The organism is Arthrobacter sp. P4_F10, from assembly GCF_056401435.1.
In genome coordinates this window covers 1-57,671 of record NZ_JBFUJJ010000008.1, presented here as the reverse complement: position 1 = coordinate 57,671, position 57,671 = coordinate 1, and the positions used below count along the sequence as shown (strand labels likewise).

General features: G+C 68.7%; 48 protein-coding genes (1 of these 48 running past the window's edge). 26 read left to right on the top strand and 22 right to left on the bottom strand.

The features are described from left to right. A protein-coding gene (locus AC1DR1_RS11010) for a DUF4307 domain-containing protein (protein ID WP_229992876.1) crosses the window boundary here: on the bottom strand, positions 1-192 show its start. 261 nt of this gene lie to the left of the window's left edge; the window shows 192 of its 453 coding nt (coding positions 1-192); the start codon lies at positions 190-192; its stop codon lies beyond the left edge, outside the window. Positions 193-300: 108 nt separating this feature from the next. Here AC1DR1_RS11010 and mca point away from each other — a divergent pair, with 108 nt between their 5' ends. The 4 genes from mca to AC1DR1_RS10990 all read left to right on the top strand — a co-directional run bounded on the left by mca (position 301) and on the right by AC1DR1_RS10990 (position 4,518). Next, entirely contained in the window at positions 301-1,206 is a 906-nt protein-coding gene (gene mca, locus AC1DR1_RS11005) for a mycothiol conjugate amidase Mca (protein ID WP_476992578.1), read from the top strand. Positions 1,207-1,296: 90 nt separating this feature from the next. Next, positions 1,297-1,662, top strand: coding sequence for a hypothetical protein (locus tag AC1DR1_RS11000; RefSeq protein WP_229995685.1), 366 nt, complete (start codon positions 1,297-1,299; stop codon positions 1,660-1,662). After that, the gene (locus tag AC1DR1_RS10995; RefSeq protein WP_476992577.1) at positions 1,640-3,856 is read left to right on the top strand and encodes a thioredoxin domain-containing protein; all 2,217 of its coding nucleotides are present in this window, start codon (positions 1,640-1,642) and stop codon (positions 3,854-3,856) included. Before AC1DR1_RS11000 ends, AC1DR1_RS10995 begins: the two co-directional genes overlap by 23 nt. Next, the gene (locus tag AC1DR1_RS10990; protein WP_229995687.1) at positions 3,853-4,518 is read left to right on the top strand and encodes an HAD family hydrolase; all 666 of its coding nucleotides are present in this window, start codon (positions 3,853-3,855) and stop codon (positions 4,516-4,518) included. Before AC1DR1_RS10995 ends, AC1DR1_RS10990 begins: the two co-directional genes overlap by 4 nt. A gap of 156 nt (positions 4,519-4,674) precedes the next feature. Here AC1DR1_RS10990 and trhA read toward each other — a convergent pair whose 3' ends face one another. Continuing rightward, entirely contained in the window at positions 4,675-5,391 is a 717-nt protein-coding gene (trhA, locus tag AC1DR1_RS10985) for a PAQR family membrane homeostasis protein TrhA (RefSeq protein ID WP_229995688.1), read from the bottom strand. A 154-nt stretch (positions 5,392-5,545) separates the two neighbouring features. Here trhA and AC1DR1_RS10980 point away from each other — a divergent pair, with 154 nt between their 5' ends. Both AC1DR1_RS10980 and AC1DR1_RS10975 read left to right on the top strand, forming a co-directional pair. Further along, positions 5,546-6,307: an isoprenyl transferase gene (locus AC1DR1_RS10980; protein ID WP_229995699.1), complete on the top strand. Its 762-nt coding sequence runs from the start codon at positions 5,546-5,548 to the stop codon at positions 6,305-6,307. A 233-nt stretch (positions 6,308-6,540) separates the two neighbouring features. Continuing rightward, a complete protein-coding gene (locus tag AC1DR1_RS10975) occupies positions 6,541-7,980 on the top strand; it encodes a PhoH family protein (protein WP_229995689.1) in 1,440 nt (479 codons plus the stop codon). A 436-nt stretch (positions 7,981-8,416) separates the two neighbouring features. Here the strand turns inward: AC1DR1_RS10975 and AC1DR1_RS10970 are convergent, their stop codons facing one another. Then, the gene (locus AC1DR1_RS10970; protein WP_476992576.1) at positions 8,417-9,067 is read right to left on the bottom strand and encodes a GNAT family N-acetyltransferase; all 651 of its coding nucleotides are present in this window, start codon (positions 9,065-9,067) and stop codon (positions 8,417-8,419) included. 48 nt (positions 9,068-9,115) lie between these two features. Further along, positions 9,116-9,940: a hypothetical protein gene (locus tag AC1DR1_RS10965; protein ID WP_476992575.1), complete on the bottom strand. Its 825-nt coding sequence runs from the start codon at positions 9,938-9,940 to the stop codon at positions 9,116-9,118. 58 nt (positions 9,941-9,998) lie between these two features. On the opposite strand from AC1DR1_RS10965, the gene AC1DR1_RS10960 reads away from it, so the two are divergent. Together AC1DR1_RS10960 and AC1DR1_RS10955 are read left to right on the top strand one after the other, a co-directional pair. Further along, positions 9,999-10,556, top strand: a complete 558-nt coding sequence (locus AC1DR1_RS10960) for a prepilin peptidase (protein ID WP_229995692.1) — start codon at positions 9,999-10,001, stop codon at positions 10,554-10,556. Positions 10,557-10,567: 11 nt separating this feature from the next. Next, positions 10,568-11,038 (top strand): NUDIX hydrolase, encoded by a 471-nt coding sequence (locus tag AC1DR1_RS10955; protein WP_476992574.1) that lies wholly within the window; start codon positions 10,568-10,570, stop codon positions 11,036-11,038. Positions 11,039-11,174: 136 nt separating this feature from the next. Here the strand turns inward: AC1DR1_RS10955 and AC1DR1_RS10950 are convergent, their stop codons facing one another. From AC1DR1_RS10950 to AC1DR1_RS10930, 5 genes are all read right to left on the bottom strand, one after another. Further along, on the bottom strand, positions 11,175-12,881 hold the full coding sequence (locus AC1DR1_RS10950) for a DHA2 family efflux MFS transporter permease subunit (protein ID WP_476992573.1): 1,707 nt from the start codon (positions 12,879-12,881) through the stop codon (positions 11,175-11,177). Beyond that, positions 12,878-13,594, bottom strand: a complete 717-nt coding sequence (locus AC1DR1_RS10945; protein ID WP_229995695.1) for a TetR/AcrR family transcriptional regulator — start codon at positions 13,592-13,594, stop codon at positions 12,878-12,880. Before AC1DR1_RS10945 ends, AC1DR1_RS10950 begins: the two co-directional genes overlap by 4 nt. A 178-nt stretch (positions 13,595-13,772) precedes the next feature. Further along, on the bottom strand, positions 13,773-15,209 hold the full coding sequence (locus AC1DR1_RS10940; RefSeq protein WP_229995696.1) for a class II fumarate hydratase: 1,437 nt from the start codon (positions 15,207-15,209) through the stop codon (positions 13,773-13,775). A gap of 71 nt (positions 15,210-15,280) precedes the next feature. Further along, a complete protein-coding gene (locus AC1DR1_RS10935; RefSeq protein ID WP_229995697.1) occupies positions 15,281-15,895 on the bottom strand; it encodes a carbonic anhydrase in 615 nt (204 codons plus the stop codon). Between the two features lie 9 nt (positions 15,896-15,904). Continuing rightward, the gene (locus AC1DR1_RS10930) at positions 15,905-16,621 is read right to left on the bottom strand and encodes a DUF4245 domain-containing protein (RefSeq protein WP_476992572.1); all 717 of its coding nucleotides are present in this window, start codon (positions 16,619-16,621) and stop codon (positions 15,905-15,907) included. A gap of 212 nt (positions 16,622-16,833) precedes the next feature. Here AC1DR1_RS10930 and glpX point away from each other — a divergent pair, with 212 nt between their 5' ends. Next, entirely contained in the window at positions 16,834-17,856 is a 1,023-nt protein-coding gene (gene glpX, locus AC1DR1_RS10925; protein ID WP_175460428.1) for a class II fructose-bisphosphatase, read from the top strand. 140 nt (positions 17,857-17,996) lie between these two features. Beyond that, positions 17,997-18,971 (top strand): UDP-glucose 4-epimerase GalE, encoded by a 975-nt coding sequence (gene galE / locus AC1DR1_RS10920; RefSeq protein WP_229995169.1) that lies wholly within the window; start codon positions 17,997-17,999, stop codon positions 18,969-18,971. A 46-nt stretch (positions 18,972-19,017) separates the two neighbouring features. Here galE and AC1DR1_RS10915 read toward each other — a convergent pair whose 3' ends face one another. The 5 genes from AC1DR1_RS10915 to AC1DR1_RS10895 all read right to left on the bottom strand — a co-directional run bounded on the left by AC1DR1_RS10915 (position 19,018) and on the right by AC1DR1_RS10895 (position 24,861). Then, positions 19,018-19,989 carry a lipid II:glycine glycyltransferase FemX gene (locus tag AC1DR1_RS10915; protein WP_229995168.1) on the bottom strand — a complete coding sequence of 324 codons (972 nt, stop codon included), beginning with the start codon at positions 19,987-19,989 and terminating at the stop codon, positions 19,018-19,020. Between the two features lie 4 nt (positions 19,990-19,993). Next, on the bottom strand, positions 19,994-21,283 hold the full coding sequence (gene manA, locus AC1DR1_RS10910; protein ID WP_229995167.1) for a mannose-6-phosphate isomerase, class I: 1,290 nt from the start codon (positions 21,281-21,283) through the stop codon (positions 19,994-19,996). A 164-nt stretch (positions 21,284-21,447) separates the two neighbouring features. Continuing rightward, positions 21,448-23,094 (bottom strand): LCP family protein, encoded by a 1,647-nt coding sequence (locus AC1DR1_RS10905; protein ID WP_476992571.1) that lies wholly within the window; start codon positions 23,092-23,094, stop codon positions 21,448-21,450. 10 nt (positions 23,095-23,104) lie between these two features. Beyond that, entirely contained in the window at positions 23,105-23,716 is a 612-nt protein-coding gene (gene purE, locus AC1DR1_RS10900; protein WP_414645525.1) for a 5-(carboxyamino)imidazole ribonucleotide mutase, read from the bottom strand. Continuing rightward, positions 23,713-24,861: a 5-(carboxyamino)imidazole ribonucleotide synthase gene (locus AC1DR1_RS10895; protein ID WP_229995171.1), complete on the bottom strand. Its 1,149-nt coding sequence runs from the start codon at positions 24,859-24,861 to the stop codon at positions 23,713-23,715. Before AC1DR1_RS10895 ends, purE begins: the two co-directional genes overlap by 4 nt. Before the next feature lie 268 nt (positions 24,862-25,129). Between AC1DR1_RS10895 and AC1DR1_RS10890 the strand changes: the two genes are divergently transcribed. Further along, positions 25,130-25,717, top strand: coding sequence for a GtrA family protein (locus tag AC1DR1_RS10890; protein WP_229995165.1), 588 nt, complete (start codon positions 25,130-25,132; stop codon positions 25,715-25,717). A 29-nt stretch (positions 25,718-25,746) separates the two neighbouring features. Here AC1DR1_RS10890 and AC1DR1_RS10885 read toward each other — a convergent pair whose 3' ends face one another. Beyond that, positions 25,747-26,451 carry a TIGR03089 family protein gene (locus AC1DR1_RS10885; RefSeq protein WP_229995164.1) on the bottom strand — a complete coding sequence of 235 codons (705 nt, stop codon included), beginning with the start codon at positions 26,449-26,451 and terminating at the stop codon, positions 25,747-25,749. 358 nt (positions 26,452-26,809) lie between these two features. Here AC1DR1_RS10885 and AC1DR1_RS10880 point away from each other — a divergent pair, with 358 nt between their 5' ends. The 3 genes from AC1DR1_RS10880 to AC1DR1_RS10870 are packed head-to-tail and all read left to right on the top strand — an operon-like array spanning position 26,810 to position 32,461. Continuing rightward, entirely contained in the window at positions 26,810-27,352 is a 543-nt protein-coding gene (locus tag AC1DR1_RS10880; RefSeq protein ID WP_229995170.1) for a WhiB family transcriptional regulator, read from the top strand. Positions 27,353-27,381: 29 nt separating this feature from the next. Next, positions 27,382-30,756, top strand: a complete 3,375-nt coding sequence (locus tag AC1DR1_RS10875) for a glycosyltransferase family 2 protein (protein WP_229995163.1) — start codon at positions 27,382-27,384, stop codon at positions 30,754-30,756. Beyond that, on the top strand, positions 30,749-32,461 hold the full coding sequence (locus tag AC1DR1_RS10870; RefSeq protein WP_229995162.1) for a DUF5719 family protein: 1,713 nt from the start codon (positions 30,749-30,751) through the stop codon (positions 32,459-32,461). The genes AC1DR1_RS10875 and AC1DR1_RS10870 overlap by 8 nt, the downstream gene beginning before the upstream one ends. On the opposite strand, the gene AC1DR1_RS10865 is transcribed toward AC1DR1_RS10870, so the two are convergent. After that, complete coding sequence (locus tag AC1DR1_RS10865) at positions 32,458-33,009, bottom strand: metallopeptidase family protein (protein WP_229995161.1); 552 nt, start codon at positions 33,007-33,009, stop codon at positions 32,458-32,460. The genes AC1DR1_RS10870 and AC1DR1_RS10865 overlap by 4 nt on opposite strands. 133 nt (positions 33,010-33,142) lie before the next feature. On the opposite strand from AC1DR1_RS10865, the gene AC1DR1_RS10860 reads away from it, so the two are divergent. The 5 genes from AC1DR1_RS10860 (at position 33,143) to AC1DR1_RS10840 (ending at position 38,307) form a co-directional block, all read left to right on the top strand. Continuing rightward, positions 33,143-33,532, top strand: coding sequence for a DUF3499 domain-containing protein (locus AC1DR1_RS10860; RefSeq protein ID WP_091250737.1), 390 nt, complete (start codon positions 33,143-33,145; stop codon positions 33,530-33,532). An 85-nt stretch (positions 33,533-33,617) separates the two neighbouring features. Beyond that, positions 33,618-33,896 carry a Trm112 family protein gene (locus AC1DR1_RS10855; protein ID WP_364747234.1) on the top strand — a complete coding sequence of 93 codons (279 nt, stop codon included), beginning with the start codon at positions 33,618-33,620 and terminating at the stop codon, positions 33,894-33,896. A 131-nt stretch (positions 33,897-34,027) separates the two neighbouring features. Beyond that, positions 34,028-35,506 (top strand): adenosylhomocysteinase, encoded by a 1,479-nt coding sequence (gene ahcY / locus AC1DR1_RS10850; protein WP_229995159.1) that lies wholly within the window; start codon positions 34,028-34,030, stop codon positions 35,504-35,506. Positions 35,507-35,663: 157 nt separating this feature from the next. After that, complete coding sequence (locus AC1DR1_RS10845; protein ID WP_229995158.1) at positions 35,664-36,890, top strand: L,D-transpeptidase; 1,227 nt, start codon at positions 35,664-35,666, stop codon at positions 36,888-36,890. 112 nt (positions 36,891-37,002) lie between these two features. Next, positions 37,003-38,307 carry a TIGR01906 family membrane protein gene (locus tag AC1DR1_RS10840; protein WP_229995157.1) on the top strand — a complete coding sequence of 435 codons (1,305 nt, stop codon included), beginning with the start codon at positions 37,003-37,005 and terminating at the stop codon, positions 38,305-38,307. A 23-nt stretch (positions 38,308-38,330) separates the two neighbouring features. Here AC1DR1_RS10840 and AC1DR1_RS10835 read toward each other — a convergent pair whose 3' ends face one another. Continuing rightward, positions 38,331-40,160, bottom strand: a complete 1,830-nt coding sequence (locus AC1DR1_RS10835) for an AMP-dependent synthetase/ligase (protein WP_476992570.1) — start codon at positions 40,158-40,160, stop codon at positions 38,331-38,333. A 60-nt stretch (positions 40,161-40,220) separates the two neighbouring features. Then, positions 40,221-41,957: a dolichyl-phosphate-mannose--protein mannosyltransferase gene (locus AC1DR1_RS10830; protein WP_364747241.1), complete on the bottom strand. Its 1,737-nt coding sequence runs from the start codon at positions 41,955-41,957 to the stop codon at positions 40,221-40,223. Between the two features lie 65 nt (positions 41,958-42,022). Between AC1DR1_RS10830 and rsmI the strand changes: the two genes are divergently transcribed. Beyond that, positions 42,023-42,943 carry a 16S rRNA (cytidine(1402)-2'-O)-methyltransferase gene (gene rsmI / locus AC1DR1_RS10825; protein ID WP_414645526.1) on the top strand — a complete coding sequence of 307 codons (921 nt, stop codon included), beginning with the start codon at positions 42,023-42,025 and terminating at the stop codon, positions 42,941-42,943. 271 nt (positions 42,944-43,214) lie between these two features. Beyond that, a complete protein-coding gene (locus tag AC1DR1_RS10820; RefSeq protein ID WP_476992569.1) occupies positions 43,215-44,714 on the top strand; it encodes an NAD-dependent succinate-semialdehyde dehydrogenase in 1,500 nt (499 codons plus the stop codon). A 9-nt stretch (positions 44,715-44,723) separates the two neighbouring features. On the opposite strand, the gene AC1DR1_RS10815 is transcribed toward AC1DR1_RS10820, so the two are convergent. From AC1DR1_RS10815 to AC1DR1_RS10805, 3 genes are read right to left on the bottom strand one after another with little or no spacing between them, the layout of a single operon-like run. Next, complete coding sequence (locus AC1DR1_RS10815) at positions 44,724-47,255, bottom strand: transglutaminase TgpA family protein (RefSeq protein ID WP_476992568.1); 2,532 nt, start codon at positions 47,253-47,255, stop codon at positions 44,724-44,726. Next, the gene (locus tag AC1DR1_RS10810; RefSeq protein WP_476992567.1) at positions 47,252-48,736 is read right to left on the bottom strand and encodes a DUF58 domain-containing protein; all 1,485 of its coding nucleotides are present in this window, start codon (positions 48,734-48,736) and stop codon (positions 47,252-47,254) included. The genes AC1DR1_RS10815 and AC1DR1_RS10810 overlap by 4 nt, the downstream gene beginning before the upstream one ends. Positions 48,737-48,750: 14 nt before the next feature. Beyond that, a complete protein-coding gene (locus tag AC1DR1_RS10805) occupies positions 48,751-49,899 on the bottom strand; it encodes an AAA family ATPase (protein WP_364747247.1) in 1,149 nt (382 codons plus the stop codon). Between the two features lie 177 nt (positions 49,900-50,076). Between AC1DR1_RS10805 and AC1DR1_RS10800 the strand changes: the two genes are divergently transcribed. From AC1DR1_RS10800 to AC1DR1_RS10780, 5 genes are all read left to right on the top strand, one after another. Continuing rightward, positions 50,077-50,964 carry a TatD family hydrolase gene (locus AC1DR1_RS10800; RefSeq protein WP_476992566.1) on the top strand — a complete coding sequence of 296 codons (888 nt, stop codon included), beginning with the start codon at positions 50,077-50,079 and terminating at the stop codon, positions 50,962-50,964. 304 nt (positions 50,965-51,268) lie between these two features. After that, positions 51,269-52,414 carry a transglycosylase family protein gene (locus AC1DR1_RS10795; protein ID WP_476992565.1) on the top strand — a complete coding sequence of 382 codons (1,146 nt, stop codon included), beginning with the start codon at positions 51,269-51,271 and terminating at the stop codon, positions 52,412-52,414. 215 nt (positions 52,415-52,629) lie between these two features. Further along, complete coding sequence (gene rsmA / locus AC1DR1_RS10790; RefSeq protein ID WP_476992618.1) at positions 52,630-53,469, top strand: 16S rRNA (adenine(1518)-N(6)/adenine(1519)-N(6))-dimethyltransferase RsmA; 840 nt, start codon at positions 52,630-52,632, stop codon at positions 53,467-53,469. A gap of 81 nt (positions 53,470-53,550) precedes the next feature. Beyond that, the gene (locus tag AC1DR1_RS10785; protein WP_229995022.1) at positions 53,551-54,513 is read left to right on the top strand and encodes a 4-(cytidine 5'-diphospho)-2-C-methyl-D-erythritol kinase; all 963 of its coding nucleotides are present in this window, start codon (positions 53,551-53,553) and stop codon (positions 54,511-54,513) included. 59 nt (positions 54,514-54,572) lie between these two features. Then, a complete protein-coding gene (locus AC1DR1_RS10780; RefSeq protein ID WP_364747255.1) occupies positions 54,573-56,402 on the top strand; it encodes an ABC-F family ATP-binding cassette domain-containing protein in 1,830 nt (609 codons plus the stop codon). A gap of 483 nt (positions 56,403-56,885) precedes the next feature. Here AC1DR1_RS10780 and AC1DR1_RS10775 read toward each other — a convergent pair whose 3' ends face one another. Then, complete coding sequence (locus AC1DR1_RS10775) at positions 56,886-57,485, bottom strand: TetR/AcrR family transcriptional regulator (protein ID WP_476992617.1); 600 nt, start codon at positions 57,483-57,485, stop codon at positions 56,886-56,888. Positions 57,486-57,671 lie beyond the last annotated feature (186 nt).

The window sequence follows — 57,671 nt, the reverse complement described above, 5'->3', positions numbered from 1 at the left end:
GCCGACATCCTTGAAGCTGACACTATCGGTGGCGGCCGAGGTCGATACCCAGGCCAGGAAGGCGACGCCCACGGCAAGGGCGGCGATCAGGATGTTGCGTTTGGCCTTGCGGGTCAGCGCGCGCTTTTGGCCGCCGTATCGATTGGCTAGGCTGGTAGGTGCCGGCGCGGCAGGCTGATCCTCGGAAGTCACCAGTCCAGTTTAGTGTGGATCGGACCGGGATTTTTCCGTGGCGGCTGGCCGCACAGATCAAGCCGCACTCCAACAGAGCAGAACAGCAGAAAGAGGAGCCGTCCCACGATGACAGCATCCCCCAGCCCGTCAGCACCGCTTCGCCTGCTGGCGGTCCATGCTCATCCCGACGACGAATCCAGCAAGGGTGCCGCCACGATGGCGATGTACGCCGCCGCCGGTGTGGACGTCATGGTGGCCACATGCACCGACGGCTCCCGCGGCGACATCCAGAACCCCGCGATGGAGGGACAGCCGCACCCCAAACGCGACATGGCCGGGGCGCGCCGGCTCGAGATGGACGCCGCCGCGGAGGTCCTCGGCATCCGGCAGCGCTGGCTCGGATTCGTCGATTCCGGGCTGCCGGAGGGCGACCCCCTGCCGGCCCTGCCGCCCGGGTGCTTCGCCCTGCAGCCGCTGGAGCGGGCGACCGCGCCGCTGATCCGGCTGGTCCGGGACTTCAAGCCGCACGTGATCCTCAGCTACGACGAGAACGGCGGCTACCCGCACCCGGACCACATCATGGCGCACCGGGTGGCCGTCGAGGCCTTCGCCGCCGCCGGTGATCCGGCCCGGTACCCGGGCATCGGGGAACCCTGGGAGCCCAGCAAGCTCTACTATGATCGTGCCTTCAGCCCGGACCGCTTCCGCGCCCTCCACTCTGCGCTGGAAGAGGCCGGCCTGCAGTCGCCGTATGCGGAGCGGCTGGCCGCCTGGCTGGAAGCGGACGCGGAAGGGCACACCCCGCCGCCGCCGACGCACCCCACCACCACCCAGATCGAGTGCGGGGACTTCTTCGAAGCCCGCGACGACGCGCTCCGCTCCCACCGCACCCAGGTGGACCCGGAAGGATTCTTCTTCGCGGTCTCCGCGGCCATGCAGCGCAAGGCCTGGCCGTGGGAGGACTACTCCCTGATCGAGTCCAGGATCCCGGCGGAACTGACAGAAACGGACCTCTTCGCCGGGCTAAGATAGAGACGAAAGGGCTCTTCTATCCCGCGTAGAAAAGACGCGGTAGAAAAGGCGCCGTAGAAAAGACACCAGTTTCCACAGAAGGTTTTCACCGTGCACTCCTTGCTCATCGCTCTGGCAACAACCCCGGCGCCGACCCCAACGCCGTCGCTGCGCCCGGGCCTGTCCGAGGACCAGGTCACCCCGGGTCTGCTGGGCTTCCTGCTGACCGCCTTCATCGTGGTGTTGACCGCGCTGCTGATCGTTGACATGGTGCGGCGTATCCGCCGGGTCCGCTACCGTGCCCAGGTGGAGGCCGAGCGGGCGGCCGCCGAGGAAGCATCCGGGGAAGCAGGGGCCCCGGGCGGCGTGTTCCCTGCCGACGGCGCCGCCTTCCGCGCTGACGGCACGGCGTTGCCCGCCGACGGCGGGGTTTCCCGGCCGGAAGTCAACGGCGATGCGGGACCCGGAAACCGCTGACGGCGGTTCCCCCAACCCGCTGTCCGGGGCCTCGAATGCCCTGGCGGCGGAACCCTCTGCGTACCTGCGCCAGCACGCTGGCAACCCAGTGCACTGGCAGCCGTTCGGTGACGCGGCCTTCGCCGCAGCGACCGCCCGGGACGTGCCGGTGTTCCTCTCAATCGGCTACGCGGCCTGCCACTGGTGCCACGTCATGGCGCATGAATCCTTCGAGGACCAAGGCACCGCCGACTACCTGAACGCCCACTTCGTCTCCATCAAGGTGGACCGCGAGGAGCGCCCCGACGTCGACGCCGTCTACATGGCCGCCACGCAGGCGATCAGCGGCGAGGGCGGCTGGCCGATGTCCGTTTTCCTCCTGCCCGATGGCCGGGCCTTCCATGCCGGGACCTACTTCCCGCCCCGGCCCATGCCGGGCCGTCCGTCCTTCCGGCAGGTCCTTGAGGCCGTGAGCGAGGCCTGGACGGAACGCCGCGGCGCCGTCGAGGCCAACGCAGCCACCCTGGCGCGCGGCATCGCCGCGTCCCAACCGGCCGCCGCCCTGCGCCTTGACGGGCCGCCCGAGCCCCTGGACGCCGCGCTCCTGGGCGTTGCCGTTGCCTCCCTGTCCGGCTCCGAGGACGAGGCCTATGGCGGTTTTGGCGGGGCGCCGAAGTTCCCGCCCGCGGCCGTGCTCGAATTCCTGATCCGGCACGCCGCGGTGCCCTCGACAGCCGCGGCCCCGGACACCGCCGCCGCGGCCCGTGACATGGCCGGGCGGACCCTTGCGGCCATGTCCCGCTCGGCGTTGTTCGACCAGCTCGACGGCGGCTTCGCCCGCTATTCGGTGACCCGCGACTGGTCCGTTCCACATTTCGAGAAGATGCTCTACGACAACGCCCAGTTGCTGCGCGTCTATGCCCACTGGGTCCGGCTGGGCGGCACGCCCGAGTACCCGGCGGCCGAGGCCGCAAGGATCGCCGGGCACACCGCCGACTGGCTCCTGGCCCGCCTCGGGCTGACGCCTGATCCTGCAACAGGCCCCGCGACGGGCCCTGCAACGGACCCGGACGCGGGGGTCGTGGCCCTGGCGTCGTCCCTGGACGCCGATACGGTCGTCGACGGCGTGCACGCCGAGGGGGYCAGCTACCTGTGGACCCCCGAGGAGCTCAAGGCGCTCCTGGGACCGGCCGACGGCGCCGCCGTGGCGGCCCTCATGAACGTCCGCACGCCCGGAAGCGTGAGCGCCGACGGTTCGCCGCTGCATCCGGGCCGGGCGGTAACCGGCGGGGACGCCGCGCTATGGCAGCGGGCGGGGCCGCTGCTGGCGCAGGCGCGCAACGGACGGCCCCAGCCCGGCCGGGATGACAAGGTGGTGGCCGGCTGGAACGGGCTCGCCGTCGCGGCCCTCGCCGACGCCGGTGCCGTCCTGGCCCGTCCTGAGCTTGTGGACGCCGCGGAACGGATCGCGGACTACCTTGAACGCGTGCACTGGCGGCCGGCGGACGGCCCCGGCAGGCTCATGCGCGTTTCCCACGACGGGGCGGCGCGCGGAATCGGCGGCTTGCTGGAGGACTACGCCTTCTGCGCCGAGGGGCTGTTCGCGCTCTATGGGGTTACCGGGCACACCCGCTGGTATGAGCTGGCCGAGGCCATCCTGGAGGCTGCCTGCGGGCGGTTCGCAGCCGACGGCAGCCTGAGGGACGCGGCCGGGGAGTCGGTGCAGGTCACGGCCGCCCAGGGCGGCCGGGACGGTCTGGAGCTGTTCGACAGTGCCACCCCCAGCGGCGCCGCCGCACTGGCCGGTGCCCTGCTGACCCACTCGGCCCTGTCCGGCTCTTCCGAACACCGCACCCTGGCGGCCAACATCCTCGCCCTGCTGCTGCCTCCGCTCGCGGTCCGGGCGCCCCGCGCTGCCGGCTGGCTGCTCGCGACCGCCCAGGCCGCCCTCGCCGGTCCGGTCGAGGCCGCCGTCGCCGGGCCGGACATCCCGGATCGGGCCGCGCTGCACCGGGAGCTGCTGCTCTCGGCCAGCCCCGGGCTGGTGATCGCGGTCCAGGACGACGGCGCCGCCCGGCCAGTGCCGCTGCTGCGGGGCCGCGGCGCGGGTCCGGACGGTGGCCCACAGGTGTTCCTGTGCCGTGGCATGGTCTGTGACCTACCGACGGGTTCGGTCGAAGAGATGCGCGAGCGGCTGGCTAGGATGTCCTCATGACTGGTCCGGACGGTTTTGAGCTGGTGGTGTTCGATTGCGACGGGGTGCTGGTTGATTCCGAGGTGATCGCCATCCGGGTGGACCAGCGCGTGCTGGCAGATCTTGGCTGGGACCTGGAACTCGAGGAAATCGTGGAACGGTTCGTCGGAAAGTCCGAGGCGCACTTTGTCGCCGCGGTTGAACAACAGCTCGGTGTCCGGCTGGCCGACGGCTGGGACCAGGACTACGGGCGCTGGTACCAGGAGGCGTTTGAGCGCGACCTCGAAGCGGTCGACGGCATCGAGGAGGCACTGGACCGGCTGTCCCTGCCGCATTGTGTGGCCTCCAGCGGCAGCCACGACAAGATGCACCGGACCCTTGGCAAGACCGGGCTGCTGCCCCGCTTCCAGGGCCGCATTTACAGCGCCACGGAGGTCGCCAACGGCAAACCGGCCCCGGACCTGTTCCTCCACGCCGCCGCAAGCCTCAACACCGCGCCCGGACGCTGCGCCGTCGTCGAGGACAGTGCCTACGGCGTCCAGGCCGCCCGGGCGGCCGGAATGCACGTTTTCGCGTACGCCGGGGGTGTCACGCCGGCCGCGCGCCTGGCCGGTCCCGGGACCACCGTCTTTTCAGACATGCGGCGTCTCCCCGAGCTCATCGCGGCAGGGCGGCACGGCTGAGCCGGCCCTCGACGCTGAAATTCCCCACCTTTGAAGTCGGCGCCCGGCGTGTCGGGCCGAACCGCCGGTGAGCCGCGGCGTCCCTGCCTCAAAGGTGGGGAGAATCCGCGGGGTGCCGAGAGCCAGTGGCAGTCCTGAGCCCAAGGCCCGGCGGAGTCAGCCCAGGACCGCGATGGCAATGGCGATGTAGTGCGCGGCGAAGGCAAAGACCGTCAGGGCATGGAAGAGTTCGTGGAAGCCGAAGTGCTCGTAACTGAAGTTTGGTTTCTTCAGCGCATAGAAGACAGCCCCGGTGATGTACAGGACGCCGCCGACGCAGATCAGCACCGCCGAGGCAACATTGGCGGCGAAGAAGTCCGGAAGATAGAACAGCGACCCGCAGCCCAGCGCGATGTAGATCGGCACGTAGAGCCACCGCGGGGCGTCGGTCCACAGCAGGCGGAACAGCACGCCGAGGATGGCACCGGACCAGATGACCCACAACAGCACTTCGGCCTTCTGCCGGTCCAGCAGGGCCCAGGCGAGCGGCGTGTAGCTTCCGGCGATCACCAGCATGATGTTCGTGTGGTCCAGCCGCTTCAGGACGATCTTCACGCGCGGTGACCAGTTCCCGCGGTGATAGACGGCGCTGACGCCGAACAGCAGGACCCCGGTGACGGCATAGACGGCGCAGGCGACCTTCAGGTCCGGCGGCGCCAGGATCACCAGCACCAGCCCGGCGGCCAGCGCCAGCGGAGCGGTCACGGTGTGGATCCAGCCTCGCCATTTGGGCTTGATCATCAGCAGTTCGGCAAGTCTCACCGCGGCGTCGTCCACCGGGGTTCCCCGTTTCGGCGGAGGCTCCGGCCGGGGCTCAAGACTGTTGCTTTCCATGCCGCAATAATAACCTACGCCCTAGTAAGTTACCGGCGAGTAACAAACACTCCGGGGCTGCCTGGTGGCGGACCTGCACCCGGCAAGGCCCGCCGGCAGGTAGCCTAGGATGTGCACTGAACAAGTACCTCAAGGAAGCCAGGTGAACCTCCGGATGGAAATGCCCGGGCTCCTCTACGGCTTTTACGAGCGCAAACTGCAGCGCTCCCTCGACCCGGAGCGGATCCCCCGCCACGTCGGCGTCATGGTCGACGGGAACCGGCGCTGGGCCCGCCAGTTCAACGCCCCCACAAGCCAGGGACACCAGGCCGGCGCGGACAAGATCCACGAATTCCTCGGCTGGTGCCAGGAGTTGGGCATCAAGGTGGTCACCTTGTACATGCTCTCCACGGACAACATGAACCGCTCCGGCGAGGAACTCGACCTCCTGATGGGTATCATCGCCAACACCCTGGACCGGCTGGACGAGGACGCCAACATTTCGGTGCACGCCATGGGCGCCCCCGAACTGCTGCCGGACTATCTCGCCGAGCGGTTGAACAAGCTCACGGCGCGCACGCCCGCGCACGAAAGGCTGCACGTCAATGTCGCCGTCGGCTACGGCGGACGGCGGGAGATTGTCGACGCCGTCCGGGAACTGCTGCACGACGCCGTCGCCCGGGGTGCGGACATCGGAAAACTGGCCGACGATCTCACCGTGGATGACATCTCCCGCTTCCTCTACACTCGGGGCCAGCCGGATCCTGAGCTGGTGATCCGGACCTCCGGGGAACAGCGGCTGTCCGGGTTCCTCATGTGGCAAAGCGCGTACAGTGAGTTCTACTTCTGCGAGGCCTTGTGGCCGGCGTTCCGCAAGGTTGATTTCCTGCGCGCCCTGCGCGATTACGCCGGCAGGCAGCGCCGCTTCGGCGCCTGAGCCGTTCACGCGGAGTTCACAAGAAAGCAACAAGAATCGCCGGAAAATAATCGGACAAAACCACTCCCGGAGACGTACGTTAATCCCATCGGCGGGCAATTCGCCGGCCGATCGGGGAGGCCAGTACATGGAGCGGATTTTCGCACCGGGTGTATGGGAGGCCGCGTCCGGCCTCCAGGCCGAGCCGCCTCACCAATAACAATTCCGGGCATTGCCCCGGGGCTGGAGTCGATGTGGCTATTTCTGAGCAACTGCCCGACGTCATTTCCGATCAGGGACAGAAAGCTACCTCTCGCGCCAAGCGAGCCACCTCAAAGACCGGTGCAGCAGATTCCGCTGCGGCCGGTCTTGCTGTTTCCGGGGAAGGAACAGGGAGCCGGGGCACGGCCCGCAGTTTCGTGATCGACACCTCCGTGCTGCTCTCCGATCCGCGGGCCCTCCTGCGCTTCGCCGAGCATGAGGTCATCCTGCCGATTGTCGTCATCACCGAGCTCGAAGGAAAGCGCCACGACCCGGAGCTGGGTTACTTCGCGCGCAAGGCGCTCCGGCTGCTCGATGACCTGCGGCTCGAGCACGGCGGCCTGGACCGTCCCATCCCGCTTGGCCCCGACGGCGGCACGCTCATGGTGGAGCTGAACCACATCTCCGCCGAGGTGCTGCCCGCCGGCTTCCGCGGGGTGGATAATGACAGCCGCATCCTCGCGGTGGCCAAGAACCTGGCCAACGAGGGCCGCGACGTGACGGTGGTGTCCAAGGACCTGCCGATGCGCGTCAAGGCCTCCGCGATGGGGCTGCTGGCCGACGAATACCGCAATGAACTCGTCAAGGACTCCGGCTGGACCGGCGTCGCGGAGCTGGACGCGGGTGAGGACGAGGTTGCGACCCTCTACGGGCACGAGCCGGTTTTCATCCCGGCCGCGGCCGAGATGCCGACCAACACCGGGCTGGTCCTGCTTTCCAGCCGCGGCTCGGCCCTCGGGCGGGTAGGGGCGGACAAGCAGGTCCGGCTCGTCAAGGGCGACCGCGACGTCTTCGGGCTCCACGGCCGCTCGGCCGAGCAGCGGCTGGCGATCGACCTCCTGATGGACCCGTCGGTCGGCATCGTGTCCCTCGGCGGCCGCGCCGGCACGGGCAAGTCCGCGCTGGCCCTGTGCGCCGGGCTCGAAGCCGTCCTGGAGCGCCGGGAACACCGCAAGGTGATCGTCTTCCGGCCCCTGTACGCGGTGGGCGGCCAGGAGCTGGGCTACCTGCCCGGATCCGAAGCGGAAAAGATGAACCCCTGGGCGCAGGCCGTCTTTGACACCCTGGGCGCGCTGGTCAGCCAGGAGGTCGTGGAGGAAGTGATGGACCGGGGCATGCTTGAGGTCATGCCGCTGACCCACATCCGCGGACGCTCGCTGCACGACGCGTTCGTGATCGTCGACGAGGCGCAGTCGCTGGAGAAGAATGTGCTGCTGACGGTGATGAGCCGGATCGGGCAGAACTCGAAGATTGTCCTCACGCACGACGTCGCCCAGCGGGACAACCTGCGGGTCGGACGGCACGACGGCGTGGCGGCCGTCGTCGAGACGCTGAAAGGGCACCCGCTGTTCGGCCACATCACGCTCACCCGCTCGGAGCGTTCGCCGATCGCGGCACTGGTGACGGAGCTGCTGGAGGGGGCAGAGATCTAAGCCCGTTCCGGTTTGGGGCCGTGGTCCGGTTTTGCCGGGCCACGGCCCTTCGCCGTTGTTGGGTTGCCGGGGTTGGCTGCCGGGCCACGGCCTTTCGCCGTCGCTTAGACACGTCGCATGGGACCCGCTGCGGTCGCTGGGCGACCTCCGGGGCCCGATGCGCCGCGATGCGCTCCTCTACGAAAGACCGCGTCCCGGCACTTCTTTCGCTGTTGGCTGGCTGCCTTCTCGCGAGGGTGACCTTAGCGGGGCTGCGGTGTCCCGCTAAGGAGCGCATCGCCGACCAAAGCGAAGCGAAGGTCGCCCAGCGACCGCAGCGTAGCGACGGGAGGTGTCTAAGCGACGGCGGGTTGCCGCGGGCCCGGCAAACCCAACCACGGCAACACAGCGACGGGAGGTGTCTAAGCGACGGCGGGTCGCCGCGGGCCCGATTGGGCTATTTCTTGATGCCCAGGTACTTCGCTGTGGCGTCGTGGCCCTGTACCTGCAGCTGCCAGTCCGGGCGTTTGAAGGTGGCGGGGGTGAGGCGGACGTTTTGGACCTCCTGGGCCTTGCCGCCCCACACGGCGCGGGTGACGCCGTTGAGCTCGTAGCCGAGGGTACGTGAGACGCCCAGGGACTGCTGGTTCCAGGCGGCGGCCTCGGATTCCGCCACTTCTGCGCCGAGCCAGTCGAAGGCATAGAGGGCGACGGCGGCCCGCATCTCCTTGCCGAGGCCGCGGCCTTGGGCGCTCTGGCGGAGCCAGGAGCCCGTGGTGACCGTCTTCCGCGTGGCGAAGTCCTTGGCCGCGATGTCCTGGCAGCCAATGAACTCGCCGTCGCGCCAGATGCCGAGCAGCAGGGTCCAATCCCGCGGGCTCATGCTGCCGCGGCACCGCCAGTACCACTGCGCCATGTTGGTTCCGAGCTCGTTGGGCGGGGCTTCGGTCCAGGGGTTGCTGAACGGGTTCCGGCCCGGCTCGTGAACGCCGCTCAGGGCGGCCTCGACCGCGGCCGGAATTTCCTCGTCGCGGATGGGGCGCAGCTCCAGGTGCGGCGTGGTCAGGGTCAGGCCGAAAGGGGGCCAGTAGTCGGCAGGTCCAGTCATCGCAGGAAGCCTAACGGTGCCGGCGGCCGGATGCCAGTCACAGGCCGGCTATTCCGCGGGAACGTCCCAGCTGATGTGGCGACGGACGTCGGTGAGGTTCATCGATTCGGCGAGGAACAGGTCATCGAGCATGTATTCGTCCACGCCCAGGATCCTGAGCCAGTGGCCGTAGCCGGCCGGCCCGTCGCCGGCTCCCGGCTCGTCCAGCCAGCGGCTCGCAACGCAGACGCCCGTGCCGGCGTCGATCCTCAGCAGCGTGCGTCCGGGCCGGCAGAGCGGGGCAGCGGGATCGGCTGGGCGGTACGAGGGGTTCGGGCTGACCGTGGTTTCCAGGGCGGGCCGGCCCTCGTGGTCAACCTCCGTGATGGGGCCAAGCTCCACGGCGTTGGCGTTGGGGAACTCCAGCGGGACAGGGGAGTTGCCTGCGAGCTCCACCGGGTCCAGGGCTGCGGCGAACCGGCCGTTCCCGAAGGACGGCTCGCCGTAGGCTGCCTCCGGGCGGCGGCGCACCAGGCCGTCGTCGTCGTACACCGGGGTGACCAGATGCGGCGGCAGGAGCCAGGTCTTCCTCGTGGAACTGACATAGAAGCCGCCGCGTGAATCGTTGATGCCGGTGGTGCTGGCGATCACCAGCCCGTCGGCGGTCTCCAGCCGCAAGGCGCCGGGCCTGCGCAGCCACGCCCTGATGAGGCCGTCGGGCACGGCCGCAGGGGAGCTTGCGGAACTCGTGAGCGGCCGGTCCAGGTACTCGAACCTCAGTGACTGCCACTTCCAGGGCGAGGACCGGCACAGGTGCCGGAAGGCCGCAGCCGGATTCGCCGGGCCGCGGGGCGCGAGCGGCCCGCGCCCGTTCCTGCTGTCCCATGCGGCCATATCCACAGTTTACGCGCGGGGACCGCCAGGCCGGACGAATATCCAGTAGCATCCGAGAGTGATCGAACGACTCGGCACCCTGGGCGCCGCCAACCCGCTGGCCTTCTGGCTTGCCCTGGCCGCGTGCGCCTATTTCTTTGTGATGGCCATCCGGCTCACCGTCATCGACGTCCGGCACCACCTGCTCCCGGACAGGATTGTGTTTCCGTCCTATGCGATCGCCGGAGTCCTCCTGCTGGGCGCGGCCGCCAGCCAGCTGCTTCCCGGCGGCCAGGACGTTGCCGGCACGGCGGACGCCGGAGTGTTCGGTGTGCCGGGGCTGCGTGTCCTCGCCGGCGGGGCGGCCCTCTGGCTCTTCTACTTCCTCCTGCACGCGGTGTATCCGCCGGGAATGGGATTCGGCGACGTGAAGCTCGCAGGCGTCCTGGGAATGTACCTGGGATTCCTGGGCTGGGGGCACGTCATGGCCGGGACCTTTGCCGCGTTCGTCCTCGGCGGGCTGTGGAGCCTCGGAATACTCGCGGCGCGGCGCGGCAATTTGCAGTCGGCCATTCCCTTCGGGCCGTTCATGCTGGCCGGCACGGCGGCCGCCATGCTGCTGATTCCGGCCAGTTAGGCCGACACGGCATGGCCACCCCGGATTTCATCCTGAAACTGCGCGAGAAGATCGGACACGAGGCCCTCTGGCTGCCCGGCGTCAGGGCAGTGGTGTTCGACGACGCCGGCCGGGTCCTGCTCGGCCAGCGCGCCGATAACCGGCAATGGGGCCTGATCACCGGGATCCTGGAACCGGGCGAGGACCCCGCGCCGGGCCTGCTGCGGGAGATCCTCGAAGAGACCGGCGTGGTGGCCGCGGTGCAACGGCTGGTGTCGGTGGATTCTGTGGGTCCGGTCCGCTATCCCAACGGCGACGTGTGCCAGTTCCTGACCCTGGTGTTCCGCTGCCGTTTAGTCTCGGGAGAGGCCAGGGTCAACGACGACGAATCCCTCGACGTCGGATGGTTCCATCCGGAGGACTTCCCGGAGCTCATGCCCGGGCATCTGGAGATGATCCGGCGGGCCGCCGACCCCGCCGGCGACGTCCACTACCGCCGCTGACCCCACGCCGGGCTGCCGGCCCTGACCGGCCCGGCACGCAGCAGGGGCGCCGCAACCCCCAAAGATTGCGGCGCCCCTGGCTGGCGCTGGCCGGTACCCGCTGGCGGGCGCCGGCGGGCGGGCCGAAACCGGACCGTCAGCCGCGCAGGCTGGTGAACTCGTAGGCGTTGCTGTGCGCGGCGGGCCCTTCCGGCTCGTCGCGGTTCGGGTCCTCCGAGCTTTCGGTGCCGTGGCGGGCTGCCGCCCGTTCCGCCTCGAGCCGCTCGGCTTCCTCGCCGCCGACTGCTTCTCCGCGCGCCACCATGCCGGCGGTGTCCGAGAGCGGGATCTGCTTGAGGGTCAGGGCCAGGATCAGGGCGATGCCCAGGAACGGCAGCAGGTACCAGAAGACCGGGGCCAGCGAGTCCGCGTAGGCGTTGACGATCGCATCCTTGAGCTGCGCCGGGAGTTGGCTGAGCATCTGCGGGTCCATCGTCCGGGTGGACTGCGACGCCTGCTCAGCGGACGCCCCCGCGCCGGTGAAGGCGTTCGTCAGGGACTCGGAGAGCCGGGTGGTGAAGATGGAGCCGAACACTGCGACGCCGAGGGATGCGCCGACCTCACGGAAGTAGTTGTTGGTGCTCGTTGCCGTGCCGATCTGGTCTGCAGGCACGGAGTTCTGCACCACGAGGACAATCACCTGCATGATCGAGCCCAGGCCGGCGCCGAAGATGAACAGCTGCACGCAGATGACCCAGATGGGGGTGGCAGCCGTGAGCGTGGTCAACCACAGCATTGCCGCGATGGTCAGGGTGGCACCGAGGACCGGGAACAGCTTGTACTTGCCGGTCTTGGAGATGCGGATGCCGGAGAAGATGGCCATGCCCATGAGCCCTACCATCATGGGCAGCATCAGCAGGCCGGATTCGGCGGCGGAGGTCCCGGAGGACATCTGCAGGAAGGTCGGGACGAAGGCGATCGCCGCGAACATGCCCAGGCCCAGGGTGAAGCCGATGGCGGTGGAGTTCACGAAGATGCGGTTCTTGAACAGGCTCAACGGAATGATGGGGTCCTCGGCCCGGCGTTCCACCAGGACGAAGGCGGTTGCGGCGAGCACCAGCCCGGCGCCGAAGGCCCACGTCAGCGGCGAATCCCAGCCCTCGTCTTTTTTGCCGCCGAAGTCGGTGAAGAAAATCAGGCACGTGGTGGCCGCGGAGAGCAGCAGCACGCCCAGGATGTCGATCCGTTTCTCGGCCTTCTTGTTGGGCAGCGTCAGGGTGAACCAGGCAATGGTGAACGCGGCGATGCCGATCGGGATGTTGATGTAGAAGGCCCATTCCCAGGTCAGGTGGTCCACGAAGAAACCGCCCAGCAGGGGCCCGGCGACGGCGGAGAGGCCGAAGATGGCACCCAGCGGGCCCATGTACTTGCCGCGCTCCTTGGCCGGAACGATGTCGGCGATGATGGCCTGGGACAGAATCATCAGGCCGCCGCCGCCGAGACCCTGGACGGCACGGAAGATCACGAAGCCCCAGAAGTCCGTGGCGAGGGCGCAGCCGACGGAGGCGAGCGTGAAGAGTCCGATGGCGACGAGGAACAGGTTCCGGCGCCCCAGGATATCGCCGAACTTTCCGTAGATCGGCATGACGATGGTGGTGGCCAGCAGGTAGGCCGTGGTGATCCAGGCCTGGTGTTCCACGCCGCCGAGCTTGCCGACGATCGTGGGCATGGCGGTGGACACGATGGTCTGGTCAAGGCTGGAGAGCAGCATGCCCGCGATGAGGGCGGAGAAGATGATCCAGATGCGTTTCTGGGTCAGCAGCAGCGGCTCGGCTGCTGGTTTGGTGCTGACGGCGGCGCTCATTGCGCTCCTTCGGAAGGGTTGAACTGGGCAGTGTCGGAGTAAGCGGTCCCGGAGCCGGAGGTATCGGATGGGGACATGGTGAACGGCAGGGAGAAGAGTGTGCGGGCGGCGGCAATGTTTTCCAGCAACATGGCCCTGTACGGGCGGGTGTTGCCTTCGGAGAAGTAGTCGGCGCTGGTTTTCCGGGCAACGTTGCCCAGGAGGACAACGGCCATGCGGACCACGGGATGGTCGGCAGCGACGCCTTCCCTGGCCGCGAGCAGCCGGGCGAACTCTGCCTCGCGTTCCTCGGTGGCGCCGATGATCCGGAGCATCAGCTGCGGCTCCTTCTTGATCACGCCGATCAGCTGGCGGGTCTCTTCCTCGGAACCGCTCATCCGTTCGGACAGATCGAGGGACAGCCGCACGAGGTCGTCGAGGAGTGAGGCCGATATTTCGCCGGGAGGCGATCCTGCGCCGCCTGCCATGAACCGTGCCACCACCCCTTCCGGAAAATCGTCATCGACGTGGCCGAGGATCGCGTCTTCCTTGGCGGGGAAGTAGTTGAAGAAGGTCCGGCGGGAGATGCCCGCCCGCTCGCAGACTTCCTCCACGGTGTAGCCGCTGAGGCCGCGTTCGGCGGTCAGGGAACGCGCGACGGCGGTGATGCTCGCCCGTGTTGCGGCCCGCTTGCGCTCGCGGAGGCCCCCCGTGTTAGTTGCACTGTTTTCCATAGAGTGTATTTTTGCACTTATTACCTAATAGTGCAAAAGATGGCCGTTGCCGACGGACGGGCACGAGCGGGGAACCGCCCCGATTCCAGGGTGCAGACATGCCGGCGGCCGGCACCCTTCCAGGAAAGGTGCCGGCCGCGGATGGTCCCAACAGGGGGGGCGTCGCCGCCCGGAGCCGCTACGCCTTGTGCGGCGGGCGCGTCATGGACATGACGTCCAGGGCCGTGTCCAGCTGCTCCTCGGTCAGTTCGCCGCGCTCGAGGAAGCCCATGGAGACGACGGTTTCGCGGATGGTCAGGCCCTCGGCCACGGCCTTCTTGGCGATCTTCGCGGCGTTCTCGTAACCGATGAACTTGTTCAGCGGGGTCACGATCGACGGCGAGGCCTCCGCGAGGAAGCGGGCGCGCTCCACGTTGGCGGTGATGCCGTCGATCATCTTGTCGGCCATGACGCGGCTGGTGTTGGCCAGCAGGCGCACGGATTCAAGGAGGTTGGCGGCCATGACCGGGATGCCGACGTTGAGTTCGAATGCGCCGTTGGTGCCGGACCACGCGATGGCGGTGTCGTTGCCGATCACCTGGGCGCAAACCATGATGGAAGCTTCGCAGATGACCGGGTTGACCTTGCCGGGCATGATCGAGGAGCCGGGCTGCAGGTCCGGGATCGCGATTTCGCCGAGGCCGGTGTTGGGGCCGGAGCCCATCCAGCGCAGGTCGTTGTTGATCTTCATGAAGGAGATCGCAATATTGCGCAGCTGGCTGGAGGCTTCGATGAGCCCGTCCCGGTTGGCCTGGGCCTCGAAGTGGTCGCGGGCCTCGGTCAGGGGCAGCCCGGTGTCGGCCGCCAGCAGTTCGATCACGCGCTCGGGGAAGCCGGCCGGCGTGTTGATGCCGGTGCCCACAGCGGTTCCGCCAAGCGGGACCTCGGCGACGCGGGGGAGGGAGGCATTGATGCGCTCGATGCCGTAGCGGACCTGGGCGGCGTAGCCGCCAAATTCCTGGCCCAGGGTGACGGGGGTGGCGTCCATGAGGTGCGTGCGGCCGGACTTCACGACGTCCTTGAATTCGGCAGCCTTGCGCTCCAGCGACCCGGCCAGGTAGCCGAGGGCCGGGATCAGGTCATTGATCAGCGCGGACGTGGCGGCAACGTGCACGGAGGTCGGGAAGACGTCGTTGGAGGACTGTGAAGCGTTGACGTGGTCGTTCGGGTGGACAACTTTGTCACTGCCGGCGGACTTGAGGGCCCGCGAGGCGAGCTCGGCGATGACCTCGTTGGTGTTCATGTTCGAGGACGTGCCGGACCCGGTCTGGAAGACGTCAATCGGGAAGTCGCCGTCGTACTTGCCCGCCGCGACCTGGTCGGCGGCGTCGGCGATCGCCTGGGCGAGCTCGCCGTCGAGCACCCCCAGTTCGGCGTTCGCCTGGGCGGCAGCCTTCTTCACCCGGGCCAGGGCTTCGATGTGGGCGCGCTCCAGGGTCTTGCCCGAGATCGGGAAGTTCTCGACTGCACGCTGCGTCTGTGCGCGGTACAGGGCGTTCACGGGAACGCGGACTTCGCCCATCGTGTCGTGTTCAATGCGGAACTCTTCGGTGTTCAACTCATCTGTGGAAGTCATGGGGCTAGCTTATTGGGAGTGGGAGTCCCATCGAAAACCGTGAACGGCCTGCAAGGGCCGGGCGCCGGGGTTTATAGCCGGCCGATGCTGGAGACGAGGTCGGCCCTGCCGTCATTAAGGCTGTATGCGAGACCGATCACGGCAGTGCGGCCGCTGTCGATGGCGCCCGAAATCACCCGGGAACTGTCCACGAGCCTCTGCGAGGTCTGCTTGACGTTTTCGACCACCATGTCGTTGATGTCGGTCTGATTGTTACGCAGCGAGGTCAGTACGGACGGGGTGATCCGCTCCACCAGGCTGCGCATGAATCCGACCGGCATCTGACCTGTTTCAACGGCCGCCTTGGTCACGGTGACGGCACCGCAGTTGTCGTGGCCCAGGACGACGATCAGCGGGACGTCCAGTTCGCTGACGCTGTATTCCAGCGAGCCGAGCACGGCATCGTCGATCACCTGGCCGGCGGTGCGGACGACAAATGCGTCCCCGAGGCCCAGGTCGAAGATGATTTCGGCGGCGAGCCTGGAGTCGGCGCAGCCGAAGATGACGGCGAAGGGGTGCTGGTTTTCTACCAGCGACGAGCGCCGCGACGCGTCCTGGTTGGGGTGTGATGACGTGCCGGCGACAAAACGCTTGTTGCCTTCACGGAGACGTTGCCAGGCGAGCGCGGGAGTCAGATAAGTAGCCACGTGGCCACTTTACGGTGAAGGGGTGGCCGAAGGGGAAACTGTTGCGCCCGGCGTGCTGGACCGTGCCCCGGCGGGAGGATTGCTTTCAAGCGACTTCACCACTGCGTCGGCCAGGGTGGAGAACTCCTCCAGCGTCGCGGATCCGGACAGGATCACGGTGGTGCCGCGTTCGGTCAGCACCATGGATTTCTCGCCCTTGCCGGTGTCACGCAGTTCCCAGTCCCGGCTGCCCGCGTTACGGGTGCCGGTTACCGGCGCGTTGTTGGTCTGCTGCAGCAGCCACGTGGGGTTGGCCTCGCGGGCCTGCACCAGGGCGATGAAGGATTCCTTGGGCGTCAGATACCCGACTTCCCAGGCGGGGACGCCGCTGCCGGCGCCGGACTGCCAGCGGGCGTAGTTGGCGCGAAATGTGTCGCCGGTATCGGCCGCCACAGGTGTGAACCCCGCCACACCCGCGGCGTTCTGTGCGATGGCACTGACGTTGATGTTGGGCCGGTAGCCGTCGGCCTTGGGGGAGGGGTTCATGAGGACGATCGGCAGGAACGCGGCGATGCTCACCACCAGGGCGATGATCATGCCCATGACGGAGGCGTTGGCGCGTTTGGCCGCCGCGGCGGCGATGACGGGCTTCACCGGTGGCTGTCCGGAAGTGTCCGGGCCTGTCGCGGGGGAGCTGCCAGCCGGAGAACCGGGGGCGGCGGGGGACGTGTCCTGCAATTCGCTCACCCCTCTATAGTCGCGCATGTCCGGGCCGATCTCACATTCGCGGCGCAGCGGCCGCCCGGAGGTGAAGTGCGTCACGCGCCTGTCATCCCATGACCTTGCGCGCCCGCCCCGACTATGATCAGTATCAGACGAATCACCGCGACGGATCGATCCTGGCCGTACGGGTTCAACGACCGCCACTCGAAGAAGAGGTTCACGTGACACCAGCGCCCATGTCCCAGAAGTACTCCACGCTTTCCCCCTCGCTTGCCGTCGGGATCGACGAGCCTGACCGCAACCTCGCACTCGAACTCGTCCGCGTCACCGAGGCCGCGGCGATCGCCGGTGGTCACTGGGTGGGCTTCGGCGACAAGAACAAGGCCGACGGCGCCGCCGTGGACGCCATGCGCTCCTTCCTGCAGACCGTGCACTTCAACGGCGTCGTGGTCATCGGTGAGGGCGAGAAGGACGAAGCCCCGATGCTGTTCAACGGCGAGCACGTCGGTGACGGCACCGGTCCCGAGTGCGACGTCGCCGTCGACCCCATCGACGGAACCCGGCTGACCGCCCTCGGCATCAACAATGCACTGGCGGTCCTGGCCGTGGCCGAACGCGGCTCCATGTTCGACCCCTCCGCCGTGTTCTACATGGAAAAGCTCGTCACCGGCCCGGAAGCGGCCGACATGGTTGACCTGCGCCTGCCGGTCAAGCAGAACCTGCACCTGATCGCCAAGGCCAAGGGCGTCAAGGTCAACCAGCTCAACGTCATGATCCTGGACCGCGACCGGCACCGCCCCCTCGTGGAGGAAATCCGCGAAGCCGGCGCCCGCACGAAGTTCATCATGGACGGCGACGTCGCGGGGGCCATCGCCGCTGCGCGTGCCGGCACCGGCGTCGACGCCCTCATGGGCATCGGCGGAACCCCGGAAGGCATCGTCGCGGCCTGCGCCATCAAGTCCCTCGGCGGCGTCATCCAGGGCCGCCTGTGGCCCACGAGCGACGACGAGAAGCAGAAGGCGATCGACGCCGGGCACGATCTCGAGCGCGTGCTCTCGACCAACGACCTCGTCTCCAGCGACAACTGCTACTTCGCGGCCACCGGCATCACCGACGGCGACCTCCTCAAGGGCGTCCGCTACTCCAAGGACAAGGTCCTTACCCAGTCCATCGTGATGCGCTCCAAGTCCGGCACCATCCGCTTTGTCGACGGCGAGCACCAGGCCAGCAAGTGGGAAGGCTACGCCCGCAAGAGCTAGCACCTGAACGGCAGCACTGAACTGCACCACTGAATACAGCGAATCCCGGGCCGCCTCCGCGACCCGGGATTCGCCGTCTTAATCGCGGTTCTGATGCCGCGGTGCGGCGCCAGAGGCACCGGATTAGATAGGGTGGAGCCATGACGTGGCTCGTAACTGGCGGTGCAGGATATATCGGTTCTCATGTGGTTTCCGCCTTGCGCGGGGCCCGGATCCAGCCGGTGGTGATTGATTCCCTCTCCAGCGGGCACCGCGAGTTTGTGCCGGCCGACGTGCCGTTTATCCACGGCAGCATCCTCGACGCCGACCTCGTGGCCCACACGCTGCGGCACCATGCGGTGACCGGCGTGATCCACCTCGCCGGTTTCAAGTACGCCGGGGTTTCGGTCCAGGAGCCGCTGCTGACGTACGAACAGAACGTCACAGGCACCGCGCAGCTGCTCAAGGCCATGGAACTCACCGGCGTGGACAAACTGGTCTTCTCCTCTTCCGCGGCCACCTATGGCACGCCCACCGGCGACGTCGTCACTGAGGACACGCCCACCAACCCGGAATCGCCCTACGGCGAGAGCAAACTCATCGGCGAATGGCTGATCCGGGACCAGGGCAGGGCGCGGGGCCTGAACCACACCTCGCTGCGGTACTTCAACGTGGTCGGCTCCGGCTCGCCCGAGCTCTACGACACCAGCCCCCACAACCTTTTCCCGATCGTGCTGCGGGCTCTCACCGCGGGCCAGACGCCGCGCATCAACGGCATCGACTACAACACGCCGGACGGAACCTGCGTGCGCGACTACGTGCACGTGGCCGATCTCGCCACCTCGCATGTGGCCGCCGCCCAGGCCCTCGCGGCGGGCAAGTCGCTGGAGCGTGTGTACAACCTCGGATCCGGGGACGGACTGTCCGTACGCCAGATCATGACGGCGATGGCGCACGTCACGGGAATCGACTTCGAACCGGAAATCGGCCCGCGCCGGGCGGGGGATCCGGACCGGATCGTGGCCGACGGCACGCTGGCTGCCCGCGATCTCGACTGGAAGATGCGGCACTCCGTGGAGCAGATGGTGGCCAGCGCGTACGACGCCCAGCGGCACGCGATTACTGCCGCCAGCTAGCGCCGCCGGCCAACGCCGCCACCGGGACGCTGTACCGGCAGCGTCCTTAGCGGTTTGCCAGGGCCCGGGACCGGGCGCGCAGCCTCTTTGCGAGCTGGGCGCCCTTGCGGGCCAGCTGGTAGCTGCCGTAGCGCACCTTCCGGACCGGCAGGTCCCATGTTCCGGGATACGCGATCCCGCGGCCGCCGAACGACTTCTTGAACGCCGTGAACCCGGCCCATTTGTGCTCGGGCTCATCCGCGGGCGCCACGCCCCAGAGGTCCACGTGCTTGAGGCCCTTCGCCTGGGCGTCCTCGATCAGGGTGACGAGCAGGGGGATGCCCGCGCTGAGCTTGCGGTGGGTGTCATCAAGGGCGGCATGGGCGTAGGTCCGGGTGTCGGCCGAGTCGTAGGCCAGGGCTGCAGCAATGGGGTGGCCGTCGAGCTCTGCGATGAACAGCGTCGCGGCACCGGCCGGCATCAGCGAGCGGGCCACCTGGGTCAGGTACTCGTCACTTTGCGGCTTGAACCCGTTGCGGGCGGCCGTCATGTGCAAGAACTCCAGGAGAACGGCGATCTCTGCCGGATCCTGGCTGGAGCGGAATGTCACGCCCTTCTTGTGGATGTTGCGGAACAGGTTCCGGTTCGCGGGCTTCATATCCGCCAGGACGTCCTTGAAATCCCGGTCGAGGTCCACAATCCAGCTGAGCTCGGGCTGCTGGCTGACCGGGGCCGGCTGCAGGCCGCGGCTGCGGAGGACGGCGTCGGCTTCGGCGGCAGTGAAGCCTGCGGTGACCGGCTCAATCCGGACAAACACGGCCCCGCTGGCCCGGGCGAGGTCCGTCAGGGCCGCCAGTGCGGCATCGAACGCCGCCAGCGACTCGGCCACCGGGCCATAGGGGGAGTACAGCAGTTTGCCGGCCGGATTGGATTCCTCAACCGCGAGGAAGCGCCACCCGGAGCCGGACTGTTCGTGGACCGTGCGCCCCAGCGCGCGCTGGAACTGTGCCCACTGCGGGCTTTGCAGGAAATAATCCATGGTGTCAGGCTTCCAATGCGGTGGTGACGGCAAATGCCAGGGCGGGGCCGGTGGCGCCGGAGACGGCGTGGACGTTGACCGGGGCCTCGGCGGCGGGCAAGAAGGCGCTGGCGCCCCGTTCCAGCCGCAGCTCACCCTTCGGGGAGTCGAGGCGGACGGAGCCGGCGGTGACAATGACGACGGCGGCACCGGACTGCGCCAGCGGGACGGGCTCCGCTCCGGGCGCCAGTTCAATGCGCTGCAGCTGGAATTCCCGGAACGGCGGGCGGTAGAGTTCCTGGCCCAGCATTGTGGTCTCGGCGGGCAGCATGGGCACGGCGACGGCTTCGAACGCGACCGTTCGGAGCAGTTCCGGCACGTCCACGAATTTCGGCGTGAGCCCGCCGCGGAGCACGTTGTCCGAGGACGCCATGACCTCGATCCCGAGGCCGCGCAGGTAGGCATGGACGTTTCCGGCCGGCAGGTAGACAGCCTCACCCGGCGCCAGCGAGATCCGGTTCAGCAGCAGCGAAATCAGGACGCCCGGGTCTCCGGGGTAGTCATGGTTGAGGTTAACCACCGTGGTCAGCTCCGCCACGTGCGATCCCATGGGCGCACCGGAGACGAGGGCGGCCACGATCATCGCCGTGGCCTGCGAGACGTCTTCGCCGCCGGCGATGAGCCGCTCGAAGGCCGAGCGGAGGGCCGCGGGCTCGTCCGGCTGCGCCAGGTCTGCGAGCAGCATCGGAACAAGCGGCGGCAGTTCCAGCCCGGCGAGATCGAAGCACGCCGCCACGTGCAGGAAGACCGCGCGAGATTCCGCGGCCGGCCGGAAACCGCAGAGCGCCTCGAACGGTGTCAGCGCGAAGATCATTTCGGGTTTGTGGAAGGCGTCCTTGTAGTTGCGTTCCGGGGCGGCAGGGTCGACGCCGGCCGCCTCCTCACGTGCGAAGCCCTCCCGGGCCTGGGCGAGCGTCGGGTGCACCTGCAGGGACAGCGGCGCCTCGGCCGCGAGGACTTTGAGCAGGAACGGCAGGCGCGGACCGAATGCGGCCACGCTCGCGCTTCCCAGGCTGTGTTCCGGGTCCTCGGCGATCAGGGTGTCCAGCGCGAGCCGCCCGTCGTCGTGCGTTTCGGGCGCGTGCCGTCCGGCACCACCGGCCGCCGGCGTCAGCGCGACGGAGGGGGAGTCCGGATGGGCGCCGACCCAGAGTTCCGCTTCGGGACCGCCGGAAGCGGGCCTGCCCAGCAGTTGGGCGATGGCTGTCGGGGAGCCCCAGGCATAGGGCCGGAGGACGTTCTCAAGTTCGTACATGGCCTGGTCCCTGTCTCGTCAATGAAATGTCTCGTCAATGAATGTGGTCACTGTGCTGTGCTCAATGTTCTGTGGTCACTGTGCTGTGCTCAAACTGCTGCGGTCACTCTGACCCGGGCACCCGCGCCGCGGGCAGCGGGCGGTGCCCGGCGTGCGGGCCGGTGTTAGAGCGGCGCGCACTGGCCGTTGGTGGCGACGAGGTCGCGGATGGACTGTTCGTCGCCATTGCGCTTGAACTGGTTGAGCATCTCTTCGGTGATCGGCTCGCCGTCCGGCGTGGTGGTCACCGGCGTGAAGTCCGACGGCGAGGGCGGGGGCTCGGTGGCCGGCGCGGCACCGGCGGCAGAGAGCGGCCCCGCCGCCGTTCCGGGCTGCAGGACGGTATCGTCAACGACGGTGTTATCAGCTGCGCCGGCCGACGGGCTGGCCAGCAGTTTGTCCACCCGCTCGTGGATGATGTCGAAGTCCGGGGACGTGGAGAAAGCAGCGTCGAAGTCGGGCGGACCGATGGTCAGGCGGCTGACATCCTGGCCCTTGGCCCTAATGGCCAGGTCCACGAAGCTGCCGAGCTGGCCGGAGGAGACGTTCGATTCGACCACCTTGGTGCCAGCCTTGGCGATATCCTCAAACTTGGCCAGCAGCTTTGCGGGGTCGAGCTGCTTCAGCATCGCCTGCTGCACGCACTGCTGGCGCTGGATGCGGGCGTAGTCGTCCACGAATTCCCGGGAACGGCCGTACCAGAGGGCGTGGAAGCCGTCGAGCGTTTGGTCGCCTGCCGGAATCCAGCCGTCCGGCATGCCGTGGATGCCGTTGGCCTCATCCACCATCGGTCCGCTGATGGGGACCCAGCCGCCGGCCTTGATCCGGATGCCGCCCATGGCGTCGATCAGCTTGGAAAAACCGTCCATGTCCACCAGCACGTAGGCCTGGACCTTGATGCCCAGCGTTCCGGACACCGCTTCGAGAGTGGCCTGCGCACCGGGGTCAGCCACCCCGGGATAGAGGTCCTGATGTTCGTTGGTGACCTCGGTGTTGATCGCGTTGATCAGGCACTCGTCGCCGCAGTTGTAGCCCTCCGGATACACCTGGCGCATCGGGGAGTCCACGCTGAACTGGGCGTTCTGGAGGTTGCGGGGCACCGAGATGATCGCCGTGTTGCCGGTCTTGGCATCGACGCTGATCACTGAGAGGCTGTCCGGCCGGCGGCCCGTGCGGTCCGCTCCGGCGTCGCCGCCCATCATCAGGAAGTTGTAGCGGCCCTCGGAAGGTTCAAGGGTGGGACCGGAACCGGAGAAGATGCTGCCGATGGCGTCGCGGCTGACGTTGAGCAGGTAGGCCGCATAGCCCAGGGACCCGCTGCTGAGGATCATGGCCAGCACCAGCGCCAGCACCACCGCGGGGCAGATCTTGGGGGCGAGCAGCCCGGGCCGGATCAGCCGCAAGGTGTTCAGGAACAAGGCGCCCCAGCCGATGGCCAGCAGCCCGAGGCCGAGCACCAGCAAGAGCGAGGGCACCTGGCCGGCGAGGATATTGATCAGCGTGGAGCGGGACACGAGCAGGAGCAGCACGGCAATCAAGGCCAGCGCCCAGACCGTGAAGGTCACGCGCAGCGCAGCCCGCCCGAGCCGGCGCTTGCCCGCGACGATCTGGGCGCTGCCGGGGACCAGGAGCGTCATGAGGATCAGGACGAACGCCCGTTTGGTCAGCACCGGGGCCGGGGCTCCTGAGGGGTGCCGGACCGGGTCGCGCAGCACCCGCCCGGACTGCCCAGGGCTCTCAGTGCGGTGCGTGGGGGCGTAGCTGTTGCTCATGCCGGGAATCCTAACGGCTGCCCCGCATGGCGACGTTGCCGTCGGCGAACACTTCGCTGACCTTGTGCCGCAGGCTCGCGCCCTTCCGGGTTGCGACGTCGTTCAGTTCCTGGGCGAAGTCCAGAAGGTCCGCCCGGAGCTGGACGGCGAGTTCGTCCGTGCCCGAGGCCAGAATGCGCACAGCCAGGAGTCCGGCGTTGCGAGCCCCGCCGATCGAGACGGTGGCGACCGGAACACCGGCCGGCATCTGCACGATCGACAACAGGGAATCCATGCCGTCCAGGGTCTTCAAGGGTACGGGGACGCCGATCACGGGCAGCGGGGTGACTGAGGCGAGCATGCCGGGAAGATGCGCTGCCCCGCCGGCACCGGCGATGATGAGGCGAAGGCCGCGCTCGTGGGCGCTCTGGCCGTAGCGGATCATCTCCGTGGGCATCCGGTGGGCCGAGACGACGTCGGCCTCGAACGGGATCCCGAACTCTGCGAGGGCTTCGGCGGCGGCTTCCATGACCGGCCAGTCCGAATCCGAGCCCATGACGAGGCCCACGATCGGGGTGTCCGCGCGGGTGCCGGCCAGTGGGGTTCCTGCGGTGTTGGCTTCGGGGCTGGGTGCGGCGCTCATGCGGTCTCCTCGGAGGTTGCCGGCGTTGTGCCGGCATGTGCCCGGCCGTTTCGGATGATGTCGGCCACGGTGGTTGCCCGCTGCCGCACGGAGTCGACGTCGGCGGCTGAGGTCCCGACCAGGTTGACGTGGCCGATCTTCCGGCCGGGCCGGACGGCCTTGCCGTAGCAGTGCACCTTCGCGGCCGGCTCGCTCGCGAGGGCCGCGGGGTAGGCGGAAAAGAGGTCCTGGTTGGCGCCGCCGAGGAAGTTCTTCATCACCACGACGGGCCCGAGCAGGTCTGTGGCGCCCAGCGGCAGGTTCAGGATGGCCCGCAGGTGCTGCTCGAACTGGCTTGTCACCGAGCCGTCCTGGGTCCAGTGCCCGGTGTTGTGCGGGCGCATGGCGAGTTCGTTGATCAGGAAGCCCGCGCCCACGCCCGGCGTCTCGAAGAGTTCGACGGCCATGACACCGGTCACGCCGAGCTCGCTGGCGATCCGGACCGCGGCGTTCTCAGCGGCCGCGGCAACATCGAGGGGGATGTCCAGGGCCGGGGCAATCACTTCATCGCACACCCCGTCGACCTGGATGGTGTGCACTACCGGCCAGGCCCGGGTTTCACCGTCCGGCGTCCTTGCGACCATGGCCGAGAGCTCGCGGCTGAAGTCCACCTTGGCTTCGGCCAGGAGGGGGGACATGGCCTCGAACCAGTCGGCGGAGCCGGCTGCGTCCTCGGCCGAGGACACGATGCGCACGCCCTTGCCGTCGTAACCGCCGCGGGGCATCTTCAACACCACCGGCCAGCCGGTCTGCTCGCCGAAGGCGACGAGGTCCGCGACATCGGCGACGCTGGCCCACATGGGGTTGGGCAGCTCGAGCCGGTCGATCGCGGCCCGCATCACGAGCTTGTCCTGGGCGTTGACCAGGGCATCCGGGCCGGGATGGACGTTCACGCCGGCGCCGATCAGGGACCGCAAGTGCGCCGTGGGGACGTGTTCGTGGTCGAAGGTCAGAACATCCAGGCCGCGGGAGAACTCGAGCAGATGCTCCAGGTCCGTGTAGTCGCCAACCGGGGCGTTAGCCACGGCAGAGACGGCAGAGACGTCCTCGCCTTCGGCGAGAACACGGAGTTCAAAGCCCAGGGCGGTCGCGGCGGGGGCCATCATTCGGGCAAGCTGGCCGCCGCCAACAACACCGATTACAGGAAAAGTCACAAGTCCCAGCCTACCGAAAACCTCACGGGAACCCGGCTTTTGGGGATTGGCAAGCGCGGGAAGGGTGCCGAAGGGAGCCTTCCGTGCCCGCTACGGCGCCGCCCGGCGTCGGGTCCGCAGGTCGCCTTCTGAACGGCCACTGAGGGCGGACTCCCGGGAAACGGCGGTAAAATGGGCGTTTGGCCCAATGGCCGACAGTTCCAAAAGGCCACGGAGGGTCATGATTACTACACTTAACGAGCGCATGCGCGGGCTGGTCTCGCTGTTCTGGCGCGAAGTGGCCAAGTTCGGCGCCGTCGGCGGCATCGCGTTCGTCATTGACAACGGACTGACGTATTACCTGATGCACGGTCCCATGACCGACAGCGAGGCCAAGGCCCGCTTCTTCGGGGCCAGCGTGGCCACCGTGTTCTCGTGGATTGCGAACCGTTTCTGGACGTTCCGGCACCGCCGGCAGGCCAACGTGCTGCGCGAGTTCGTGATGTTCGTCATCATCAACGGGATCGGCATCGGCATCTCCACCGGCCTCACCGCCATCGCGAAGTACGGCATGGGTGTCACCGACAAGAACATGCTCTTCCTGGCCGGCGTGGTCGGCATCCTTGTCGCGACCGTGGTCCGGTTCTTTGCCTACCGCTTCCTCGTGTTCAACCAGGAACTCGACGAAGAGCCGGAGTTCTCGCACGACCACGAGATCATCGAACGGCACCCGCACGCGCCGCAGGAGACGCAGCCCGGTGCCAGCGTTTCCAGGACGGCCGTCCGGGAAGCCGTCAAGGATCCGGAGCTGCCCGGCCCGCCTGCCTGAGGGAAAGCCTGAGGAACAGTGGCTGAGGTTCAGTTCCCGCTGATGCGCTCGGCGGCCCGCAGCTTGCCCGTCACCTCGACCTCGGGGTGCACCAGGACCACGGAACCGTCGGCCTTCCAGGTTCCCAGTGACTGCGCAAGAACCGTCTCGAGGCCGTCGGCCGCCGGAACGAGCAGCCGCAGGCCCGTGTCACGGGCCGCGGCAAAATCGTCCAGGAGTGCAGCGTGCGCGTGGACTGTGCCGTCCGAGGTGCGGACCGCGAGGCGCTCTGCTTCCGGATCCACATGGGGCATGAAGATGTCGCCGTGGGAGCGCACCTCGGCGGCGTAATCGAGGACGCCGGTGGGCAACTCGCCCGTCCAGCGCATCGCCAGCGCCGGCAAGGACACCGCCAGGACGGCGTCGAACCCGCCCGCTGCAGCGCGCGGGCCCGGGTCCGCGGTGGCCAGCAGCTCCGCCTCCGCGTCGTCGAAGACCACTTCCATGCCGAGCTGCCAGGCCGCCAGGGCGAGGATCACTGACTTCCAGTGCGCCGGCAGGTCCAGTCGCAGCCGCATGCCGGGTTCGGCGTCGAGTTCGTCCTGCAACAGGTTGGAAGTCTTCGCCACCCAGTTGTCCAGCACGCGGCCGGAGAGTTCAACGCGCTCCGAATCGGGCCCGTACCAGGTCAGCCGGGGCGCTGTGGACTGGCCCGATCGCAGCGCTGTCATCAGTTCGATTGCCGGAATGCTCATGTCCTCATCTTGCCACGGCCCATCCGACCCCAGGCGCCGTGACGTCCGTCACGTCGGGGATGGCCGCGTCCGGCGACCTTCGCACGGGGGCGGGAAAAATTTCCCGAAAACTCAATGAAAACCCGCAGAAGTGCTCAGTACCCTGATTATTCCGCGGGTTCTTGCGGAAGAGGCGAAAAAATTCCGGGCGTGGCGTGCCTGCACTTTGTGTATCAAGTTGATTATTATCTCCGCCGTGGCTTGACTCCCGGATACTTACACGCGTGTAATTAGTTATCTAAGCCGCTGCGCATAAACCGGCACTCAACCGAGTGCCAAAGGGGGTCGTGCAGTGGCTGCAAATCAGGAGGGGGACGCCATGGGGCTAGCAGAGCGTATCCATGAAGATGCCGTAGTTGCCGGCCAGGCCACGGCGAAATACCGGTCACGCGGCGTGCCGAGTGACTGGTACGTAGATCCGGCCGATCCGGACGCGGTTGACCGCTATAACGAACACACCCAGGATTCCCGGCAGGGGGCCGCCACGGCCTTCCTCGCAGCGCACGACGAACTCCTTGCCGGCCCGGATCAGGACACCGATCCCCTCGACCCGCCGATGGAGCTCTATTCGCCCGGTTCCGGTTCCCCCGCGCAGCCCGTCTGGATCGGACTGCCGTCCCGGCAGGATTTCGACGACGAGGGCGAGCTCGGCTGGCAGACCGATGCCCTGTGCGCCCAGACGGATCCCGAAGCCTTCTTCCCTGAAAAGGGCGGCTCCACCCGCGACGCCAAGAAAGTCTGCGGCGCCTGCAACGTGCGTTCACAGTGCCTCGAATACGCCTTGTCCAACGACGAGCGTTTCGGGATCTGGGGAGGCCTCTCCGAGCGCGAGCGGCGCCGGCTTAGGAAGCGAGCAGTCTAATTCTTCAGGAAGTACGAGTCACCGCCGTCGTGGTCTCCCACGACGGCGGTGATTTTCTCCCCAGGACCCTTGCGGCGCTGGCGGCCCAGACGCGGCCCGTCGACGCCGTGATCGGTGTCGACACCGGCTCCCGCGACCACTCCGCTGCCCTCCTCGAACAGGAATTGGGCAAGGCCAACGTCACCGTCTTCGATCAGCCCAGGTCCGGCATGGGCGGAGCCGTCATGGCCGGGCTCAAGGACCTCTCACCGTGGCCTGCGGACGGACCCGGCGGCGCGCCGGGCGCCGAGTGGATCTGGTTGCTGCACGACGACGCCGCACCGGCACCTGAGGCCCTCGCCGAACTCCTCCACGCGGTCGAGCGCGCGCCGTCGGTCACGGTGGCAGGCTGCAAGCAGTTGGACTGGCATGCCGAGCGGCGGCTGATCGACGTCGGCCTCTCCACCAGCCGCTGGGCCGAGCGGCTGACGCTGATCGACGCCGACGAGCTCGACCAGGGCCAGTACGACGGCCGCAGCGATACCTTTGCCGTCAATTCCGCCGGCATGCTGGTCCGCCGCGACGTCTGGGAGGAGCTCCGGGGCTTCGATCCTGCACTGCCCGGAAGTGGCGACGACGTCGACTTCTGCTGGCGCAACCGCCTCGCCGGGCACCGCGTGGTGGTGGTCCCGAGCGCGAGGATGTTCCATGTTTCGCACCGTCCCCACGCCCTGGGCACCGCGACCGCCGCACGCAAGGCACAGGTCCATCTGCGGCTCAAACACGCGGCCGGCTGGAAAGTCCCGCTGCACGCCGCCGGCGCGCTTCTGGGGAGCCTCTTCAAACTTGTCCTGAGCATTGCAGTCAAGGACCCTGGGCACGGGTTCTCCCAGCTGCTGGCAACCTTTGCCGCGCTGGGCCGCCCGGCCGCGGTGATCCGCGGACGGCGCAACGCCGCGCGCACCCGCCGGGTCCGGCGCTCCGTCATGAAAGGGCTGCAGACCCCGCGCCGGGAGGTCTGGGCGCACCGGCGCTCCCTGATCGAGGCGCTTGGCGCCGACGACTACGGCGACGGACCCACGGGCACCGATCCGCTGGCAGAGCAGCCTACCGGGGACGCCGACGACTTCGCCGCCATCGCCACCCCGGACCGCGGTTGGGTGGGCAACGGTGCCGTGCTGGCCACACTCCTGACCCTGGCGGTTTCCCTGACTGGACTGCTCAGCCTGTTCCGGGCCCCGGCAGTTTCCGGCGGCGCGCTGATCCCTGTTTCACTGCGCCTCTCCGAAATCTGGAACCATGCCTCCACCTGGTGGATCAGCCTCGGAGCGGGCCTTCCGGGCCACGGCGACCCCTTCGGCTACCTCCTGTGGGTGCTGGGAGTGCTCGGCGCCGGCGACGCCAACGGCGCCGTCGGCTGGCTGTTGATCCTTGCCATGCCGCTGTCCGCGCTGGGCGCCTGGTTCGCCGCCGGCGCCCTGACGGCGCGCAGGAGACTGCGCCTGGCGGCCGCCCTGGTCTGGGCCGCGGCACCGGCGCTCCAGGTTTCCCTCAACCAGGGCCGGCTGGGCGCCTTGATTGCGCACGTCATGATCCCGGTGCTCGTCCTGGCGCTGCTCCGGGCGACCGGGACGGCGGCAGGCCGCGGCGTCCATGCCGTCCCGGCGCCCGGCCAAGGCCGGCTCGCGCCCATGCCCGCCGCCCGCCCCGGCATCAACGGCACGCCCTCCTGGACGGCCGCGGCCGCTGCGGGCCTCGCCATGGCCGTGGTCACCGCCGCTGCGCCGTCGCTGCTGGTGCCCTGCCTGAGCGTCGTTGCCCTGTGCGGCGTGCTTCTGGGCCGCCGCGGCCGCACGGTGTGGTGGGCGCTCCTGCCCAGCCTGGCGCTGTTCCTGCCGTTCGCCTTTTCGGTCCTGGACCGGCCGCGGGCGCTCCTGGCCGACCCGGGCCTGCCGCTCGGTTTCGACGCCGCCCCGTTGTGGCAGCAGGCCTTGGGCCAGCCGCTGAGCTTCGACGCCGGCGCCGGACTCACCGGACTCAGCGCCTTCGGCGCGTCCGCCGCGGGCTCCACCGGGCTGCCATGGGCACTGCTGCTGGCCCTGCTGTTCGGGCTGCCGGTGCTGCTGCTGGCCCTCGCCGCGCTGTTCCTGCCGCGCCGGATGGTGCTGGCAGGCCGCACCTGGACGGCACGCTGCCTGTGGGCCGTCGCAGTCCTGATGCTGGCCGGCGGCTGGCTCGCCGGGCATGTCGCCTCCGGCGCCAGCGCCGATGTCCTGGTCACGCCGTTCCCCGGCCCCGCCGTATCGGCGGCCGCCTTCGCCCTCCTGGGGTCCGCCCTTATCGCAGCAGAAGGACTCCTGGACGCCGCCGACCGGACCGCCGGGACCGGGCTGGCACGGAAGGTCCTGATCCGCGGCACGGCCGCGGCAGCCCTGACGCTGCTGCTGGCCGCACCCCTGGCCGGGTTCACCCTGTGGAGCGCGCAAAACCTGCTGCAGCCCACGGCACCGGCCCTGTCACTGGCACAGCCAGCCGCCGGGGAACCCTCCGGTCTCGGGACCCCGAGGCTCGTCCAGCCGGCCCAGGCCCGCACCCTGCCGGCCACGGCGGTTGACCGCGGCGAGGGCCCGGAACAGTCCAGGACGCTCCTGATTGCCAGCAACGAGGACGGAAGCTTCGACGCAACACTTATGCGCGGCGCCGGCACCACTCTGGACGCCCTGTCCACGATCGCCGCGGCCCGCGGCATCATGGGGGCGCCAGGCCAAGAGACGGTCCGCGACGACGACGCCGTCGCCGGTTCGCTCCGGAACGTCGTGGCCACCATTGTGGCCGGCGAAGGCGTGGATCCGCGGGAAGACCTCGAGCGGCTCGGCGTCGGATTTGTCGTGCTCCGGGTTGCCGATTCAGCGTCCGAGCTGACGGCCAGCCGCATGGACGCCGTCCCCGGTCTTGTCGCCGTCGGCCAGACCGGTACAGGCTGGCTCTGGCGGGTCAGCCCCCTGGACCGGCCCGGTAGCAAGGCCTCCGACGTCGCACACCGGGTCCGCGTGGTGGACGGCACCGGCACGACCGTCGGCCTGCTGCCTGCGGAGGAAGTCTCGGCCGCCGGCACCATCCCGGCCGGCCCCGAGGGCCGCCTGGTGGTTCTTGCCGACCGGGCCGATCCGGGCTGGAGCGCCTGGCTGGACGGCCGCCGCCTGACCTCAACGACGTCGGGATGGGCCCAGGCATTCACGCTGCCCGCCCAAGGCGGCCAGTTGAGCATCCGTTATGAAGCACCCTGGGCCGTCCTGATCGGAATTGCGCAGGCCGTGATGATCGGGCTGACCGTCCTCCTGGCCGTGCCCATGCCTGCCCGCCGGTCCAACGCCGGCCTGTCCAGGGACGAAGCCTCCCTGCGTAAGGAACATCAGCATGTCTAAGGGCGACAACAAAAACAAAAACGACGCCGGTCCGGCGCCGGAAACCCCGACGGACGCATCTTCCATGACGGAAACCCCGGCCGCTGGCGAGTCCGGCGCCGGTGCGGCGCTGCGGAAGAGGGGCGTGCCGCGGGCCGGCATGATCGGCGGTATCCTCTCCGCGGTCGCCCTCGTTGCCGCGGGCGGAGGCCTCGTGTCGGCGGCGTCGCTGACCCCCCAGAGTCCCGCCAGCCGGCATCTCGAGGCCCCTGTGGCCTCGGTGCCGGCCGGCAGCAGCGTCGGAGTCTGCCCGGGCCCGGCCCGGCTGCTTGAGGGCACCCCCGTGGGCACCGACCCCCAGTTCAGTCCGGAATCCGGCACCGCGAAGACCTCCGTCAGCGCCGCTGTGCTCGGCTCAAGCGCGGGCGTCATTCCCGGGAGCCGGCTGGCGCCGCTCAAGGGTGCCCCCCTCGCCGAAATCGCCAAGGGCGCCGCGGCTGCGCCCACCGCCTCCGCGGCTGCGGCCCGCACGCCCGTGCTGATCGCCGGCGTCGTGCCCCAGCGAGAGGTGGACAACATCAGCGTCCTCAGCGCCGATGCCCAGGACAACCGCCAGGCAGCAGCCGGCGCCGTCCTGAGCTACACGGCAGAGGACGGGGACCTCCAAGGCTCCGCGGCCGCCGCCTGCCAACAACCCGGCAACGATCTCTGGCTGGTCGGCGCCAACACGGCCCTCGGCCGGTCGGCAGTCCTGAACCTCACCAATGCCTCCAGCACACCGGCGACGGTGAGCCTGGACCTCTTTGGCTCCGAGGGCTTGATCCCGGCGCCCGGAAGCCGCGGCCTGCTCGTGGCGCCTGGCAGCACCCGCTCCATAGTCCTGGCCGGGCTTGCGCCGGGACAGGAACGGCTCGGCGTGCGGGTCCGCAGCACGGGCGGCCCGGTGGCTGCCGTCATCCAGCAAAGCGTGCTCCGCGGCCTCACGCCCGGCGGCGTCGACTTCATCACCCCCGGCACCGCCCCGTCCGTCAGCCAGGTGGCCGCCGGTCTCGAGATCCAGGATCCGGCGGCGTTGGCCGCGCTCACGGCAAAGCCCGGCTTCGCCGATGCGGGACCGGCCCTGGAAATCACCGTGCCCGGGGCGGCCGATGCCGTGGTTGAGATCAAGTTGTATGGACGCGACGGCCAGAAGGCGCTGCCCGGCGGCGGCGTGGTCACGGCGAAGGCCGGCGCAGTCACGGAAGTTTCCCTGGCCGGGGTCCCGGCCGGGACCTACACCGTCGCGGCAAGTTCCGATGTCTCGTTCGCGGCCACTGCCCGGCTCACGCGGGGACTGCAGTCCGGGGACGCCGCGGACATTGCGTTTTCCGCCGCCTCGGCCCGGCTGGGCAGCCAGCACATCGTTCCGGTTCCCCGCACCGGGGACCGGCAGCTCGTTTTCGGTGCACCCGAAGGCCGGGCGACAGTGACCTACACACCCATCACGGCCGACGGCAAAATCCGGACCGCCGGTACCGCCGACATTGCCGGCGGAACCACCGTGTCCATCAAGGTCCCCACGGACGTGGGCGGCTCGCCGCTCGTGGGCTATGTGGTGTCCGCCGCCGGGGACCCAGCCTACGGGGCGCTGGTCCTGGGGCGGGATGGCCGGCAGGACATTTCCGCGGTGGCCCTGGCGCCGGAAGCGGCAGGACAACAACAGGTCCCTGTCACGCTGGGGTACTAGTACCGGCGGCGATAGACCGGGTCGAGGGACTCCGGGGGTACGCCGAGCATCTCAGCCGTGTATTCCACGACGACGTCGTGGACCAGGTCCTGGAGCTCGTCCCGGGTTCCGCACGCCTGCTCCACCACCCGGCGGTACAGCGTGATGACCGGTCCGTCCTCGGCCGTCGCGGCCGTGAAGGCGCCCATCGGCGCGGGCGTGCGGTCCGCCACGAGCTGCTCCAGGCCGGGAGGGATCTCGTCGACGGCGAAGCGGACACCGTCGAGGGGTTTGCCCCAGATATCGTGCAGCCGCTGCGCCGAGTCCAGGACGAAGTCATCGAAGCGGTCGGAGCGGGTCCGGTAGCCGGGCAGCGTGGGGAGCATGAGCTCGCCACGAAGACCCCGGCCGTGCCGGTTCCTGCGGCGCTGCCGGAAGTTTTTTCCCCGGACAGCGGTGGGCGATCCGGCCACAGGCGCGCCGGTGGGGCCGGAGCCGGCGCCTGTACGTCCGGCGTCGGGGTCAGCCAACCGGACCGTAAAACCCGAATCGTGGTGCGATGACTGCATATCTTGACTCTAAACCCGCGGAATGATTTACGCGATACAGGCCATGCGGCGATCCGCCGCCGCACCGCCGCGGCACGACCACGGTCGTTTCAATGCGCAGCCCCCGGCCCGAGGGGGAGTAGTCTGTGATGTCGTGGGTGCAATTCGTCTTTGTTCAAGGTCTGCCTGCCGCAATTCTGCGGTGGCCACTTTGACGTACGTGTACGCCGACTCCACAGCCGTCCTGGGCCCGCTCGCGACGTACGCCGAACCGCACTGCTACGACTTGTGCGAACAGCACGCCGACTCGCTGACCGTTCCGCGCGGCTGGGAAGTCATGCGGCTGGCGATGCCGGCAACCCCGGCCGGTCCCGGTCCCGACGACCTCCTGGCCCTCGCCAACGCGGTCCGCGAGGCCGCCTCCCGTCCGGCCGCGGCGGAACCGGCAAAGGGGCAGCGCACGCTGCACCCGGCGCTGGAAGCACCGGCACCGGCCGAGGGCACCAGGCGCGGGCATCTGCGCGTCCTGCGCGAACCTTCCTAAGGCGCCAACTGGCGGTAGGGTGGAAACTGCAAAAAGCCGTCAGCCACCGGCGCCCTTTCGCGGCGCCCATCAGGGAGCGTTCACCATGCCCAAGCTCAGTCCCGAACTGTTGTCTGTCCTGCGATGCCCCGTCACCGGGTCCGGCCTGGTGCAGGAAGGCGACGAGCTCGTCACCGCCACGGCGGATGAAGCCGGGAACAAGCTGCGGTACACGATCGAGGACGGCATCCCGCTGCTGCTGCCGCCGGAGCTCCTGCCCGCTGCCGCGGCGGCCGCCTCTGATCAGCACGACGCCGGCCAGCCCGACGCCGGCCAGCCCGACGACGGCCAGCACGGCACAGCCCCGCGCCACGCCGCGGAATAACGGGCGCCCAAATCATCTCCCGGCCACCCATCAGGAACGCACCCGGCAACGAATGACTGCCTAGACCCAGAACCACCTGGTTACAACCAGCTCCAGACACGCAACGCCACCGGCCACAACAAAGGATTCACATGACTTTCGATTACAAGATTGCGGACATTTCCCTGGCCGAGGCGGGCCGCCATCAGATCCGCCTCGCCGAGCACGAGATGCCCGGACTCATGTCCCTGCGCGAGGAGTTCGGCGCCAGCCAGCCGCTCAAGGGCGCCCGGATCGCCGGATCCCTGCACATGACGGTCCAGACCGCGGTGCTGATCGAGACCCTTACCGCGCTCGGCGCAGAGGTCCGCTGGGCCTCCTGCAACATCTTCTCCACCCAGGATGAAGCCGCCGCCGCAGTGGTGGTCGGCACCGGCACCGTCGAGGACCCGCAGGGCGTCCCCGTCTTCGCCTGGAAGGGCGAGACGCTGGAGGAATACTGGTGGACGGCCCAGCAGATCCTCACCTGGCCGGGCGCCGACGCCAACCCTGAGCTGGGTCCGAACATGATCCTGGACGACGGCGGCGACGCCACCATGCTGGTGCACAAGGGGGTCGACTTCGAGGCCGCCGGTGCTGTCCCCGCCGCCACCGAGGACGAGTCCGAAGAAGGCCGGGTCTTCCTCGACGTGCTGCGCGCCTCGCTCGCGGCCGACCCGCAGAAGTGGACCCGCATCGGCTCCGTCCTGCTCGGCGTCACCGAGGAGACCACCACCGGTGTGCACCGCCTGTACCAGCTGGCGGAGCAGGGCAAGCTGCTCTTCCCGGCCATCAATGTCAACGACTCCGTCACCAAGAGCAAGTTCGACAACAAGTACGGCATCCGCCACTCCCTGCCGGATGGAATCAACCGCGCCACCGACGTCCTCATGGGCGGCAAGGTCGCCGTCGTCTGCGGCTACGGCGACGTCGGCAAGGGCGCTGCGGAGGCCTTCCGCGGCCAGGGGTCGCGCGTGATCGTCACGGAAATCGATCCGATCTGCGCCCTCCAGGCGGCCATGGACGGCTACCAGGTCGCCAAGCTGGAATCCGTCCTCAGCGAAGGCCACATCTTTATCACCACCACCGGCAACAAGGACGTCATCATGGCCAAGCACATGGCCGGGATGCGTGACAAGGCGATCGTGGGCAACATCGGCCACTTCGACAACGAGATCGACATGGCCGGACTGGCGCGGGTCCCCGGCATCAAGAAGGTCGAGATCAAGCCGCAGGTGCACGAGTGGGTCTTCGAAGCCGACACAGACGCCCAGCGCTCCATCATCGTCCTGTCCGAGGGCCGGCTGCTGAACCTCGGCAACGCCACCGGACACCCCTCCTTCGTCATGAGCAACTCCTTCGCCAACCAGACGATCGCCCAGATTGAACTGTTCACGAAGGCCGGCCAGCCCGAGGGCGAACGTGAATACGAGAAGCAGGTATACGTCCTGCCGAAGATCCTGGACGAGAAGGTCGCCCGCCTGCACCTGGGTGCCCTCGACGTGGAGCTGACCGAGCTGTCCAAGGAACAGGCCGAGTACCTGGACGTCGACGTGGCCGGGCCGTACAAGCCTGGTCACTACCGCTACTAGGAAGCCTCCCAAGGGGCCCCGGACTCAGGTCCGGGGCCCCTTGTTGTGACCGTTTTGGGGGCACTTTTGTAACCGGATCGTGGTCGAAACGGTCCGGGGTTCCAAGGTAACTCGCTTATGCTGGCAAGATGACGTGTGGAAACGCCCGGGTCCTGTGATGGCCCTGAAAAACTGGAGTACTGGCCGCAAGATCGCCTTGGTGGGCGTGGTCTGCGCCCTGGCAGCCGGCGGCGGGGCCTTCGCAGCGGCGGCTCCGGGGATCGCCCAGCCGGCGATTTTCTCCGAGGCGGGATCCCCGGCCCGGACGACGCCGGGACTCGCCGTCCCGGTGGTGGCCCCCGCGGAACTTGCCGTCGCACCGGCCGACGGCGCCAAGCAGGTAAACCCCGCAGCGCCGGTATCCCTCAAGGTCACCAACGGGCGCATTGACCGGGTGGCCCTCACGACCGACGCCGGCGACACCGTTGACGGCACCCTGAGCGCGGACGGGGCCGCCTGGACTTCCTCCGGCGACCTGACGTTCAACACTCGGTACAACTTCAATTACTCCGTGGTGGATGACGCCGGACGCAACACCAACAGCACGCGGACCTTCACCACCGTCTCTACGGCCAACGAGGCCGACGCCGCGATCTACCCCCTGGACGGGATGAAGGTGGGCGTGGCCCAGCCCCTGCAGATCACCTTCAGCGAGCCGGTCCTGAACCGGGACGCCGTCGAAAAGGCCATCAAGATCACCTCCACTTCCGGCCAGAAGGGAGATTTCCGCTGGTTCAGCAAGAACACCGTCAGGTACCGGCCGGAGGCCTTCTGGGCAGCGAACAGCACCATCACGATGGACATGCAGCTGTTCGGCGTCGAGTTGGGCAACGGGCAGGTGGGCAACTTCAACAAGACGGTGACCATTCGCGTCGGGGACAAGAAAGTGGCAGTGGCCGACGCCAAGGCCCATACCTTCTCGGTGAGCATCAACGACCAGCCGGTCGGGAAGTGGCCGGCGACCATGGGGGACAAGCGGTTCCCGTCTGCCCGGGGCTATCTCGTGTTCATGGAGAAGCACCGGGTGGAGCACATGGACGCCTCCACGATCGGGCTCAAACCGGGGGATCCGGCCTACTACGGCCAGCTTGACGTCAACTACGCCACGCGCCTGACGCCCAGCGGGGAGTTCATCCACCAGGCCACGGATTCCGCAATGCCCTACATCGGCAAGGCGAACCTCTCCCACGGCTGCATCGGCCTGGGCCCGGACGGGGCGAAGTGGGTCTTTGACAACATGACCACCGGCGACGTCGTCCAAGTGGTGAACACCGAGGGGGAGTACGCCAACTTCGATGACGGCTACGGGGACTGGAACATCCCTTGGGCCCAATACGCCAACTGACGGGGTGGCACCTCGCCGAGCCTGATCCTCTGACGGTAGGCTCGGAGCCAGATAAATTGCGCAGCCGGGCGCAGGCCGGGCAGCACAGAAGCCTACGGAAGCGAAGCTCCACGTGACTGACAAGAGTCCCACCCCACCCGACCGGCCGGATCCGCACCTGGATCCCACGGACGACACCGACGAGCCGGCGTTCGACTGGATGAAGCCGGCCTCCGCCGCCAAGCCCACCGCAGGCTCCGCAGCCGCCCCTGCCGGCAAGCCCGCTGCCACCTCCGCCGCAGGCTCTGCCGGCAAGCCCGCTGCCACGAAGCACGACGGCGCAGCTGCTGCGGCCGCCGCGGCGGCGGCGTCCGCAACCAGCCAGCCAGGGAGCCGCGCCGACCGCAAGGCGGCCGAGGCCGCCGTCCTCCAGACGGAGGCCGGGACGTCCGGTGCATCAGCCGGAGCACGCCAGGACTCCGCCTCCGACGAGCCGCTGCAGACCACTGCCCTGCAGACCACGGCCCTGCAGACCACGGCCCTGCAGGATCCTGCCCAGGAGGACGCCGAACGCCGCAATGCCGAACGCCGGAATGCCGAACGCGAGCAGGCCGCCAAGGCCAAGCCTGTCCTGCCCCGGGTGATGCAGGTGCTGCTCGCCGTGTTCTACCCCCTCATCCTGCTGGTGCTCGCCGTCCGCGCCGTGACCAGCCCCATGTTCCTCTGGGTGGAGTACAACCGGCCAGGCTTCCCCGGCGACGGCTACGGCTTCAGCACGGATGACCGCATGACCTACGGCTCCTACGCGGTGGACTACCTGAGCAACTGGTCAGGCCCGCGCTACCTCGGCGATCTTGTGGACCTAAGCGGCGAGCGGCTGTTCAAGGACGGCGAAGTCAGCCACATGGCCGACGTCAAGGCCGTCATCTTGTCCACGTTCGGTGCCGGCACGCTGCTGATCCTGCTGGGTCTGGTTGCCGTGATCTACCTGTTGCGGAAACACAACGGGGGAGTCCGCCGCGGCCTGTTCGCCGGCTCGATCGTCACCCTCGCGGTCATCATCGGCCTCGGAACCCTCGCCGTGCTCGGCTGGGAGCAGTTCTTCACCGATTTCCACCGGATTTTCTTCGCCAACGGGACCTGGACCTTTACGCTCCAGGACACCCTGATCCGGCTGTTCCCGGGCCAGTTCTGGATGGACGCCGGGATCGTCATCGGAGCCCTCGTCCTGCTTGCTTCCCTTCTCACCCTGATCCTGACCTGGCCCACGCGCCGGCGCCGCGGCCTTGGCAAGAAGGCCGGCACGTCCAAAGTCACGGACGCAGACGCTGACGCCGGCACTGACGCCACCGCCGAGGCTGCGCCCGCGGCAGACGGCACGCCCGGTGGCACCGGCAACGAGGCAGAGGGCGCTGCGCGCACCCGGCACACCGTCTAAGAGGGCCAGTTGCCCCTTGGGGTTCAGCCGTAGATGCGGTTGATGTGCTCCGCGTAGTCCCGCACGACGGCGGCCCGCTTGAGCTTGAGTGAGGGGGTCAGGTGCCCTGACTCCACGGTGAAGTCGGCGTCCAGGATGACGAAGCTGCGGATGGACTCGGCCTTGGAGACCAGGAGGTTCGCCTCATCGATGGCGCCCTGGATTGAGGCCCGGACGCTCTCGTCGGCGGCGGCTTCGCCCGGGGCCATGACGGGCACCTTCCGCGCCGTGCACCAGTTGTGCAGTCCTTCCGGGTCCAGGTTGACCAGTGCCGAGACGAACGGCCGGCCGTCGCCAACCACCACGGCCTGTCCGACCAGCTGGTGCTCCCGGATCTTTTCCTCGAGCGGGCCCGGGGCGACATTCTTGCCGCCGGCCGTGACCAGCAGGTCCTTCTTCCGGCCCGTGATGGTCAGGAAGCCGTCCTCGTCGAGGGAGCCGAGATCGCCGGTCCGGAAGAAACCGTCGACGAACGCCTCCGCGTTGGCGGCCTCGTTGGCGTGGTAGCCCTTGAAGACGCCGATGCCCTTGACCAGGATCTCACCGTCGTCGGCCACCCGGACCGTGGTTCCCGGCACCGGGATGCCGACTGTGCCCACCTTGGTCCTTGCCGGGGTGTTGGCCGTGCATGGCGCCGTGGTTTCCGTCAGGCCGTAGCCTTCCAGGACGGGGATGCCAGCGCCGCGGAAGAAGTGGGCATCGTTGGAGCTCAGCGCGCTGGCACCGGAGACCGTGTACCGCAGCTGGCCGCCGAATCCCTGCCGGAGCCGGGGGTACAGCAGCCGGTCGAAGACTGCGTGCCGGGCACGCAGGAAGAGTCCGGGTCCGGTGCCGTTGCCGCGGGAGGCGGCGTCCAGGGCCTTGGAGTAGTCGATCGCTGCCGCCGCTGCAGCCGTGAAGATGCGGCCCTTGCCCGCGGCGGCAGCCTTCTGCGCGGCTCCGGCGTAGACCTTTTCGAAGATCCGGGGGACAACCAGCAGGAAAGTGGGCTTGAAGCTGGCCAGGTCTTCCAGGAGCTCCTTGGCGCTTGCGGTGTGTCCGAGGGTGGAGCCGGAACTCAGGCAGATGACCTGCACCGCCCGGGCTAAAACGTGCGCCAGGGGCAGGAACATCAGCGTCCGCGAACGCGGCTGCAGGAGGATCTCGGGCAGGAAGAGGGCGACGTTCTTCGCGACCAGGGCAAAGTTGGCGTGGGTGATCTCGCAGCCTTTGGGCTTGCCGGTGGTGCCGGAGGTGTAGACCAGGGACGCAACGTCCGCCAGGGACGCAGCGGTCCGGTGGCGTTCGAGCTCGGCGTCGGTCACCCCGGTGCCGGCCGCGGCCAGGCTCGCCAGGTTCGGTGCCGCGCCGTCGTTCTCCATCCGCACTACGGAGACAAGCCGGTCTCCGAGGACGGCGGAGGCGTCCAGGACGCCCTGGACGAGGACCGCCTTGGCAGGGTCCTCGACGAAGACCCGCAGGGCCCCCGAGTCGTGGAGGATCCATTCGACCTGGGCCGCGGAGGAGGTCTCGTAGATCGGGACGGTGACGCCGCCGGCGAACCAGATGGCGAAGTCCACCACCGTCCACTCATACCGGGTGGCGGACATGACGGCGACGGTTTCACCAGGTGTCAGTCCGCCGGCAATCAGGCCCTTGGCCAGGGCCGTGACCTGCCCCAGGAATTGTTGGACGGAGACATCGGTCCAGCCGCTGGGGCCCTTGCGGGAGTAGAGGGCGTGCACGGGGTCCTTCGCGTGCTGCTCCAGGAGCAGGTCCGTCACGTTGCTCTCCGGATCCAGCTCCACGAGCAGTCCGGTGCTTGCTTCTCTCACAGCCGAGTCTCCATTTCCTGGTCCGCCCGGAGTTCGGCGGACTTCCCCTGCAATCCTGCCCTAGATCCAGGACGGCATCCACATCCGGATACGCCAGTCCTGGTACGGGATCACCTCGGCGGTCCAGACCGGATAGAAGAACGCGGACACCAGCACGGCCGCCACCACGAACAGCGCCACCAGGTAGAACCCGGATCGCCGGCGCCAGAGGGGGTCGCCGCGCTGGCCGAGCACCAGCCCCAGGCAATAGACCAGCGCCAGCACCAGGAACGGTTCAAAGGAGACCGCGTAGAAGAAGAAGGTGGTCCGCTCCGGGTACAGGAACCAGGGGAGATAGCCCGCGGCGACTCCGGCCAGAACCGCGCCGGCGCGCCAGTCGCGGCGGCCGGCCCACCAGAACAGCAGGACGCCCAGACTCACGGCCGCGCTCCACCAGATCAGCGGGTTGCCCACGGAGAGGATGGCGGTGGTGCAGTTGCTGAGATCGCAGCCCGGGCTGCCCTGCCCCGGGGATTCGTAGAAGAAGGACGTGGGCCGGCCCATGACCAGCCAGCTCCAGGCGCTGGCCTCGTACGGGTGGTCCGAACTCAGGCCCTGATGGAACTTGTAGGCTTCAAGGTGGTAGTGCGCCAGGGAGCGTACGGCGTTCGGCAGCCAGCCCCACTCGGCCGAGGGGTTGGTCTCGGCCCAGTGCCTGAAGTAGGCGTCTTTGGACCGGAACCAGCCGGTCCAGGTGGCGCCGTAGACCACGGCGGCCACCGGAACGATGCTCAGGAAGGCCGGGACGCCGTCCTTGAGGATGCCGCCGCTGATCCAGGCATGCACGCCGGCGATGCGCCGCGCGCTGAGGTCCCAGAAGACGGTCAGCAGGCCGAACCCGGCCAGAAAGAACAGGGCGGACCATTTCGTGCCGACCGCCAGGCCCAGGCACACTCCCGCAGCGAGGCGCCACCACCGGATGCCGAGCCAGGGCCCGGAGGTGAGCTGGAGCGCGGAGGGACGCCCCGTGGCGGAGGCTGCGGCCTGCCGGCCGAGCCGGGCTGCCAGCCGCCGCCGGCCGTCGTCGCGGTCCATCAGCAGGGCGCCGAACGCGGCGAGGACCCAGAACATGAGGAAGATGTCCAGCAGCGAGGTCCGGGACATGACGACGTGGTGGCCGTCCACGGCGAGCAGGACGCCGGCAACGGCGCCCAGGGTCAGCGAGCGGAAGAGCTTTTGCGCGATCAGGGCCAGCAGGAGGATGGACAGCGTCCCTGTCAGGGCCGCACCGAACCGCCAGCCGAAGGGATTGTCCGCCCCGAACAGCCACATGCCCGCGGCAATCATCCATTTGCCGACCGGCGGGTGGACCACGTACTCCGGCGTATTCAGCAGCACGCCGGGATTGCCGGCGATGAAGGAGTCGTTCGCCCGGTCGGGCCAGCTGCGCTCGTACCCGCTGACCAGGAATGAATACCCGTCTTTCACGTAGTACGTTTCGTCGAAGACCAGGTTTCGCGGCGTGTCCAGCCGGACGAACCGCAGTACGCCGCCCAGCGCGGCCGTGAGGACTGGAATGAGCCAGTACCAGAGCCGAAGCGACGCCGGGTAGTCCCGCCAGCTCTGGATGCTGCCGATCAGGCGTTCCCGGAGGGCCTCGGCCGTGTTGGCCTCGGCGGGGCGGCCGATCCAGCGGTGTCCCTCCAGATTGCGGCCGGTGCGGAAGCGGCCGCCGGCTCTGCCGTTGGCGCTGCTCGGACCTGTTGTCGGCGATGCGGCGGGGCCAGCCTCGGGCTGCCGCGTGGGGGTCTGGATCACGTTGCCATGCTACCTTTCGCGGCTGTGCTCGCAGGGCCGCGCCCCGGCGGCAGTAGGCTGGTCCTGTGGACCACGAACCCAGCACTTCCCCCCTTCCTCCCGCCGACGACAGCGCGGCCGCCGTCGTTCCGGCCCCTGTTTCCGCCCCTGGCGGCCCCGGCAGGATCGTCCTCGCGGCGACGCCGATCGGTAACGCCGGCGATGCCTCGGCGCGGCTCGTGGAGTTGCTGACGACGGCGGACATCGTTGCCGCGGAGGACACCCGGAGGCTGCACCGCCTCGTGCAGAACCTCGGCATCACCGTGGCCGGCCGGATCATCAGCTATCACGAGCACAACGAGGTGGCCAAGACCGCGGACCTGCTGGAGCAGGTCCGGTCCGGCAAGACTCTGGTCATGGTGACCGATGCCGGCATGCCGTCCGTGTCGGACCCGGGGTTCCGGCTGGTTGAAGGCGCCGTGGCGGCCGGGCTCACCGTCACTGCGGCGCCGGGCCCCTCCGCCGTGCTGACCGCCCTGGCCCTCTCCGGCCTGCCGACGGACCGCTTTTGCTTCGAAGGGTTCCTGCCCCGCAAGGCGGGCGAACGCTCCTCGCGGCTGGCGGACCTCGATGCCGAGCGGCGCACCATGGTGTTCTTCGAGGCGCCGCACCGGCTCGAACCTATGCTGAGGGCCCTGCGCGAAAGCTTCGGCGCCGACCGCCGGGCCGCCGTGTGCCGTGAACTGACCAAGACCTACGAAGAGGTCATCCGCGGCACCCTGCGTGAACTGCTCGAATGGGCCGAGTCCAACGAGGTGCGCGGCGAAATCGCGGTGGTGGTGGGCGGTGCTCCCGAACGCGAACCAGGCCGTCCCGAAGACCACGTGGCTGCCGTCAACGGGCTGATAGCCCAAGGCATCCGGTTGAAGGAGGCCGTCGCCGCCGTGGCCGACGACGCGAAAGTCAGCAAGCGCGAACTCTATGCCGCGGTGCTCGCCGCGCGGTGATGAAAGCCGCGGGCTCCGGGCGGCTCTGAGCCGCACCGGCCAGCTGGATCCGGACCCCGCGGATGGCATGGGGCAGTTGTGCAGCTGCACAGCATATTCTGGATCGGGTAGTGCGCGCATGCATAGACTTGCCCGTGAGCGCAGCAGTACCGTGGCAGTAATCCAGACGCCCGGGCCTGCTTGCGGGAACGAGCGCCGAAGCCAAAAACTAATTCAAACCAACTAGTGCCAACAAACTAGGGCCAACCGAATTGCTGACGAGGGAGTCATTGTGACTGTAACTGCCCAGCCTATTGTTTCCGCGGAGCGCGAGAGCGCCCTGCTGGCGTCCGTTCCGACGGGCCTGCTGATCAACGGCGAGTGGCGTCCGGCCGCGTCCGGGAAGACCTTCGACGTCGAGGACCCTGCCACCGGGAAGGTCCTGCTCAGCATTGCCGACGCCGGTCCCGAGGACGGCAAGGCGGCCCTGGACGCGGCCGCTGCCGCGCAGGAGTCCTGGGCGAAGGTCCCGGCCAGGGAACGGGGCGAGATCCTGCGCCGCGCGTTCGAGATGGTGACCGAGCGGGCGGAGGACTTCGCGCTGCTGATGACCCTGGAGATGGGCAAGCCGCTGGCCGAGGCCCGTGGCGAGGTCACCTACGGGGCGGAGTTCCTGCGCTGGTTCTCCGAGGAGGCCGTCCGCGCGTTCGGCCGCTACTCCGTCTCCCCGGACGGGAAGTCCCGGCTGCTGGTGACCAAGAAGCCGGTGGGCCCGTGCCTGCTGATCACGCCGTGGAACTTCCCGCTCGCGATGGCGACCCGCAAGATCGCCCCCGCGGTCGCGGCCGGCTGCACGATGGTGCTCAAGTCCGCGAACCTGACCCCGCTGACCTCGCAGCTCTTCGCGRCAGTGATGGTCGAGGCCGGGCTGCCCGCCGGTGTCCTGAACGTCATCCCGACCTCCACCGCCGGTGCCACGACCGGGCCGCTGATCAAGGACCAGCGCCTGCGCAAGCTGTCCTTCACCGGCTCCACCGAGGTCGGCCGCCGGCTGCTGGCGGACGCCTCCGAGACCGTCCTGCGGACCTCGATGGAACTCGGCGGGAACGCCCCGTTCGTGGTGTTCGGGGACGCCGACGTCGATGCCGCCGTCGCCGGGGCGATGCTGGCGAAGCTGCGGAACATGGGCGAGGCGTGCACCGCGGCGAACCGGTTCATCGTGCACGAGTCCGTCGCGCAGGAATTCGCGGAGAAGTTCGCCGCGAAGATGGCGCAGATGACCACGGCCCGGGGCACCGAGGCCGAATCCAAGGTCGGGCCGCTGATCGATGCGAAGAGCCGGGACAAGGTCCACGAGCTCGTCACCGACGCCGTCGCTGCCGGCGCGGTCGCGGTGACCGGCGGTTCCGCGGTCGAGGGCCCGGGCTACTTCTACCAGCCCACCATCCTCACCGGCGTGACCGAGGGCACCCGGATCCTGTCCGAGGAAATCTTCGGACCCGTCGCCCCGATCATCACCTTCGACACCGAGGACGAGGCCGTCCGGCTCGCGAACAACACCGAGTACGGGCTCGTGGCCTACGTCTTCACCCGGGACCTGAACCGCGGCATCCGGATGGGCGAACGGCTCGAGACCGGCATGCTGGGCCTGAACGCCGGCGTGGTCTCCAACGCCGCGGCACCGTTCGGCGGGGTCAAGCAGTCCGGCCTGGGCCGTGAGGGCGGCCTCGAGGGCATCGAGGAATACCTCTACACCCAGTACATCGGCATCGCCGACCCGTACGCCGGCTAAGCCCACAACCTAGCCGCGACGCACCCGGCGGACGGAGCTGCGGATCTTCCCCCAGGATCCTGCGAGCCCCCGCCGGGTGCGTTGTGCTGTGCGGGCGAGGAGCCGGCGGGGCCGCGGGAGGGCCCGCCGCCAGTCGGAGATGACCGACGGCGGCAGCCAGGCCGCGCGCAGCCGGACCAGTGCCCCCGCGTTGGCCCGCAGCGAGGCCTGCACCAGGGCGATCCTGGCCGCGGCGGAGTCGGCCGGATCCGGGGAGTCTGCGTTCTGCGCCGGACCCCCGGCGCCGCCCGGGCGGCCGTATTGCTCACGTTCAAAGTCCTCGGTCAGCGCGGCCGCGGCCCGCTGCCCTGGCGCATCCTCGCCGTCGGGTTCCCCCAACGCCGCCGAGGCACGCAACCGCTCCGAGAAATGCCGCGGCGTCTCGCTCGCTCCGGGCGCCACGCCGTAGTCCGTGGCCAAGTCCCGCAGTTCCGCCCAGGCCGGCAGGGCCGTTCCTGCCGTGGCGCCGGGATAGCCGCGGGCCGCCGTCCTCAGCCTGCGGCGCCGCACGCCGCTGCGCACCAGCCGCGGGGTGGCCACCAGCAGTGCCAGCAGCAGCGCCGCACCAACGCCGTACAACGCCTGTGCCACCTGCGTGCCCCCGGGCGCCGGCGTGCCGGCCCCGGGCGCCGGAACCGTGCCGGGGACCGGGAACGGTGCCGGGGTGGAACCGTCCCCGGGGGTCAGGGCGTCGTTGCGTTCGTTGGTGCTGGCGCCGCTGGGCAAGGAGGCCTCCGTGGCGTAGGCCGGAACTAGGCCGCGGGACGGCGTCGGCTCAAACGCGACCCAGCCGACGCCCTGGAAGTAGAGCTCCGGCCAGGCATGGGCGTCCCGGGCATCGACCTCGAACTCCGGAAGCGGACCTTGGCCCGAGACCGCCACCGTGGCCCCGGTGGGGCGTCCCGGGGCGTAGCCCACGGCGATCCTGCTCGGAATGCCCTCCAGCCTGGCCATGACGGCCATGGCCGAGGCGAAATGAATGCAGTAGCCGCTCTTCTGGTTCAGGAAGTCCGCCAGCACGGACAGGCCGTTCCCGTCGTAGCCGCCCTGCACGGGGGACTGCAGGGAGTAGGCGAACTCGGTGGAGCGCAGGTACCGCTGGATGGCCATGGCCTTCGCATACGGCGAGGCTGCTCCGGCCGTCACGGTCTTGGCCGTGCTGCTCACAACCTCCGGAATGTTCGACGGTTGCCGCAGGAACTGCTCCGGGATCCCGCGCACCGGCTCGGAAGCCCGCGCCAACAGCGCCGCCGTGAGCTGCGGAGTGACGGACGTGACCAGGTACTGCTGGTCGCGGGAATTGGTGTCGACCCCCTTGATGCTCAGCGTCGCAGGATCCCAGCTCCAGCGCCCCGTCAGGCCGTTGACCGCTTCCGGCGCATACGGCGCGGGCAGGTACGGGCTCGTGTACTGGCCGGTGTTGACGGCCGTGATCACCCGGAGCTCTGTCGGGGCGGTGTCAAGCCCGGACTCGATCCTGCCGGTCCCCGCTTGCCGGGTGGACTCCCGGTCATCGGGGGACCAGGAATCGCCGTCAAAGTTGTCCACCGTCACCGAGCGCAGGTACGGCGTCGTCGGCGCGTTTGTGGCGAAAGTGATCCGGCCCTCGCCCGAGGGACTGCGCAGGCTGGTGCCCAGGCTGATCATCGGATTCAGGCCGGTGGCGCTGCCGAACGGGTTCAGCCGCGAGCCTTGCGGGAACGTGCCCTGGTCGAAACCCGGGATGACCGGCTGCAGCAGGAGCGTGACGGTCAACGCCGCGGCGGCCGTGATCGCGCCGCGCCGGAGCTGCCCGGGGTTCCGGGCCGTGTCGGCCAGGGTACGGGCATCCGGCGTGAACCAGTGGCTGCACCCGAGAATCAGCAGATACCCGACGGCGGCGCCCACGAACCCGAGCACTCCCACACTTTGCGGCTTGACCATGGCCGGTACCACGAGGATTGCCAGGATCCCCAGCCCGCTCGTGGCCGGCAGCGCCAGCGGGAACGCCAGGGCATCGACGAGGATCACCAGGAGCCCGAGCACCGCGCAGATCAGCATGACGATGCCGGCGTTGGGGGCCACCGGGGTGCTCTCGGCAAGGACGGTTTCGCTGGCCCGCCGGAGGAACTTTCCCAGGTAGTTCGTGGTCTCCGGCGACGGAATGAACCCGGCAATGCTGTGCTGCCGGAAGAAAATGAAGGTCAGGGCCACAATGAGCGCCACCAGGCCGCCGGCAGCCACGAGCCAGGTCCGGGCCCGCAGCGACCGGAGCACCGCCATGGAGAACGCGACGGAGAGGACGACACTGAACACCGGGGAGTACCAGGCCCACCCACGCAGGACGCCGTTGAAGCCGAGGGCGGCGCCCGCGACGGCCACCGCGACGGCGGTCCCCATCACCCAGGGCTGGGCGCCGGGTCCGTCCGGCCGGGACGCCACGCCGGGGGACAGGACTGTCGGTTCTTCCGTGCCGGCCGGGCCGGCGTCAGATCCGGAGCCGCGGTGCGGTGCGAGCGTCATGGCCGGCCCCCCACGCCGCGGCGGACGTCGGCCGCGGAGGACATCGCCGGGTCTGTCTGGTCGAAGGCCGCCCATGCATCCGGCAGCGTGCTCCGCGCAGTTACCGCCACGGCCCGCCACCCGCCCAGCCGCAAGGCCTCCAGTACCTCGGGCATTTCGCCGGAATCCTGTGCCTGGTCCGTGACCAGCAGCGCGAAGGCGTTCGCCCCGAACCCGGCTGCCGGCGACAGCGCCCGGGCTTCGGCCAGGGACAGGCTGCCCAGGACCGCCAGGACCGGTCCCCGCAAGCGGTGGGCGGAGAGCTTGACCATCAGGGCGTCGTCGAAGACCTGCGGGGCGTTGGGTGCGGCCTTGGCCTCCTGCGGGCGCGACTGCGGCCGCGGCCCTTGGGCGCGGTCACGGGGCGGGCGGGTGTGGTGATGGTGGTGCGGGCCGGAAAGTTCGATGGCGGCCAGGCTTTCCGCGATGGACTGCAGCCCGGCCGTTCCGGTGTATTCCTCGGCTTCCGGGTCGGGAGCGGACGGAGAATTCCGGAAGGCGGGCCGGCCCGCGCTGTCCAGGAACCGCAGCGAGTAGTTGCGTTCCGCGAGGTGCGCGCCGATCGACATCGCCGCCGTGACAGCCCATTCGAAGGCGTCGCAGGTCAGCAAGTCATGGCCGTCGCCCTCCCCGCTCCCCGAGTGGCCGCCCGGGGAGTGGGCGCCGTGGCCAAACACGCCGTGGGGAAAAGCCGAGAGGCGCTGCTCCAGGATGATCGTTGCCTCGGGGGTCGTGACGGATTCCTCCTGCCGCACCATGAGGGACCCGTGCCGGGCGGTCGCGGCCCAGTGCACGCGGCGCAGCGGATCCCCGTGCCGGTACTCGCGGGTCATGACGTCATCGTCGCTTGGATTGGCCCGGGCCCGGGTGGGTGTGACGCCGTCGTGTCCGCGGGCACCGGCGAGCCCTGTCTCGGGGAGCTCCACAGCGGCGGGCGTCACGGTGAGGAGGTCGCCGTCGTCAATCGCATGGCGGTGGAAGGACAGCCCGAAGGGGTCGCTGAACTCCGCCGTGACGGGCCCGATCAGGAACTGGCCGCGCCGGGCCGAGCGAAGGTGGTACTCATAGCGGCTGGTGCCGCCGGCGGCCGCACGGGCCGGGAAACGGAAGACCGGGGATTCGCCGAACCGGGCCGGCAAGTGTTCCTCCATGATCGCGTGGCCTGTACCGGCCCCGGTCCGCGCGACGGCCAGCCGCACCGTGGTGCGCGCGGACGTTTCGACCRGCGACGGGCTGAATTCGCGGTAGACCTGGAACCTCGGCTTCAGGACCCGGGTTCCGGCCAGGGCCAGCACCGGCAGGACCAGCAGCAGTACGGCCAGCGCCAGCAAATCCCGGCGCCCCATGATCTGCGCGGCCAGCAGGGACAGCGCACCCGCTCCGAGCAGGCCCCAGCCGCGGGTGCTGAAGAAGTGTCCGGGGAACCGATCCCTCAACGCCACGGCGGAACCATGCCCTAGCGCGGATTCGGCAGTTTGGGTGAGGGCGCGGCTGCCATGGCTGAGGCCTGCTTCCGGCCAGGGCGGCCGGTTCCGTTGGTTGAAGCCGTCACTTCCGGCGTGACGGGGATCTTGGCGATGATGGCCCGGATGACGCTTTGCGGCGTTTCGCCCGCGCTGGCCGCCTTGCGGTCGAGGATGATCCTGTGGGCGAGCACCGCTTCGGCGACGCTGACGACGTCGTCCGGCAGCACGAAGTCCCGGCCCTCCAGTGCGGCGGTGGCCTTCGCCGCACGCAGGAGCTGAAGCATGGACCGCGGGCTGGCGCCGAGCCGGAGAAGCCCGCTTTCGCGCGTGGCCCGTCCCACGGCCACCGTGTACTCCTTGATGGACCGGGACACGTAGACCTGCTGCACCGTGGCGATCATGGCGGCCACTTCCGCCGCGGTGACCACTGCCGTCACGCGGGCCAGGGGAGAGGATGCCTGATGGGTCTCCAGCATCTCCATCTCGGACTCGCGGTCCGGGTAGCCCATGGAAATCCGGGCCATGAAGCGGTCCCGCTGCGCTTCCGGCAGCGGGTACGTGCCCTCCATCTCAATGGGGTTCTGCGTCGCCACCACCATGAACGGCTCATCCAGCCGGTAGGACGTGCCGTCCACCGTGACCTGGTGCTCCTCCATGCACTCCAGCAGGGCTGATTGGGTCTTGGCCGAAGCGCGGTTGATTTCGTCCCCGATGACGATATTGGCGAACACCGCGCCGTGCCGGAACTCGAAGGTCCGGGTCGCCTGGTTGTAGATGGACACGCCCGTGACGTCGGACGGGAGCAGGTCCGGCGTGAACTGGATCCGGTTGACGGAACAGTCGATAGTGCGGGCCAGGGTCTTGGCCAGCAGCGTCTTGCCCACCCCCGGGACGTCTTCCAGCAGCAGATGGCCCTGGGCAAGGAGCACGGTGAGCGCCAGCTTGGCCGCTTCAGCCTTGCCGTCAATGACCGTATTAATGGCCGTCAGGATCCGGGTGCTGGCTGAGTGGAAGGCGTCCGCGTCCATAGCCGGCGCCGAGGACCGGTGTCCGGCTGCGTTTGGGTCCAGGCCGGGGCGGCCCGGGAGTCTCTGTCCTTCGGGGAGAATGTCGTCTACGGAAGTGCGGTGGTAATCCATCGGCAGCCTTTCAGCCCTGGTGGGTCCCGGAACTGACCGCCAGCGGCCGCCGGACCCCGCAGCAGCGTTCGCCTGTTTCCTAACGGGGAAATAACAGAGTACTTACAGACTACTAACACAACCGCCGGGCCTGACAGAGAGTTCCGGGGATTTCTGGGCGCCGGTTAGGGTGGATGAATGCTCAATCCCCTCACTCCCGTCCCGTTCCGGGCGCCCGGAACTGACGGTACCGGACGCAGCGGGTATCCGCCCGCACCGGAGCCGCTGCCCGTGTCGGTCATGGACAACCACACGCATCTGGACTTTCCCGACGCGGAGCTCACCGTGGGCATCAGGGACGCCCTCGACGCCGCCGCAGCGGTCGGCGTCCAAGGTGCGGTGCAAGTGGGCTGCGACCTCGAATCGTCCCGGTTTACCGTCAAGGCGGTTGACCTTGACCCCCGGCTCCTGGGCGCAGTTGCCCTCCACCCCAACGATGCCCCCGGCTACGCCCGGCGCGGCGGACTCGAGGACGCCCTGGCCGAGATCGAGGCCCTGGCTGCCCATCCGAGGATCCGGGCGATCGGTGAGACCGGCCTGGACTTCTTCCGGACCGAGGGGGAGGGCCTGGCCCACCAGCGCTATTCGTTCCGCCGCCACATCGACATCGCCAAACGGCTCGGACTGACGCTGCAAATCCACGACCGCGACGCCCACGACGACGTCGTCCAGGTGTTGCGCGACGAGGGGGCCCCGGAGCGCGTGGTCTTCCACTGCTTTTCCGGCGACGAGGCCCTCGCCCGGACCTGCAACGCTGAGGGCTGGTACATGTCCTTCGCCGGAACCGTGACGTTCAAGAACGCGGCGGACCTGCGGGCAGCGCTGGCCATCGCGGAGCCGAGCCGGGTCCTGGTCGAGACCGACGCGCCCTTCCTCACCCCGCACCCGCATCGCGGCCGCCCGAACGCGAGCTACATGGTTCCGTATACGGTTCGGGCCATGGCCAATGTGACTGGGTCTGAGCTAGCCGAGCTGTGCTCGCAAATCGCCGCCAATACCGTGCGGGCGTACGGATCCTGGGACTGAACTGCCCCCTATCAGCCACGCGGGATAGATACCGGGTATGCACAAATTCTTGGCTCCTTTATAACGCTTCGATTACAGTGGTCAACTATTAGCCGGGGTCGGGGAAGGCCTACGGATGATTTCACTCCAGCAGGGCGTGCATTGTGGCCAACGAACCACATGCGCGCTCTCGTTTTGGGTGAGGCAGTGCACGCATTTTCCGTGACGCTCCGGACGCTGTCCGGACCCGCCGTTGGCGCGCTCACGGAGGGTGGCCACGTGCACTTATCCCCGTGCCCGGAAGGTCCAAGAGATTCGGGCAATTGTGGTCAAGTTCTTCACATCGGACGGAAAGTTCAGCTTCGTCAAGGTTGGCACGCAGCTCGTGGTGCTGGTGGCGCTGGTGCTGGGCCTCGTGGCCTTCGTCGGCAACAACAAGACGATCACACTCAACGTGGATGGCAAAGTCAGCTCCGTCCAGTCCTTCGGCGGAACCGTCGGAGAGGTCGTCAAGGGTGCCAAGGTTGAACTGCAGCCATCCGACAGGGTCTCGCCTTCGGTGGACGCCCACGTGCAGGACGGGTCCGTCATCAACGTCAACCTCGCAAAAGCCGTCAAGGTCAGCCTGGACGGCGCCGAGCGGACCATCTCCACGACCTCGCCCACCGTCGAAGGGCTCGTGACCGAACTCGGCGTGGCCAGCGCCTCGCAGGTCTCCGTGCCCAAGGACGCCCAGCTCGCCGTGTCCGGCTCGTTCGTTTCCATCTCGACGCCGAAGACCGTGAGCGTCGTCGCGGACGGCAAGGCTGCCGCGACCACCACGACGGCGGCCACCGTGGCCAAGGTGCTTGAGGACGCCGGGCTTTCGCTCGGAGCCAGCGACCGCGTCTCCCAGCCCGGGAACGCCCCCGTGGTCAATAACATGGTGATCAAGGTCTCCCGCGTCGACGTCAGCAAGACGGCCAACACCACCGAGCCCGTTGCCTTCGAAACACTCACCACCGAGAGCGCGGACATGTTCAAGGGTGAGAAGAAGGTCACCCAGGCCGGCGTCGCCGGCACCACCAGCAAGAGCTTCAAACTGGTCCTCGTGGACGGCCGCGAAGCTTCCCGGACCCTGGTGTCCGAGACCGTCAGCGCCCAGCCCGTCACCGAAAAGGTGACCGTCGGCACCAAGGAAAAGCCCACGCCGGCCGCCAACACCGGCGCGTCCGCCCCCGCCATGATGAACCAGGGCATGTGGGACAAGATCGCGCAGTGCGAATCCGGCGGCAACTGGTCCATCAACTCCGGCAACGGCTACTACGGAGGCCTGCAGTTCGACGTTAGGACCTGGCTCGGCTCCGGCGGCGGCGCCTACGCCCCGAACGCCGCTGCGGCCACCAAGGCCCAGCAGATCGACATCGCCAACCGCGTCTACGCGCAGCGCGGCCTGCAGCCCTGGGGTTGCGGCTGGGCCGCCTCCAGCTAGCACGCCAGAGCCGTAGGCCAGCCCGGCGGCTGACCGCCGGCCGCTGCCCGCCCGACTCCGCGGCTGCCGACCACAGCCAGGGGACCGCACAGGCCGGGTCCGGATTCGCTCCGGACCCGGCCTGCGGCGTACCCGCGCCGGGATAGGATACCTAGGTGACTGAACCGAGCCCCTCCGCCCCCGAAAGCTTGCCCGGAGCGGCGCCCGCACCGCTGATGGGTGCCTCCGATATCCGCCGGCTGGCAGAAGAAATCGGCGTGCGGCCCACGAAGACCCTCGGCCAGAACTTCGTCATTGACGGCAACACCATCCGGCGGATCGTAAACACCGCTGACATCCGGGCCGACGAGACCGTGCTGGAAGTCGGTCCCGGCCTCGGCTCGCTCACCCTTGGCCTGCTGGACGCCGCCCGGAGCGTGGTCGCCGTCGAGATCGATCCGGTCCTCGCCGGGCGCCTGCCGGCCACGGTGGGCCAGTGGCGGCCGGACGCCGTCGGGAATTTCCACCTGGTCCTGGCCGATGCCATGAGGGTCACCGAGCTGCCCGTCGAGCCGACCGCGCTCGTGGCGAATCTTCCCTACAACGTTGCCGTTCCCGTGGTGCTGCACCTCCTGCAGCGCTTCCCGAGCCTGCAGCACGGCCTGGTCATGGTCCAGGATGAAGTCGCCGACCGCCTCGCGGCCGGGCCCGGTTCCAAGACCTACGGCGTGCCTTCGGTCAAGGCCGCCTGGTACAGCAGCATGCGCAAGGCCGGCGTGATCGGCATGAACGTCTTCTGGCCTGCACCCAAAATCCATTCCGGACTCGTCGCCTTCACGCGCCGGGAGCCCCCCGTCACGACTGCCACCAGGGAACAGGTCTTCGCCGTGATTGACGCCGCCTTCGCGCAGCGCCGCAAGACGCTCCGGGCCGCCCTGGCAGGCTGGGCCGGCAGCGCCGCCGAGGCCGAACGCTGCCTGCGGGCCGCCGGCGTCGACCCCACCGCCCGCGGTGAAGTGATCGACATTGCGGCGTTCGCCAGAATCGCCGAAGCCCACGCGCAGCCGGTCGCCTGACGTCGTTCTGAGCTCCTGATGAGTTCCCCTGGGAGCTGTTCCGTGCTTGGAGCGCGGGCCGCGATGCCATAGCGTGGAGCCATGAACGCAGTGAGAGGGCGCTTTGCCGCGAGGACTGTTCGAGTCAAGGCTCCAGGCAAGGTCAACGTCTCACTGGACGTAGGGCCGTTGCGCCCGGACGGCTACCACTCAGTTGCCAGCGTCTACCTGGCCGTCTCACTCTACGAAGAAGTCGCGGCCACCAGCACCGATACCGGCGAGATCACCGTCAGCATCAGTTCCGCGAGCACTCTGGATCTTGACGGCGTGGACATCCCGCTCGATCACCGCAACCTGGCTTACAAGGCGGCAGCCATCATGGCCGACGTCTCGGAGCACTCCACCGGTGTCCACCTGGAGATCACCAAGCGGGTGCCCGTGGCCGGCGGGATGGGCGGCGGGTCCGCCGACGCCGCCGCCACCTTGCTGGCCTGCGACGCCTTGTGGAACAGCGGCCTGTCCCGCGACGAGCTGGCCCACCTGGCCGCCGAACTCGGCGCAGACGTCCCCTTCGCGCTGCTCGGCGGCACCGCCGTCGGGCTGGGCGTGGGCGACGACCTCTCGCCGGCCCTCGTCAAGGCCCAGACCGACTGGGTCCTCGTCACCGCCGACTTCGGCCTGTCCACCCCGGAGGTTTTCCGGACCCTGGACCGGCTGCGCGCGGCCGAGGGCGCGGCGGTGGACGAACCGGAAGCCGTGGATCCCGGCGTCATCACGGCACTGCGCACCGGCGACGCCGACGCCCTGAGCCGTGTCCTGGTCAACGACCTGCAGCGTGCCTCGATCGAGCTCGCCCCGGGCCTGCGCGAGACCCTGGGGCGCGGGGAGGCCTGCGGTGCGATCGCGGGAATCGTCTCCGGCTCCGGACCCACGGTCGCGTTCCTCGCGCACAGCCCCGCTGCCGCGGCCGGGCTCGCCGAAGAGCTCCGCCACCACAGTTTCGACGCCCTGGCCGTGCACGGCCCGGTGCACGGGGCCCGCATCATCTCCGATACGCTCCTTTAGGAGCTTTTCGAGCTCCCCACCGCATTACTTCACCGATACACCTAAGAAAGCAGTTCCCTGTGGCACACCTGCTCGGCGGCGAGAACCTCACGGTTTCGTATGCAACCCGTACCGTCCTCAATGGCATTACCCTCGGCCTTGAAGAGGGAGACCGGATCGGCATGGTGGGCCGCAACGGCGACGGCAAGTCGACCCTTATGCGGCTGCTGGCCATGCGCTCCACTCCGGACTCCGGCCGGGTGACCAAGCGCAGCGAGGTCAACATCGGCTACCTGGACCAGAGCGACGTGCTCGACGGCGACCTCACCGTCGGCGCCGCGATTGTTGGGGACCAGGCCGACTATGAATGGGCCCGCAATCCCCAGATCCGCGAAGTCATGGGCGGCCTGGTGTCCGACGTCGACTGGCACGCCAACGTCCATGCGCTCTCCGGCGGGCAGAAGCGGCGCGTGGCGCTGGCCAAGCTGCTGATCGAGGACCACGACGTCATCATGCTCGACGAACCCACCAACCACCTCGACGTCGAAGGCGTCGCGTGGCTGTCCCGGCACCTGAAGACGCGCTGGCGGGCCAACCAGGGCGCCTTCCTCGTGGTCACCCACGACCGCTGGTTCCTCGATGAGGTCTGCACCAAGACCTGGGAAATCCACGACGGCATCATGGACCCGTTCGACGGCGGCTACGCAGCCTACGTGCTGGCCCGCGCCGAACGTGACCGCTCCGCTTCCGTGGTCGAAAGCAAGCGCCAGCAGCTCGTGAAGAAGGAGCTCGCCTGGCTCCGCCGCGGTGCGCCGGCCCGCACCGCCAAGCCCAAATTCCGGATCGAGGCAGCCAACGCCCTGATCGCCGACGTCCCCGAGCCGCGCGACTCGACGGCGCTGAGCAAGATGGCCACGGCCCGGCTCGGCAAGGACGTCCTGGACCTTGAGAACGTCTCGCTGGACTTCCTCGGCGGCGATGCCGGGCAGAAGCTCTTCGACAACATCACCCTGCGGCTTGCCCCGGGCGAGCGGCTGGGCCTCGTGGGCGTCAACGGCGCCGGCAAGACCACCCTGCTGAAGCTCCTCAACGGCGAGATCCAGCCCACCTCCGGCAAGGTCAAGCGCGGCAAGACGGTGGTCACCGCGGTCCTCACCCAGGAGGTCAAGGAACTCGACGACGTCTCGGACCTGCGCGTGATCGAAGTGATCGAGCGTGAAAAGCGCTCCTTCAACGTCGGCGGCAAGGAATTCACCGCCGGCCAGCTCGTGGAGCAGCTTGGCTTCACCAACGAGAAGCAGTGGACCCCGGTCAGGGACCTCTCCGGTGGCGAACGCCGCCGGCTGCAGCTCCTGCGCCTGCTCGTGGGGGAGCCGAACGTGCTGATGCTTGACGAGCCGACCAACGACCTCGACACCGATACCCTCGCCGCCGTCGAAGACGTGCTCGACGGCTGGCCGGGCACGCTTGTTGTGGTCAGCCACGACCGGTACTTGCTGGAGCGCGTCACGGACCACCAGATGGCGCTCCTGGGCGACGGCAAGATCCGCGCCCTCCCGCGCGGCGTTGACCAGTACCTCGAATTGCGCGAAGGAGCCCTCGCCGGCTCCACGATCACCGGCGGCGGGAACCCCGTCACCTCCTCCGGCGGGGGTGCCGCGCCGGCCGCCGGCGGCCCTTCGGAGGGTGAAAAGCGCGACGCCCGCAAGGCCAAGAACCGGATCGACCGCCAGCTGGGCAAACTCAAGCAGCAGGAAGACAAGATCCACGCCCAGATGACGGCCGGGGCCGGGGACGCCAGCAAGTTCGACCAGCTCGCCGCACTCAACGCGAAACTCCAGGAACTCGCCGGGGAACGCGAAGCCCTCGAACTCGAATGGCTCGAGGCCCTGGAAGTGCTGGGGGAGTAGTCTCCCGGCTGCCGCGGGACATGCCCAGTGTGCTCGGCCACGGCTGGACATGCTCAGTGTGTTCGGGCACGGCTGGACATGCCCCTCGGAGCGTGTGACTCCCACGGGACATGTCCCAGTGAGCAGGCCAACACTGGACATGTCCTTTGCAGCCTTGAAAACACGCAGGACATGTCCCTTGGCGCGGGCCAAGGATGAGCATGTTGGTGTTATGTCCATTCCTCGTGACCAGCACTGAGCATGTCCCGCGGAGCGCGTGATTCCTGCAGGTCATGTCCCTCGGCTCGCCCCAAGGATGGGCATGTTGGTGTTATGTCCATTCCTCGTGACCAGCGCTGAGCATGTCCCGCGGAGCGCGTGAATCCCGCAGGTCATGTCCCTCGGGCCGCCTCAGGGATGGGCATGTTGGTGTTATGTCCATTCCTCGTGACCAGCGCTGAGCATGTCCCGTGGCAGCGAACGAGTCCCACCAGCCCCTGGGATTCAGTCCTGGCTGCGGAGACCCGGATCCTTCTGCAGCCCGGTCAGGCCATTCCAGGCCAGGTTCACGAGGTGCGCGGCGACTTCGCGTTTGTCCGGGGTGCGGCTGTCCTGCCACCACTGGCCCGTCATCGCGACCATCCCCACGAGCATCCGGGCGTACATGGCCCCGTCCGCGGGGCTGAAGCCGCGGCGGGCGAGCTCATCCTCGAGGATGTGCTCCACCCTGGCCGCCACCTGCGAGAGCAGCGTGGAGAACGCCCGTTCCGGCTGGGGCGGCGGTGCGTCGCGCATGAGGATGCGGAAGCCGTCGGTCCGGTCCTCGATGTAGGTCAGCAGGGCAAGGGCGGCCCGTTCCACGAGGACGCGCGGCTTGGCGTCCTCGGCCAGGGCATCGTTGATGGAGGCCAGCAGGATGTGGAACTCCTTTTCCACCACCTGCGTATACAGGCCTTCCTTGGAGCCGAAGTGCTCGTAGATCACCGGTTTGGAGACGCCCGCGGAGGCGGCGATTTCCTCGATGGTGGTGCCGTCCAGGCCGCGGACAGCGAAAAGCCCCCGGCCGATACCGATCAACTGCGTGCGCCGCTGCGGGCCCGTCATACGGGGCCGGGCAACGTGGCCGGGGGCACGCGCGGGCCTGCCGTTGCCGCCGTCCGCCCCGCCGGATGCCCCTGCACTCTTGATCACTGCACCATCATGCCCTACCGACCGGCGGGGCCGGCCCCGCCACCSCACCCGCCACCGCACGGGCCGCCCGCACCGGCCAGCCGCCCTACGGTGCCGCCG

Coding starts and splice junctions, on each gene's coding strand:
- mca (WP_476992578.1), top strand. CDS start 301: ATGACAGCATCCCCCAGCCCGTCAGCACCGCTTCGCCTGCTGGCGGTC.
- AC1DR1_RS10990 (WP_229995687.1), top strand. CDS start 3,853: ATGACTGGTCCGGACGGTTTTGAGCTGGTGGTGTTCGATTGCGACGGG.
- trhA (WP_229995688.1), bottom strand. CDS start 5,391: ATGGAAAGCAACAGTCTTGAGCCCCGGCCGGAGCCTCCGCCGAAACGG.
- AC1DR1_RS10980 (WP_229995699.1), top strand. CDS start 5,546: ATGGAAATGCCCGGGCTCCTCTACGGCTTTTACGAGCGCAAACTGCAG.
- AC1DR1_RS10970 (WP_476992576.1), bottom strand. CDS start 9,067: ATGACTGGACCTGCCGACTACTGGCCCCCTTTCGGCCTGACCCTGACC.
- AC1DR1_RS10965 (WP_476992575.1), bottom strand. CDS start 9,940: ATGGCCGCATGGGACAGCAGGAACGGGCGCGGGCCGCTCGCGCCCCGC.
- AC1DR1_RS10955 (WP_476992574.1), top strand. CDS start 10,568: ATGGCCACCCCGGATTTCATCCTGAAACTGCGCGAGAAGATCGGACAC.
- AC1DR1_RS10950 (WP_476992573.1), bottom strand. CDS start 12,881: ATGAGCGCCGCCGTCAGCACCAAACCAGCAGCCGAGCCGCTGCTGCTG.
- AC1DR1_RS10945 (WP_229995695.1), bottom strand. CDS start 13,594: ATGGAAAACAGTGCAACTAACACGGGGGGCCTCCGCGAGCGCAAGCGG.
- AC1DR1_RS10940 (WP_229995696.1), bottom strand. CDS start 15,209: ATGACTTCCACAGATGAGTTGAACACCGAAGAGTTCCGCATTGAACAC.
- glpX (WP_175460428.1), top strand. CDS start 16,834: ATGTCCCAGAAGTACTCCACGCTTTCCCCCTCGCTTGCCGTCGGGATC.
- galE (WP_229995169.1), top strand. CDS start 17,997: ATGACGTGGCTCGTAACTGGCGGTGCAGGATATATCGGTTCTCATGTG.
- AC1DR1_RS10915 (WP_229995168.1), bottom strand. CDS start 19,989: ATGGATTATTTCCTGCAAAGCCCGCAGTGGGCACAGTTCCAGCGCGCG.
- manA (WP_229995167.1), bottom strand. CDS start 21,283: ATGTACGAACTTGAGAACGTCCTCCGGCCCTATGCCTGGGGCTCCCCG.
- AC1DR1_RS10905 (WP_476992571.1), bottom strand. CDS start 23,094: ATGAGCAACAGCTACGCCCCCACGCACCGCACTGAGAGCCCTGGGCAG.
- purE (WP_414645525.1), bottom strand. CDS start 23,716: ATGAGCGCCGCACCCAGCCCCGAAGCCAACACCGCAGGAACCCCACTG.
- AC1DR1_RS10895 (WP_229995171.1), bottom strand. CDS start 24,861: ATGATGGCCCCCGCCGCGACCGCCCTGGGCTTTGAACTCCGTGTTCTC.
- AC1DR1_RS10890 (WP_229995165.1), top strand. CDS start 25,130: ATGATTACTACACTTAACGAGCGCATGCGCGGGCTGGTCTCGCTGTTC.
- AC1DR1_RS10885 (WP_229995164.1), bottom strand. CDS start 26,451: ATGAGCATTCCGGCAATCGAACTGATGACAGCGCTGCGATCGGGCCAG.
- AC1DR1_RS10880 (WP_229995170.1), top strand. CDS start 26,810: ATGGGGCTAGCAGAGCGTATCCATGAAGATGCCGTAGTTGCCGGCCAG.
- AC1DR1_RS10870 (WP_229995162.1), top strand. CDS start 30,749: ATGTCTAAGGGCGACAACAAAAACAAAAACGACGCCGGTCCGGCGCCG.
- AC1DR1_RS10865 (WP_229995161.1), bottom strand. CDS start 33,009: ATGCAGTCATCGCACCACGATTCGGGTTTTACGGTCCGGTTGGCTGAC.
- AC1DR1_RS10855 (WP_364747234.1), top strand. CDS start 33,618: ATGCCCAAGCTCAGTCCCGAACTGTTGTCTGTCCTGCGATGCCCCGTC.
- ahcY (WP_229995159.1), top strand. CDS start 34,028: ATGACTTTCGATTACAAGATTGCGGACATTTCCCTGGCCGAGGCGGGC.
- AC1DR1_RS10845 (WP_229995158.1), top strand. CDS start 35,664: ATGGCCCTGAAAAACTGGAGTACTGGCCGCAAGATCGCCTTGGTGGGC.
- AC1DR1_RS10815 (WP_476992568.1), bottom strand. CDS start 47,255: ATGACGCTCGCACCGCACCGCGGCTCCGGATCTGACGCCGGCCCGGCC.
- AC1DR1_RS10805 (WP_364747247.1), bottom strand. CDS start 49,899: ATGGATTACCACCGCACTTCCGTAGACGACATTCTCCCCGAAGGACAG.
- AC1DR1_RS10800 (WP_476992566.1), top strand. CDS start 50,077: ATGCTCAATCCCCTCACTCCCGTCCCGTTCCGGGCGCCCGGAACTGAC.
- rsmA (WP_476992618.1), top strand. CDS start 52,630: ATGGGTGCCTCCGATATCCGCCGGCTGGCAGAAGAAATCGGCGTGCGG.
- AC1DR1_RS10785 (WP_229995022.1), top strand. CDS start 53,551: ATGAACGCAGTGAGAGGGCGCTTTGCCGCGAGGACTGTTCGAGTCAAG.
- AC1DR1_RS10775 (WP_476992617.1), bottom strand. CDS start 57,485: ATGACGGGCCCGCAGCGGCGCACGCAGTTGATCGGTATCGGCCGGGGG.